At 48.3% G+C, this 57,671-nt stretch carries 47 protein-coding genes and 1 CRISPR repeat array (1 of these 48 running past the window's edge); of the genes, 9 read left to right on the forward strand and 38 right to left on the reverse strand.

Annotated features, from left to right (window positions below):
- Positions 1–201: 201 nt before the first annotated feature.
- From DXA87_RS09450 to murI, 3 genes are read right to left on the reverse strand one after another with little or no spacing between them, the layout of a single operon-like run.
- Positions 202–411, reverse strand: a complete 210-nt coding sequence (locus DXA87_RS09450) for a hypothetical protein (RefSeq protein WP_117504088.1) — start codon at positions 409–411, stop codon at positions 202–204.
- Positions 404–997, reverse strand: a complete 594-nt coding sequence (locus DXA87_RS09455) for an NAD(P)H-dependent oxidoreductase (protein ID WP_117504090.1) — start codon at positions 995–997, stop codon at positions 404–406. The genes DXA87_RS09450 and DXA87_RS09455 overlap by 8 nt, the downstream gene beginning before the upstream one ends.
- Positions 998–1,033: 36 nt before the next feature.
- On the reverse strand, positions 1,034–1,810 hold the full coding sequence (gene murI, locus DXA87_RS09460; protein WP_117484387.1) for a glutamate racemase: 777 nt from the start codon (positions 1,808–1,810) through the stop codon (positions 1,034–1,036).
- 564 nt (positions 1,811–2,374) lie between these two features.
- On the opposite strand from murI, the gene DXA87_RS09465 reads away from it, so the two are divergent.
- The 3 genes from DXA87_RS09465 to DXA87_RS09475 all read left to right on the forward strand — a co-directional run bounded on the left by DXA87_RS09465 (position 2,375) and on the right by DXA87_RS09475 (position 5,231).
- The gene (locus DXA87_RS09465; protein WP_117504092.1) at positions 2,375–2,986 is read left to right on the forward strand and encodes a 50S ribosomal protein L25; all 612 of its coding nucleotides are present in this window, start codon (positions 2,375–2,377) and stop codon (positions 2,984–2,986) included.
- A 168-nt stretch (positions 2,987–3,154) separates the two neighbouring features.
- Positions 3,155–4,747 carry an AAA family ATPase gene (locus DXA87_RS09470; RefSeq protein ID WP_117470750.1) on the forward strand — a complete coding sequence of 531 codons (1,593 nt, stop codon included), beginning with the start codon at positions 3,155–3,157 and terminating at the stop codon, positions 4,745–4,747.
- Between the two features lie 211 nt (positions 4,748–4,958).
- Positions 4,959–5,231, forward strand: a complete 273-nt coding sequence (locus DXA87_RS09475; protein ID WP_117566762.1) for a hypothetical protein — start codon at positions 4,959–4,961, stop codon at positions 5,229–5,231.
- Here DXA87_RS09475 and DXA87_RS09480 read toward each other — a convergent pair.
- Both DXA87_RS09480 and DXA87_RS09485 read right to left on the reverse strand, forming a co-directional pair.
- A complete protein-coding gene (locus DXA87_RS09480; RefSeq protein ID WP_117470748.1) occupies positions 5,186–5,548 on the reverse strand; it encodes a VOC family protein in 363 nt (120 codons plus the stop codon). The two genes, DXA87_RS09475 and DXA87_RS09480, sit on opposite strands and share 46 nt — an antisense overlap.
- Before the next feature lies 1 nt (position 5,549).
- A complete protein-coding gene (locus tag DXA87_RS09485; protein WP_117504094.1) occupies positions 5,550–6,029 on the reverse strand; it encodes a pyridoxamine 5'-phosphate oxidase family protein in 480 nt (159 codons plus the stop codon).
- A 281-nt stretch (positions 6,030–6,310) separates the two neighbouring features.
- On the opposite strand from DXA87_RS09485, the gene DXA87_RS09490 reads away from it, so the two are divergent.
- Positions 6,311–7,168, forward strand: coding sequence for a YitT family protein (locus DXA87_RS09490; protein ID WP_015553644.1), 858 nt, complete (start codon positions 6,311–6,313; stop codon positions 7,166–7,168).
- 128 nt (positions 7,169–7,296) lie between these two features.
- On the opposite strand, the gene DXA87_RS09495 is transcribed toward DXA87_RS09490, so the two are convergent.
- Together DXA87_RS09495 and DXA87_RS09500 are read right to left on the reverse strand one after the other, a co-directional pair.
- Positions 7,297–8,223: a SufD family Fe-S cluster assembly protein gene (locus DXA87_RS09495; RefSeq protein WP_117504096.1), complete on the reverse strand. Its 927-nt coding sequence runs from the start codon at positions 8,221–8,223 to the stop codon at positions 7,297–7,299.
- Positions 8,223–8,957 (reverse strand): ATP-binding cassette domain-containing protein, encoded by a 735-nt coding sequence (locus DXA87_RS09500; protein ID WP_117470745.1) that lies wholly within the window; start codon positions 8,955–8,957, stop codon positions 8,223–8,225. Before DXA87_RS09500 ends, DXA87_RS09495 begins: the two co-directional genes overlap by 1 nt.
- 341 nt (positions 8,958–9,298) lie before the next feature.
- Between DXA87_RS09500 and DXA87_RS09505 the strand changes: the two genes are divergently transcribed.
- Positions 9,299–10,663, forward strand: a complete 1,365-nt coding sequence (locus DXA87_RS09505) for a sodium-dependent transporter (RefSeq protein WP_021904654.1) — start codon at positions 9,299–9,301, stop codon at positions 10,661–10,663.
- Here the strand turns inward: DXA87_RS09505 and DXA87_RS09510 are convergent.
- The 4 genes from DXA87_RS09510 to ftsH all read right to left on the reverse strand — a co-directional run bounded on the left by DXA87_RS09510 (position 10,623) and on the right by ftsH (position 16,127).
- The gene (locus DXA87_RS09510) at positions 10,623–11,114 is read right to left on the reverse strand and encodes a YbaK/EbsC family protein (protein WP_117470743.1); all 492 of its coding nucleotides are present in this window, start codon (positions 11,112–11,114) and stop codon (positions 10,623–10,625) included. The two genes, DXA87_RS09505 and DXA87_RS09510, sit on opposite strands and share 41 nt — an antisense overlap.
- Before the next feature lie 56 nt (positions 11,115–11,170).
- Positions 11,171–12,316 (reverse strand): aldo/keto reductase, encoded by a 1,146-nt coding sequence (locus DXA87_RS09515; RefSeq protein WP_117504156.1) that lies wholly within the window; start codon positions 12,314–12,316, stop codon positions 11,171–11,173.
- A gap of 50 nt (positions 12,317–12,366) precedes the next feature.
- Positions 12,367–13,941: a S8 family peptidase gene (locus DXA87_RS09520; RefSeq protein WP_158553062.1), complete on the reverse strand. Its 1,575-nt coding sequence runs from the start codon at positions 13,939–13,941 to the stop codon at positions 12,367–12,369.
- Positions 13,942–14,144: 203 nt separating this feature from the next.
- Positions 14,145–16,127 carry an ATP-dependent zinc metalloprotease FtsH gene (ftsH, locus tag DXA87_RS09525; protein ID WP_117504100.1) on the reverse strand — a complete coding sequence of 661 codons (1,983 nt, stop codon included), beginning with the start codon at positions 16,125–16,127 and terminating at the stop codon, positions 14,145–14,147.
- A gap of 207 nt (positions 16,128–16,334) precedes the next feature.
- On the opposite strand from ftsH, the gene DXA87_RS09530 reads away from it, so the two are divergent.
- The 3 genes from DXA87_RS09530 (at position 16,335) to DXA87_RS09540 (ending at position 18,382) form a co-directional block, all read left to right on the forward strand.
- Entirely contained in the window at positions 16,335–16,826 is a 492-nt protein-coding gene (locus DXA87_RS09530; protein ID WP_015553650.1) for a DNA-deoxyinosine glycosylase, read from the forward strand.
- Positions 16,827–17,154: 328 nt separating this feature from the next.
- Positions 17,155–17,355: a hypothetical protein gene (locus DXA87_RS09535; RefSeq protein WP_015553651.1), complete on the forward strand. Its 201-nt coding sequence runs from the start codon at positions 17,155–17,157 to the stop codon at positions 17,353–17,355.
- Between the two features lie 118 nt (positions 17,356–17,473).
- The gene (locus DXA87_RS09540; RefSeq protein WP_117504102.1) at positions 17,474–18,382 is read left to right on the forward strand and encodes a radical SAM protein; all 909 of its coding nucleotides are present in this window, start codon (positions 17,474–17,476) and stop codon (positions 18,380–18,382) included.
- 685 nt (positions 18,383–19,067) lie between these two features.
- Here the strand turns inward: DXA87_RS09540 and DXA87_RS09545 are convergent.
- The 15 genes from DXA87_RS09545 to coaBC all read right to left on the reverse strand — a co-directional run bounded on the left by DXA87_RS09545 (position 19,068) and on the right by coaBC (position 37,444).
- Positions 19,068–19,682, reverse strand: a complete 615-nt coding sequence (locus tag DXA87_RS09545; protein WP_015553654.1) for a DedA family protein — start codon at positions 19,680–19,682, stop codon at positions 19,068–19,070.
- A 99-nt stretch (positions 19,683–19,781) separates the two neighbouring features.
- Positions 19,782–20,870, reverse strand: a complete 1,089-nt coding sequence (trpS, locus tag DXA87_RS09550; RefSeq protein WP_117470394.1) for a tryptophan--tRNA ligase — start codon at positions 20,868–20,870, stop codon at positions 19,782–19,784.
- Positions 20,871–20,982: 112 nt separating this feature from the next.
- Entirely contained in the window at positions 20,983–22,218 is a 1,236-nt protein-coding gene (locus DXA87_RS09555) for a DUF1015 family protein (protein ID WP_117504104.1), read from the reverse strand.
- A 165-nt stretch (positions 22,219–22,383) separates the two neighbouring features.
- On the reverse strand, positions 22,384–23,550 hold the full coding sequence (locus DXA87_RS09560; protein WP_117470392.1) for a phosphoglycerate dehydrogenase: 1,167 nt from the start codon (positions 23,548–23,550) through the stop codon (positions 22,384–22,386).
- A gap of 32 nt (positions 23,551–23,582) precedes the next feature.
- Positions 23,583–24,671: a 3-phosphoserine/phosphohydroxythreonine transaminase gene (serC, locus tag DXA87_RS09565; protein WP_117504106.1), complete on the reverse strand. Its 1,089-nt coding sequence runs from the start codon at positions 24,669–24,671 to the stop codon at positions 23,583–23,585.
- Between the two features lie 466 nt (positions 24,672–25,137).
- Positions 25,138–26,220, reverse strand: a complete 1,083-nt coding sequence (leuB, locus tag DXA87_RS09570; RefSeq protein ID WP_117470390.1) for a 3-isopropylmalate dehydrogenase — start codon at positions 26,218–26,220, stop codon at positions 25,138–25,140.
- A 460-nt stretch (positions 26,221–26,680) separates the two neighbouring features.
- Positions 26,681–27,547: an N-carbamoylputrescine amidase gene (gene aguB, locus DXA87_RS09575; RefSeq protein WP_117470389.1), complete on the reverse strand. Its 867-nt coding sequence runs from the start codon at positions 27,545–27,547 to the stop codon at positions 26,681–26,683.
- A 27-nt stretch (positions 27,548–27,574) separates the two neighbouring features.
- Positions 27,575–28,687 (reverse strand): agmatine deiminase, encoded by a 1,113-nt coding sequence (aguA, locus tag DXA87_RS09580; protein ID WP_117470388.1) that lies wholly within the window; start codon positions 28,685–28,687, stop codon positions 27,575–27,577.
- Positions 28,688–28,796: 109 nt separating this feature from the next.
- Positions 28,797–29,207 carry a YlmC/YmxH family sporulation protein gene (locus DXA87_RS18715; RefSeq protein ID WP_330579528.1) on the reverse strand — a complete coding sequence of 137 codons (411 nt, stop codon included), beginning with the start codon at positions 29,205–29,207 and terminating at the stop codon, positions 28,797–28,799.
- Between the two features lie 179 nt (positions 29,208–29,386).
- Positions 29,387–30,214: an amidohydrolase family protein gene (locus DXA87_RS09590; RefSeq protein ID WP_117504108.1), complete on the reverse strand. Its 828-nt coding sequence runs from the start codon at positions 30,212–30,214 to the stop codon at positions 29,387–29,389.
- Positions 30,215–30,302: 88 nt separating this feature from the next.
- Positions 30,303–31,973, reverse strand: coding sequence for an AAA family ATPase (locus tag DXA87_RS09595; protein WP_117504110.1), 1,671 nt, complete (start codon positions 31,971–31,973; stop codon positions 30,303–30,305).
- Between the two features lie 233 nt (positions 31,974–32,206).
- On the reverse strand, positions 32,207–33,610 hold the full coding sequence (gene pepV, locus DXA87_RS09600; protein ID WP_117504112.1) for a dipeptidase PepV: 1,404 nt from the start codon (positions 33,608–33,610) through the stop codon (positions 32,207–32,209).
- A gap of 202 nt (positions 33,611–33,812) precedes the next feature.
- A complete protein-coding gene (locus DXA87_RS09605; RefSeq protein ID WP_117470384.1) occupies positions 33,813–34,262 on the reverse strand; it encodes a GatB/YqeY domain-containing protein in 450 nt (149 codons plus the stop codon).
- An 85-nt stretch (positions 34,263–34,347) separates the two neighbouring features.
- Positions 34,348–35,940, reverse strand: coding sequence for a peptide chain release factor 3 (locus DXA87_RS09610; RefSeq protein ID WP_021904225.1), 1,593 nt, complete (start codon positions 35,938–35,940; stop codon positions 34,348–34,350).
- Between the two features lie 310 nt (positions 35,941–36,250).
- Positions 36,251–37,444, reverse strand: coding sequence for a bifunctional phosphopantothenoylcysteine decarboxylase/phosphopantothenate--cysteine ligase CoaBC (gene coaBC / locus DXA87_RS09615; RefSeq protein WP_117504114.1), 1,194 nt, complete (start codon positions 37,442–37,444; stop codon positions 36,251–36,253).
- Between the two features lie 195 nt (positions 37,445–37,639).
- Here coaBC and DXA87_RS09620 point away from each other — a divergent pair, with 195 nt between their 5' ends.
- Positions 37,640–38,419 carry a type III pantothenate kinase gene (locus DXA87_RS09620; RefSeq protein ID WP_015553673.1) on the forward strand — a complete coding sequence of 260 codons (780 nt, stop codon included), beginning with the start codon at positions 37,640–37,642 and terminating at the stop codon, positions 38,417–38,419.
- A gap of 189 nt (positions 38,420–38,608) precedes the next feature.
- On the opposite strand, the gene nspC is transcribed toward DXA87_RS09620, so the two are convergent.
- The 12 genes from nspC to DXA87_RS09680 all read right to left on the reverse strand — a co-directional run.
- The gene (gene nspC, locus DXA87_RS09625; protein ID WP_117504116.1) at positions 38,609–39,742 is read right to left on the reverse strand and encodes a carboxynorspermidine decarboxylase; all 1,134 of its coding nucleotides are present in this window, start codon (positions 39,740–39,742) and stop codon (positions 38,609–38,611) included.
- A 210-nt stretch (positions 39,743–39,952) separates the two neighbouring features.
- Positions 39,953–41,212 carry a saccharopine dehydrogenase family protein gene (locus tag DXA87_RS09630; protein WP_015553675.1) on the reverse strand — a complete coding sequence of 420 codons (1,260 nt, stop codon included), beginning with the start codon at positions 41,210–41,212 and terminating at the stop codon, positions 39,953–39,955.
- Positions 41,213–41,214: 2 nt separating this feature from the next.
- Positions 41,215–42,069, reverse strand: a complete 855-nt coding sequence (gene speE / locus DXA87_RS09635; RefSeq protein ID WP_015553676.1) for a polyamine aminopropyltransferase — start codon at positions 42,067–42,069, stop codon at positions 41,215–41,217.
- A 95-nt stretch (positions 42,070–42,164) separates the two neighbouring features.
- Entirely contained in the window at positions 42,165–43,619 is a 1,455-nt protein-coding gene (locus tag DXA87_RS09640) for an aminotransferase class V-fold PLP-dependent enzyme (RefSeq protein ID WP_021904230.1), read from the reverse strand.
- A 441-nt stretch (positions 43,620–44,060) separates the two neighbouring features.
- Positions 44,061–45,544: direct repeats of the CRISPR family, unit length 32 nt; unit sequence ATTTCAACTCACAGCCCCGCAAGGGGACTGAC.
- A gap of 171 nt (positions 45,545–45,715) precedes the next feature.
- The gene (cas2, locus tag DXA87_RS09645; RefSeq protein WP_117470376.1) at positions 45,716–46,006 is read right to left on the reverse strand and encodes a CRISPR-associated endonuclease Cas2; all 291 of its coding nucleotides are present in this window, start codon (positions 46,004–46,006) and stop codon (positions 45,716–45,718) included.
- Between the two features lie 8 nt (positions 46,007–46,014).
- Positions 46,015–47,046 carry a type I-C CRISPR-associated endonuclease Cas1c gene (cas1c, locus tag DXA87_RS09650; protein ID WP_117470375.1) on the reverse strand — a complete coding sequence of 344 codons (1,032 nt, stop codon included), beginning with the start codon at positions 47,044–47,046 and terminating at the stop codon, positions 46,015–46,017.
- Positions 47,043–47,708, reverse strand: coding sequence for a CRISPR-associated protein Cas4 (gene cas4 / locus DXA87_RS09655; RefSeq protein WP_117470374.1), 666 nt, complete (start codon positions 47,706–47,708; stop codon positions 47,043–47,045). Before cas4 ends, cas1c begins: the two co-directional genes overlap by 4 nt.
- A 2-nt stretch (positions 47,709–47,710) precedes the next feature.
- The gene (gene cas7c / locus DXA87_RS09660; protein WP_117470373.1) at positions 47,711–48,559 is read right to left on the reverse strand and encodes a type I-C CRISPR-associated protein Cas7/Csd2; all 849 of its coding nucleotides are present in this window, start codon (positions 48,557–48,559) and stop codon (positions 47,711–47,713) included.
- A 2-nt stretch (positions 48,560–48,561) separates the two neighbouring features.
- Positions 48,562–50,487 (reverse strand): type I-C CRISPR-associated protein Cas8c/Csd1, encoded by a 1,926-nt coding sequence (gene cas8c / locus DXA87_RS09665; RefSeq protein WP_117484356.1) that lies wholly within the window; start codon positions 50,485–50,487, stop codon positions 48,562–48,564.
- Positions 50,484–51,221 carry a type I-C CRISPR-associated protein Cas5c gene (gene cas5c, locus DXA87_RS09670; protein ID WP_117470371.1) on the reverse strand — a complete coding sequence of 246 codons (738 nt, stop codon included), beginning with the start codon at positions 51,219–51,221 and terminating at the stop codon, positions 50,484–50,486. Before cas5c ends, cas8c begins: the two co-directional genes overlap by 4 nt.
- Positions 51,222–51,235: 14 nt before the next feature.
- Positions 51,236–53,728 (reverse strand): CRISPR-associated helicase Cas3', encoded by a 2,493-nt coding sequence (gene cas3 / locus DXA87_RS09675; RefSeq protein ID WP_117470370.1) that lies wholly within the window; start codon positions 53,726–53,728, stop codon positions 51,236–51,238.
- Between the two features lie 531 nt (positions 53,729–54,259).
- On the reverse strand, positions 54,260–57,671 hold the final stretch of the coding sequence (locus tag DXA87_RS09680; RefSeq protein WP_117504118.1) for a YDG domain-containing protein. Its footprint extends 3,437 nt past the window's final position; only the last 3,412 of its 6,849 coding nucleotides appear in the window; its start codon lies off the right edge, out of view; the stop codon is at positions 54,260–54,262.

A 57,671-nucleotide genomic window follows, 5' to 3' on the forward strand; every position in this document is an offset into this window, starting at 1 on the left:
TTAAACGTTTTATTTGAAATAGCACAATAGGTTAACTTATTTTTCCACCAGACATATTTATTTTTGTTTTTCTATCTACACTGACTTCCATCGCGTCTACCGTCAACCATTTTCATAGAGCCGCAAAAAACAGGACAGCCCCCCGCATCCACGCAGATGATCTGTCCTGTTTCGATTGATGCCTTAATATGATTTTTCGTACTAATACCTTAACTTGATCCTAGAAAGCTCCACATCCACCTCATATCCATGGCTGTGAAGATACTCCTTCATGCCCTCCCGCGCGAAGTCGATATGATTCTTCGGGACAACGGTAATGCTGCGGATCGGAAGCTTTTTCTTCCCGCCGCTTAAGTCGATCGCGATATATCTTATTGTAAAAAAGGAGATGAACCTGAGGAAATCACGCAAAGTTCCGGTATGTCCGGACTGCCTCCTCCTCTGCCGCCTTCATGATCTCTTCCACGGAATTGCCCTCGATGTCAAGCCCCTCTGCGATATAGCACACAGTCTTATTGATTCCGTAATATACCTTGCAGAGTTTCTCGACATACTCATATCCGAGATTCAGAGCCCCGATGGATCCACCGCTGGTGGTCACATAATGGAGACTGTCGGCATGGCACAGCCCACCCGGGATTCCCTTGGAAGAAAAGGTAAAGGTCAGCCCTGTCACACAGATCTGCTCCAGATAACATTTCATTCTCGCCGGGAAAGTAAAATCCCAGTACGGGGCCGCCACAAGGATCCGGTCTGCGGACGCAAACTGCTTTGCATAGTCAAACAGCGGTCCCTCATAAATTCCGGCCCTCGTGAGCTGTTCCCGTCCTGCACTCTCTTTTCCGGTAAAAAGCTTCAGATCTTCATCCTCCAGGCACAGGGTCTCGACCTCATATTCCCCGTTCTTGTTCATTTCCTTTAATAAAGCCTGCGCAAGTCTCTCCGTTCTTGAAATATCGCGGTTCACGCAGGCGTCAATGTACAATAATTTTTTCATACCTTTCTCTCCAGATATTTTTGATATTACATGTATCTATAAATTCAACAGTCTTCTCGAAAGCTCCAGAACATCCTCCGTATTCTTGCTGTTAAAGATCTTCACCTCACCTCCGGACTCTTTCCCTGATAACAGTCCACACTCAGTCAGGCGCTTTCTCGTCTGCTTCGCGGTTCCGAATCCACCGTCATAGATTGCCACGCCGGGCAGATGTTTCTGGATCTCATCTTTTACTAACGGGTAATGTGTGCAACCGAGTACCACCGCGTCGATCTCTGATTTCTCGTAAGGCTCGAACTGTTTTTCCAGATACTCGTCCAGAACAGGTCCCTCTAACATTCCGCCCTCGATATACTCCACAAGTCCCGGGCACGGCATCTTGATGATATTCGCCTCATCCTCGTAGACATGCAGCATGGAATTAAATTTTGTCTGGGAGAGAGTCATCGGAGTCGCCATAACGACAACCTTTGAGTGCTCTTTCGCAAGCACCGCCGGCTTCAGCGCCGGTTCGATTCCAATCACCGGAATATCCTTCTTCTCATACTCCTCTCTCAATTCCCGGATCGCCACACTGGTTGCCGTGTTGCAGGCCACAACTATGGCTTTCGCCCCGCGTTCCAGTAAAAAATCCACATCCTTTTTTGTGAGGTCAATGACCTCCTCCGGGGTACGTGTGCCATAAGGGGCATTCGCGGAATCCCCGTAATATAAGAAAGCCTCCCCCGGCATCAGTTTCACTAATTCTCTCAAAACACTGATCCCGCCGAGTCCGGAATCCAAAACACCGATCGGTCGATTGTCTGTATTCATAATGTACACCTCATTGACTGCCGCAGAGATCCGCCGGATCTCATGCAGCATATTATATGAATCCTCGTGTTCTCAGGCTGTCATGTTTCATTTCCATGACCGCACATCTCTTTCCTGCACAACACCAGTTATTTCATCGAATTATTCTTTGTGATGATCTCTTATATCTTATCACACTTTCCCCGTTTTGAACATCCACAGACTTTCTCCGCTCTGTTTTTGTGCACTTTTTAAAATTTAGGCCTTGATTTTTTTCATTTTTGGTTAATCTGTTTTTCAAAACACTGCTATACTTACGCTGTAACAAGAAAGAAGCGGTAACTGTTCAGTACCTTCACAGTTACGCAAAAATCCATTCCGAATTGCCTGCGGCAATGGGATTTTTGCCTGCTGGCCAAAATTATGTTACGGTCAGCGCAGTAAATGCGCAGACCTATTGAACAGTTATTAGTCACAAACTTAACAAAACCCCTTTATACACTAAAGCTGAGGGCTGCTAAGCGAATCCGGCAGAACGAATACTGGTTCGTTTGCCGGGAATCAGATTTTTGGAGGAAAAGATAAATGACTACTTTAAAAGCTGAAAAAAGAAGCATGGATGTAAAGGCAAAGAGATTAAGACGTGAAGGATTTGTTACAGGTAATGTTTTCGGACATGCCATCGAAGGCTCCATTCCGGTAAAGATGAACTCTGTAGACGCAGAACGTCTTTTAAAGATCGAACATAAAGGCGGTCAGATCAACCTCGACATCGAGGGTCAGGTATATGATGTCCTGATCAAGGAAGTTGACTACAATGCAATGACACGAAAGATTGATGAGATTGATTTTCAGGCACTTGTAAGCACTGAGAAGGTTACTTCCACGGCCGAGATCGTTATCCTGAACCGTGAAGCTGTTATCGGCGGCGTTCTTCAGGAAGACTTAAGCGAAGTTGCTTACAGAGCATTCCCGTCCGCACTTGTCGAGAAGACAACACTGGATGCTGCAGGCCTCAAGGTTGGTGACATCGTACATGTCAAGGATCTTGACATCGCAAAGAACAAAGACATCGACTTAAAGACTGATCCGGAGGCTGTTGTGCTCTCCGTCATCCCGGTTCACAACGTTGTTCCGGAAACTGAAGTGACAACTGCACCTGTTGCAGCTGCTGCTGAGGAAAAAGAGACCAAATAATCTCCGCGTCCATATATAGAAATGGATATAAAAATGGCGGTATCGCTTCAATGGTGAGCGATGCCGCCATTTTTACATCCGTAGGAAATGAACACTCCTTGTACTTCCCGCTGAAATCAAGTATAATAAAAACAATCAAAGACGCTTTTTCTGATGGGAGGAATTTGCATGGGAAGTTATCTGAATCCGGGGAATCTTTCATTCCGCGGTAGTCTCCGCTCTAAAATTTATGTCGACAAAAGCGAACTGATCGCCAGAACCAATGAAGCGCTTTGTACCGAGCAGAAATATATCTGTGTAAGCCGTCCAAGAAGATTCGGAAAATCAATGGCCGCTAATATGCTCGCCGCATATTATGACCGGAGCGAGGATACAACGGAATTATTTCAAAATCTTGCTATCAGTAAAGACAGATCGTATAGGGAAAATCTGAACCAATATGATGTGATCAAAATCAATATGCAGGAATTTTTAAGTATGTCTGAAACAATGGAAGAAATGCTGGAGATGCTTAAAAATTATCTGATTTTGGATTTTAAGGAGACATTTCACGAAATACAGTTTCGTGATGAAAAGAATCTGATTCAGGTCATGAAAGACGTATTCCGTTATACCAAATGTCCTTTTGTGATCCTGATCGACGAGTGGGACTGCCTGTTCCGGGAGTACAAGCAGAATAAAGAGGCTCAGAAAAAATATTTAGATTTTTTGCGCGCATGGCTGAAGGATAAGGATTATGTGGCATTGGCCTACATGACCGGCATATTACCCATTAAAAAATATGGCTCCCATTCCGCATTAAATATGTTTACAGAATATTCCATGACCGATCCAGGCGATCTGGCCGGGTATTTCGGCTTCACTGAACAAGAAGTATCCAGACTCTGCGATACATACGATATGAATTTCGAGGAAGCGAAAACATGGTATGATGGATATCATCTGATCGCACATCGCCAGAATGGTGATGAACATTACTCTATTTACAGTCCTAAATCGGTTGTGGAAGCCATGCTGCGACACAAGTTGGGAACTTATTGGAATCAGACGGAAACATATGAAGCCTTAAAAATTTACATTCAGATGGATATGGACGGACTGCAGGACTCTGTGGTCAGAATGCTTGCAGGTGAAGCAGTACAAATCAATATAGGAACTTTCAGCAATGATATGACCACATTTGCCACTAAAGATGATGTCTTGACATTACTGATCCATCTCGGCTACCTGACATACAACAGCGTAGATGGTACCGTTGCCATTCCTAATAAAGAAGTCTCACAGGAATATGTGAATGCAATCAGCACCATGAACTGGCATGGCGTGATCGACTCCGTAGAATCATCCCGTAAACTTTTAGAATCATTGTGGGCCATGGACGCCGACGCAGTTGCGGCAGGAGTTGACAAGGCTCACGATGAAATTTCGATTCTTCAGTACAACGATGAAAATTCTCTGAGCTGTACCATAAATCTTGCATTTTACTTTGCACGTGAATATTATACGATAATCCGTGAACTGCCTACAGGTAAGGGTTTTGCTGATATATGTCTGATTCCGAGAAAACTGCATTTAGATAAGCCTGCGGTAGTGATCGAACTTAAATGGGATAAAAGCGCATCTGGAGCTTTAGACCAGATCAGAGAAAAACAGTATGGAAATGCATTGAAAGATTATCATGGTAGTATATTACTTGTTGGAATTAATTATAACAAAACAACGAAGAAACACGAATGCATGATCGAGACTATGCAGAAATAAATATAGTATCACGTGAACATCAGCAATATCTTTCAGCTTAAAAAATCAGAAAAGTCGCTGAGTTGACAATTCTGTATTTCCCTGCTATACTGTCTTACAGCTCATCGGAGGGCTTGTAAACGCATTTACAAAGCTGGATAAGATGCCGAAGGATCGTTCGGTATTTTATCCGGCTTTTTTATATAACTGGAAATTTCAGGTGGAAAATACTATGAAAAAGACAAATGATTTCACGGAAGGCAGCCAGATCATTCAGAGCGTCATGACGGTGATCACGAAAATCGCCATGGGCATCACGGTCCTTGTGGGGCAGAAAATCGGTGAAAAGCGTCCCCATGAGGCGGGCATCATTGGCAGCGGCATCGCAACCTCCGTGCTGGCGGGACTCTGCCTCAGCTATTTATTCTACACATACGTTCTGTACTTTGACGCACAAAATCACATCGGCGTCCCAACTTCGATCAAATTGCCATCCAAATCATAAAACCGGACCACCTTCTGTCCCCAACTATGTGTCATAAGGCGGTTCACATACTGGATATTGGGATATAACCGCTCCAATTTTTCAACAAATCTCTCTATGTTCTGTTCCTCAAAATAAAGCTCACACGAATTGCTTTCCGGAATAATAGTTTTCCCTAAAAAATCCTTCCATATCTTCTCCTCCTGCAGCACAAGCCCTTCCGTCAGGATTATATTTCCGTCATTATCAAGTACTATATCAAGTCCAAACAGATCATGATAAAACTTTTTCGATCTCTCAATATCCTTGACAACGATCAAAATATTCCTCAATCTCATTCTACTTCTCCTGCACCTCCTTGCCGCTCAAATGCTCGATCTCGATTTCAAACATCTGCACAGCCCTTCCCGCCTGCGCGATCTCCTCATCAGCCAGCTGTTCATTTGGATAATATTTCATCGCAAACCGTTTTAACATTTCCATTGCTTTCTCACTGCCATTTTCCATCAAATGACATCTCCCGAACACAACCGTACTCTGCATAAACGGTGCCCAGGCTTCCTCCCTGATCGTCTCATTTCCATAAACCGTAAAACATACCTTATCACATACCCGCAGAGCATCGACCTTATGCCCCGCGCGCGCGCCATGAAAATAGATTTTCCGTTTCTCCCTGTCATAAAAATAATTGAGCGGGATCGCATACGGATACCCATCATCCCCATTCACCGCAAGAACACCTCTCCTGCTATTTTGCAGAAGTTCCTCCGCCGCGCTATCCTCGATCTTATTTCTCTTTTTTCGAATCTCTCTAAACATAATTCTACACTCCTAATTCATAATATTACCAACCTCATCTTTTCCTGCTCCAAACACCGGCAAATTCTTCCAGATCCATTATATCTCACACGATTGGATTCGTCATCCTCTCCCTTCTCCAATGCGTTTTCCAGCCCCGGTTATACTCCATATTTTATCAAACTCTGTTTTTCACTTTGCCGCATACAAGCGCTCACACTGTAACGCGCACGTTTGACAACCACTCATTTTTCACATATGATTGACACGCAAATACTAATACGAAAAAAGGGAATCTCACCATGTTTGAAAAACTAAAATATTTCTCCACGATCTTCTTCGGCACCTTCATCATCGCCGTGGGAGTTTATTTCTTCATGAACCCGAACCACATCGTCAGCGGAAGTATCTCCGGGCTCGCCGTGGTTCTTGTAAACTTTGTCCCACTGTCCCTCTCCGTGATGACACTGTTCTTAAACATCATCTGCATCATTTTAGCGTTCCTCTTTGTGGATAAGGCCTTCGGGACAAAGATCATCTTTATCTCCATCCTGCTGCCGGCGCTTCTCTTCGTGTTCGAGCTTCTGTTCCCGGGTCCGGTATCCCCGACGGGAAATATCGCTCTGGACGTGGTCGCTATGATCATCGTGATCTGCTACGGACAGGCTGTCCTCTTTAACGCGAACGCTGCGTCCGGCGGTCTCGACATTATCGCGAAGATCATGAACAAATATCTCCATATGGACCTCGGAAAATCCATCATCATCGCTGGTCTTGTGACCGTCGCAAGCTCCTACTTTGCCTACGATCTCCAGACCGTGATTATCGGCGCCCTGTCCACTTACCTCAGCGGTCTCGTTCTGGACTACTTCATTGACGAGTTCACCGGAAAGATCCGCGTCTGCGTCATCTCCGAGCACAATGATGATTTTAAACGTTACGTCATCGAGACGCTCCAGCGAGGTATCACCGTCTACACCGCCACCGGCGGCTACAGTGATGCGCAGAAGGAGGAGATTCTGGCTATTCTCACCAAAAAGGAATATGGTCAGTTTATGGACTATGTCCAAACAAAAGATCCCAACGCTTTTGTCACGATCTCTAACGTGAAACGCGTGGTGGGAAGCTGGAATACGCCGAAGAGACGGACGTACTTCTAACACTTGAAAAAGCAGTCAGGCAGCGGCAGCTTTTTCAAGTGTATGACATCAAAAAAGCAGATCTGCAGCGGCAACATGTCATGTTACCTGCAGACCTGCTTTTCTTAATATTATACAAAATTCTGATTTTAATTAAGGAAATTCTCGATAATGACGTTCTCCGCCTCTTCCTCGGTAAGTCCCAGCGTCCGAAGCTTTAAGAGCTGCTCATCGTTGATCCTTCCGATCGCCGCCTCGTGGATGATCGCCGCATTTAAGTCGCGCGCACGGATCTCCGGAATGGAGCCGATCTCGGCGTGGTCCATGATGATGGAGTCACACTGGATATGGGCCTGGCATTTGTTGTTTCCGACCGCCTTCGGGTGGAAGGTCTGGACGGAATTGCCTTTTTCGACAGACCTTGAGATGATCTGGGCTGAGCTGTCCTCACCGTTTAAACGTACCTCGATGTTGGACTCCGCCGTCTGGTCTCCCTCGGTCATGAGGCGCTCCGTCACATACAATCTGGAGTTTTTATCCATCTCCACAAGTGTCTCGCGGACTGTGGAGTCAACGCCCTTGATCTGTGCCGTATCCAGCGTAAATACGGAATTTTCTCCGACATAGATATTCGTCACCGGATTCAGCACGCGGCCGCCGGTTCCATTTCCCTCTCCATAATGCTTTTCCTGATAACAGACGTTCGCATTCTTTCCAACATGAAAGGTATGGATCCCGTCATGTCTGCTCTCATTGCATCCGCTGTTGTGGATCCCGCAGCCCGCAACGATCGTAACGTCCGCGCCGTCTGCGATATAGAAATCATTGTATACAAGGTCTGTCATGCCGGAAACGCTGACGACCACCGGGATGTAAACTTTCTCGCCCTTTGTATCGCCATCAATATAGATATCGATGCCCGGCTTGTCCGTCTTCTTCTTGATCTTAATATGCTCACTGTCACCGTGGCAGATGGACGTTCCGTTCTGGCGCAGGTTGAAAGCGCCCTTCTGAGAAAATCCGTTGTCATTGATGACTTTCAGTACTTCTTCTACTACATGATCCAGCTCTACCATTACGCTCTCACCCCCGCATTTCCTGCACATGCATGACATTTATCAAGGCCTTCTAAACACGGCAGGACATCTTCCTTCCGTCCTTCCGCCTTGATCTTCCCGTCATCGATCACCATAATCCGGTCTGCCATGCTGATGATCTTCTCCTGATGGGAGATGACGATCAGACTCTGTTTTTTCTCTTTGTGGATCTCCTCGAATTTCCGGATCAGCATGGAAAAACTCCAGAGATCGATCCCGGCTTCCGGCTCATCAAAAATACATAAGGTATGTTCCTTCGCAAGAACCGTCGCGATCTCGATCCGCTTCATCTCGCCTCCGGAAAGCGTTCCGTCGATCTGACGGCCTAAATATTCCTCAGCGCAGAGTCCCACGTCAGACAAAAGCCTGCAGCACTCCTGATCTTCCAGCTCTCTTCCTGCTGCCAGCGCAAGAAGTCTCTGCACCGTCATTCCCTTAAATCTCGGTGGCTGCTGGAATGCATAGCCGATCCCGGCGTTAGCCCGGTGGTTGATATCGTAATCCGTGATATCTTCCCCGTTTAAAAAGATCTTTCCGCTCTCCGCCTTCTCGATTCCGATCAGGACCTTCGCCAGTGTGGACTTTCCACCGCCGTTTGGTCCCGTAATCACCAGCATCTCCCCATCGTCCACCTGGAAAGAAATATGATCCAGAAGACATTTTTTCGCCCCGTTATCCTCCACATGGAGAATCAAATTTTCCGCTTTTAACACAATTTCACCTCTCTGTATCTATCAATGGGCTCAGACCCTGTCGGATAAAAGCCCATGTACATCGACACCATTCCTGCGTCTGTATCCAAATATAAACTGTATTTATCTGGTAGGAATAAGTGTATTATAACGCAAAACCGATAATTTCGCCATCAAATTATAAGATTCTCCGGTTGTTCCTTTTTTTATACATTCTTCTGCGTTCTGATTATACCTTCCATCGGTTCTATTCCAATTTTAGTCTCCCCGACAGTTCAAATTGCCTTTTTTCATATTCTATGATAGACTATCCCTTACACGCACAAATGTATTTGTGATAAAAACATGAGGAGAAATTAATTATGAATCGTAAACGAAGTTCGTTCTCCGGAAAGCTCGGTTTCGTCCTGTCGGCGGCGGGCGCGTCCGTAGGACTTGGAAACATCTGGCGTTTCCCCTATCTCGCAGCAAAGTATGGCGGGGGAATCTTTCTACTCGTCTATATCATTCTGGCACTGACCTTTGGCTACACGATGATCGTGGCGGAAACTGCTCTCGGCCGCATGACAAAAAAGAGTCCGGTGGGTGCCTATGAATCCTTTGGAAAATCAAAATGGCTGTCCTTCGGCGGCTGGATCAATGCTGTGATCCCGATCCTGATCGTCCCGTACTATTCTGTGATCGGCGGCTGGGTCATCAAATATCTGGCGGAATACCTTCTTGGACATGGACAGGCCCTTGCCACGGACGAATATTTCTCCGCGTTTATTTCCAACGGTCGTTCCACGGAGATCTGCTTTATTCTCTTCACTCTGTTTACAGTTGTTATCATTTACGCAGGTGTACGCAACGGGATCGAGCGTGTATCGAAGTTTATGATGCCGATCCTCGTGGTCCTTTCCCTGCTCATCGCGGGCTATTCCGTATCGAGACCGGGGGCTATGAGTGGTGTGAAATATCTGCTGGTACCAAACCTTGAGAACTTCTCATGGATGACGGTGGTATCCGCTATGGGACAGATGTTCTACTCCCTGTCCATCGCCATGGGAATCCTTATCACCTTCGGTTCCTACATGAAAAAAGATACTTCGATCGAAGATTCCACCCAGAATGTTGAGATCTTCGATACCGCGATCGCGATCATGGCCGGTCTCATGATCATCCCGGCCGTCTTCGCCTTCTCCGGCGGTGACCCGGATACCCTGCAGGCCGGTCCTGCGCTGATGTTCATCACGATCCCGAAGGTGTTCGCAAGCATGGGACTCGGAGCCGCAGTCGGCATCCTGTTTTTTGTTCTGGTCCTGTTCGCGGCTGTCACAAGTTCCATCGCCCTGACCGAGAGTGCCGTCTCCACTTTTGAGGATGAGCTGCACTGGAGCCGGAAAAAGGCGACGGTATTTATGGCTGTCATTATGCTCCTGCTCGGAACGCTCTCCTGTCTTGGCTATGGTCCACTGGCCGGTGTGACCGTGATCGGAATGCAGTTCCTTGACTTCTTCGATTTCCTGACAAACTCTGTTATGATGCCGATCGCGGCGATCGCGACCTGCCTTCTCGTATCGAGAGTCATCGGAGTTGCAAAGATCGAACAGGAGGTCACAGACGGCGGTCATCCGTTCCGCAGAAAAGTGATCTTCCAGTTTATGATCCAGTATCTCTGCCCGATCTTTGCGGCTATCATACTGATCAGTTCTGTGGCGAACGCGTTTGGGTGGATCTCGATGTAACATCCACCCATCCTTTTGCTCCTGCAGCCCGCTCGAGCTCCGGGATCGTAAGTTTTACCGCACTGTGGTCATTTCCCGCAGCCGGGTACACCGTTGTGAACTGCTTCAGGCTGTCATCCAGATAGACCTCGATCCCCTCGTTGATCCCAAAGGGGCACACGCCACCCGGCGCATGGCCGATCCGCGCTTCTACCTGATCAAACGGGATCATCTTCGCCTTTACATGAAATGTATCTTTATATTTGTGGTTATCGACTTTTGCCGTCCCTTCCGTCAGGATCAGGACGGCTTTTTCACCCTGTAAAAAGGACATGGTCTTCGCAATCATTCCCGGCTTCACATCCAGTGCCTCCGCAGCCTCTGCCACTGTGGCCGTTGATTCTTTCAGCTCGATCACATGATCCAGAAATCCCTTCTGTTCCAGATCTGCTTTTGCTTTTTCAAGTGACATGATCCTATTTCTCCTTTGTTGATAATTCGCTGACTGGATTTTCGATCTCCGTAATATCAGCATCCAAATAACTTCGCAGTCTTCTCCATCCTCTCCGCGATCGGAACTCCAAATGGGCACCGTGCTTCGCACAAATGACATCCGATGCACTCCGATGCCTTATATTCCAGAAGCTCATAGTGGGATTGCACTGTCACCGGGATCTGCGGCTGCATGGTTGCCAGATCATAAAACTTGTTGATCATGGCAATATCCAGATTTGCGGCACACGGCTTGCAATGTCCGCAGTATGTACATTCGCCCCGGTAGGAATGGAACGGCGCATTCGCGATCACAGACGCATAGTCTTTCTCCGTCTCTGAGGCAGTCTCATATCCCACTGCCGCATCTACCTGCTCCTTTGTGTCATATCCACACATGATGGAGCAGACAGCCGGTCTCGTCAGCGCATAGTGAATACACTGGACCGGGGTAAGACAGACACCGAACGGAGATCTCTTCGCATCGAAAAGTCTTCCGCCCGCGAATCCCTTCATGACCGTGATCCCCACATCGTTCTCCTCACAGGCCTTATAGAGCATCGCCCGGTCCGGATCGATCCCCTTAAGTCCCGCGTCAAACTCCTCCGCAAACATCGTATCGATATCCTCACTCGCCGGCAGCATATCAAACGCCGGGTTGATACTGAAAAGGATCATCTCTATATATCCGGACTCAACCGCCTTCATAGCTACCTTCGGATTGTGGGAGCTCATGCCGATGTGCCGGATCACGCCTTTTTCTTTCAGCTCCATCACATAATCCAGATAATCAGAGTGCTGGATCTTCTCCCACTCTTCCTCAGAATCCACATAGTGGATCATTCCGAGATCGATATAGTCGGTCTGCAGTCTCTTTAAAAGGTCCTCAAAGGCCGGACGCACATATTTCATCTCCCGCGTGCGGAAATACTGTCCGTCCTTCCAGGTAGATCCGATGTGTCCCTGAATGAACCACTGATCCCGGTTCTCTTTCATTCCCTCGCCGATGATATTTCTCGATTTCGGATCCGCCATCCAGCAGTCCAGCATATTGATCCCTTTCTCTGACGCATACCGGATCAGCTCAATGCCCTCAGTTTCCGTATGCCGTTCCAGCCATTCCCCGCCAAATCCGATCTCACTCACCATGAGCCCTGTTTTTCCCAATCGTCTTGTCTTCATGTGTTCTCCTCCGATCATCTGTTGCCTCCGGCATTTCTCCCATCAGGATCCTACTGAAATGCCCCCGGTCCGTCGCTCTCCGACACGAATTTTGCGATCTTCACCGCTCCATTTCCATTCTTATCCACAGCATAGAACGTATACGTTCCTTTTTCCGTGATCTGGAACGCCGCCATATCCTTCTCATTCACCGTAAACGCCGTTCCTTCCACAGTCCCGTTCGCAAACTCCCCGGCTGTATGCTCGCCCTTTGCATAGAAGAGCTTATCAAGATCCCCGTCAATATCGAGGACGCGGACAGTCAGATACATTCCGCCATTCCGGTTCGAGGTCTGCATTTCCAGATATGGAGCCGTCCCGTTCTCCGGTCTCGTTCCACCGATCTGAAATCCCTTTCTCGATAGACTGCTGATATCATAGGAAAGGGCTGCGCCCACATTCAGCATACCGCCGGACACCGTCACGTCCTTGAGACTCTCCATCGGTGTCACCGTGGACATCAGGATCTCCTTCACATCCGCAACCCCGATCCCGTCAAAATACGAATAGATCATTGCCGCCGCCCCGGACACCATCGGTGCCGCCATGGACGTTCCGCTCATGTATCCATAGGTGTTTCCAGGGGTCGTACTTAAGATATAACTTCCCGGCGCCGCAAGATCCACAGTCGTTTTTCCATAGTTGGAGCTTGCGGACAGTGCCCCATCAAAGCTTAGATTCGCGACGGAAATAATATTGTCCAGGTCATACGCCGCCGGATAAAACGGGATCACGTCCGTATCAACGCCTTTTCCTGTCTTCGGATTTCCGTTTCCCGCCGCCACTACAAACAGCATACCGGAATTCTTCATCGCCTCATATAACGCCTTATCATCTGTCGTCGACGTCAGGCTCAGGTTGCAGATCACCGCACCGTTATCCTCCGCATATTTGATCGCTTTGATGACAGCCGCCGTACTTCCGCCGCCGTCATTTCCCCCAAGAGCCTTTAACGCCATCACCCGAACCCGGGTTCCCGGAACGATTCCCGAGATTCCGATCCCGTTTCCTGTCCCGGCACTGATCGTCCCGGCCCCGTGGGTTCCGTGGCTGTCCTCATTCCCGGTGAAGATCTGATTGTTATTATTGTAGAAATTCCACCCATAACAATCATCCACGTAGCCGTTTCCGTCATCGTCGATGCCGTTTCCCGGAATCTCATCGGTATTAACCCATAAAGTGTCCTTCAGATCTTCATGAGAAGCATCAATTCCCGTATCGATCATTGCGACGATGGTATCATGGCTTCCGTTCCCATATGTCTCCCATGCCTGTTTCAGGTTGATATCCACGCCGGAAACCGCCTGTCTCTTCTTTACCTCCACGAGAGTTCCAAGAAGCTCCGTGTTCTCCGACGGCTGCCCGAACGGATCCGAGTAGACCGGATACTTCGTAACCTCTTCCGATGTGAACGATCCATCGTTGAAAAACGCCCACTGCTCCGATGCGGACGGGTCATTCGTCTGAAGTTTTTCAGACGCATACGCCATAGACGGCTGTCCCGCTGCCGCGAGCATCACCGCCGCCATAAATCCCGCCGCATGTCTGCAGACCGCTTTTCTCTTTCCATAATCATTCTGATCCATAAAAATTCTCTTTTCTCTCCATTTCCAGCCCTGCAAAGCGGACATTCGCAATTCGTTTCTGCTGTCTTCTGAGCTGTGTTCAAATCTGTATTTTATTTTACCAGATATTCTTGTCTTTTTCATGAATTATTTCTTTTAATTTGCTGATATAGAAAAATGGGCAGGATGACACTTTTTGTCACCCTGCCCACATTTATCCATATTTAGTTCTGCTGCTCCGGATTCTGCTCCGTCGGGGCCTCCAAAGCCTCAGCAGCCTGTACCGGCTGGCTCGCCGCGTCCTCCGCGAACTCGCCTCCCATACGGCTCTTCTCTTCTTTCTTTCCTTCCTCCGGCTCCGGGATTCCCTTCACCTGGCGGAAGATCTTCATGAACTCCTTGCCTGTGATCGTCTCTTTCTCGATCAGGAACGCGGCGATCTGATCCATCGCATCACGGTTTTCGGAGAGAAGACGCTTTGCCTCAGCATAGGCGTTCTTTAACATCTTCATGACTTCCGTATCGATCTCAGCCGCCGTAGCGTCACCGCAGTTTAAGACGGTGCGTCCTGTCAGATACTGGTTCTCCTGGGTCGCAAGCCCCATAAGACCGAACTTCTCAGACATACCATACTGGGTGACCATCGCTCTCGCGATCCTTGTCGCCTGCTCGATATCGTTCGCAGCACCTGTCGTCACCGTGTCAAACACGAGTTCCTCAGCCGCACGTCCGGCAAGGGAAACCACAAGCATTGCCTCAAGTTCTTTTTTCGTATTTAAATATTTTTCCTCTTCCGGAACCTGCATGACATATCCCAACGCTCCCATGGTACGCGGAACGATCGTGATCTTCTGAACCGGTTCAGCATCCTTCTGAAGCGCGGTGACAAGCGCGTGTCCAACCTCATGGTAGGAGACGATCCGGCGCTCCTCTTTGCTTAAGATCCGGTCTTTCTTCTCTTTTCCGACGAGAACAAGCTCCACAGCCTCAAAGAGGTCTTTCTGGGAGACAGCCTGGCGTCCGTTCTTGACTGCGTTGATAGCCGCCTCGTTCATCATGTTCGCGAGATCTGCGCCCACAGCACCGGAAGTCGCAAGGGCGATCTCCTCGAAGTCGACAGTCTCATCCAGGCGCACATCCTTGGAATGTACCTTTAAGATATTGACACGGCCCTTCAGGTCCGGCTTGTCAACAATCACACGTCTGTCAAAACGTCCCGGTCTCAAAAGTGCCGGATCCAGGATCTCCGGACGGTTCGTCGCGCCCAGGACGAGAAGTCCCTTAGAGGAATCAAATCCATCCATCTCGGAAAGCAGCTGGTTTAAGGTCTGCTCTCTCTCATCGTTTCCGCCTAACCGGCTGTCACGGCTGCGTCCGATAGCATCGATCTCATCGATGAAGATGATACACGGTGCGGACTGCTGTGCCTGCTTGAAGAGGTCACGGACACGGGACGCGCCCACGCCGACGAACATCTCCACAAAGTCGGAACCGGAAAGCGAATAGAACGGAACATGGGCCTCACCGGCTACCGCCTTCGCAAGCAGAGTCTTACCTGTTCCTGGAGGTCCCACAAGGAGCGCTCCTTTCGGCAGTTTTGCACCGATCTTTGAATATTTCTGCGGGTTATGCAGGAAGTCAACGATCTCCACAAGGGATTCCTTCGCCTCGTCCTCGCCCGCTACGTCAGCAAACGTGACTCCTGTCTCCTTCTGGACGTAGACCTTGGCGTTGCTCTTTCCAACGCCCATCATTCCTCCGCCGCCCATCCGGCTGTACATCATATAGAGAAGTCCGATCATGAGCGCCGACGGGAGTACCCATCCCATCAGAAAGTTTAAAATACTCGCGCTCGTACTCGTATCTTCCGCCACCACATGGACCCCGTTGGCATCTAAAAGACGCTCTGCAAGATCAACATCCGGGATTCTTACCGTATAATACTGGATGAAGCGGGAAAGCTTCGTGGAAGAAGTCTTTGGCGTTAAGTAGATCCTGTTGCTGGAGATCTTCGCCGTATCGATCTCTCCCTCTTTTAAGTATTCCACAAATTCCTCATACCCGAGTTCCTGGGTCTGGTTTTTGCGGACCATGTTGTTCATAACGGTCACAGCGATCAGCGTGATCACTAGGATCAGGGCGAGCACCCCGATATTCTGTCCGCTTGGCCGCTTTCCGCCATTTCTGTTCTGATTGTTGTTGTCCATTGATTTTCTCCACTTCTTTTGCGCATATATCACATTTGGGTATATTGACCCATGATTTTGTGATACCTAATCATTATAAGTTGAGTTTCCCCATAAGGCAATAAAAAAAGTATGAAATTTCTATGTTTACAAAAAATATCAGAAACGCTACAATACAACATGGATAGCAATTTTATCATTTAAAATATATCTGAAAGGATATTTATCATGAATACCGTCACACACCCGATTCCGCCTGTTTTTGACAGCGCCTCCAGGATTCTGATCCTCGGTTCCTTCCCGTCCGTCAAATCCAGGGAAGGACATTTTTTCTATCACCACCCGCAGAACCGTTTCTGGAAGACCCTGGCCGGAATTCTCGCGGTTCCGGTTCCGGGCAGTATTGATGAGAAAAAGGAATTTCTCCTCTCCCATCATATTGCCCTCTGGGATGTGATCGCATCCTGCTCCATCGAGGGTTCCAGCGACAGCTCCATCCGCGATGTCGTGCCCAACGATCTCTCCCGGATCCTGTCCACAGCCGACATCCGGGCGATCTTCTGCAACGGAAAGACATCCTGGAATTACTACAGAAAATATCAGGAATCCGCAACCGGCATCCCGGCAGTCTCCCTGCCGTCCACAAGTCCGGCGAATGCGGCGTGGACGCTGGAGAAATTGGAGGGCGCCTGGGGTATTATTACTGATTATCTTAAATAGATAGATATTAATTGTAACTATTCAGTACCTTCATAGTTACACGCAAAAATCCATTCCAGATCAGCTTCGCTGATGGGATTTTTGCCCTCCAGCCTATGTTTTCTTACGGTCAGCGCAGCAAGTGCGCAGACCTACTGAACAGTTACTATTAATTTTAACTACCCCAAGCGCTTTGTCATTGTTATGTAAAACACAGGTAGATTACTAAATTCTCCTGTTTTGAGACATTTTTATAATTTAGAAATCCTGCACTATATAATTTTTTTTGAATTACTTTCCTGTTTTATTTTCTTTTTTCGATGAAAACTATAATTCAGGAGGTGATTCCATGAAAAACTCATCAAAGAAACTGCTTACCAGCGCCGACTGGGACATCGACATCCAGGCCTGCTCCGCCACCGACTGTACCGGCCTGATCCCCGCCCTTCCGGAGACCGATGCGGAATTCGAGCACTATCAGGACCTCTACCACTACCTGCCGGATACCCCGGATCGGGCTGAATACAATTCCGACAAAGCAAGATCCTGAACCAACGCTTTGATCCACACGATCCCTTGAAAGCATTTTGCCCGACCGCCAGTGCCTGAATACCGATCATCTGCAGGCATCTGGCTCATAAATCACCACGAAAGAAGTATGTAAAGTTATGTTAACCGAATCCATCTACCGATCATGCACCCTCTGTCCAAGGGAATGTCATGCCGACCGAACAACATCCACCGGCTTCTGCGGCGCCGGGCACGAGCTCCGCGCCGCCAGGGCCGCCCTGCATATGTGGGAAGAACCCTGCATCAGCGGCACCACCGGAAGCGGAACCGTCTTCTTCTCCGGCTGTACGTTACGCTGCGTCTTCTGCCAGAACTTCCAGCTGAGTCACGAAAACTACGGAAAAACCATCTCCGTCTCCCGTCTCGCCGATATCTTCCTGGAACTCCAGGAAAAAGGCGCCGCAAACATCAACCTCGTGACCGGGACCCAGTTCGCTCCATCTATCGTCCGCGCCCTGGATCTCGCGAAGCCGAAGCTTCAGATCCCTGTCGTCTTTAACTGCGGCGGCTACGAAAAGCTTGAAACGATCCGTGATCTCGCAGACTACGTCGATATCTGGCTTCCAGACCTCAAATACATGGACAGCGGTCTCGCCAAGAAATACTCCGCCGCCCCGGACTATTTCGAGAAAGCTTCCGCCGCCATAAAAGAAATGATCCGCCTCACCGGCGGACTTTCCTGGAATAAAAGGAATCCATCAATGCTGGACCGCGGCGTCATCATCCGCCACATGGTCCTTCCGGGCGCAAAAGAGGACTCGATCCGCCTCCTGCACTGGATCAGGGAAAATCTCCCGGATCACCAGTACCTTATCAGCATCATGAGCCAGTATACGCCGTTCTACAGGAGCACCGAATATCCGGAGATCAACCGGCGGATCACCTCCTTTGAGTACAACAAAGTCGTTGACACCGCGATTGACCTCGGTCTCACGGAAGGGTTTATGCAGGAAAGAAGCAGCGCGAAAGAAGAATATACGCCACCGTTTGACTGTGAAGGGCTTTAATACAGATTAATAAGCCTGCCCGGTTACAGACCTGCACCTGGTTCGTACAGACAGTTTGCTACTCTCCCCCAAAAGCAAGTGGCAGCAATTCTTTTCTGCGCATAAAAAGTGGGTACCGAATCAATTTTCTTGTTTCGATACCCACCTTAATGTTCTGCGTTATCCAATGGATCTTACCTCGTTTTCATTAGATTTTTTTCTATATGAAGTTTTCCTTTTTCACTCCGCCGGCTTTTTCCGAAATCTTATCTTTCTTTTCGTTCTCATATCGATTATTGTATTTCTCTTTTTGATACTTTCTCGTCATATCTTGAAGGATTTCAAATAATCTTTTTTTCGATTAATTACCCGGTTTTGTGTTTTTCCTTTGTTCCGGATTTTTCAAATTTGAAAAATGGAACGAGACTTATGTGTTCGGTGGACTGTACCTCCTTTACTTAGATTTTTTTAAGTACGAACCTTTTCGTCTTCTTTGCTTTGTTCTCTCTTTCTTTTTGTTGTCTTCATTATATTCGATATCTTCTCATTTGTCAATATGTTTTTAGAAAAAATATTTTTTATTTTATTTTTATTAGTTTATTGTTCTATTGTATATAATTATTCAAATAATTATATTATTTCGCAAAAGAAATTCACTCTCTTTTTCCATCCTTCTCCCATCCGCAATGACCTTTCTATATGGCTTCTACAGCTTTCTTCTTTCTCCGCACCCGCGAAACAGGACAGCAAAGGCGATGGAGATCCCAGCTATCATGAGAAACAGATCCGAATACACCCCAAAGGCCGCCGACACCTTCTCCCAGGAGTCCCCAGCAATCCTCCCGGCATAGACGAGGACCGTGTTCCACAGAAGACTTCCCGCCGCCGTAAAGACAAGAAACGGCACAAACTGCATCCTGGCAATCCCTGCAGGGATGGAGATCAGGCTGCGGACGATGGGGATCAGCCTGCACAGGAACACCGCCGATCTCCCGCGTTCCCTGAACCATCCTTTCGCGAGATCCACATCTTCCAGGCGGAAGTGAAGCAGATGTCCGATCTGTCCGCAGAGCAGTTTCCGGAACACCTCATCCGGCAGAAACCGTCCCACGCTGTATAGAATGACAGCCCCCGCCAGCGATCCGGCAGTGGAAAACAGGATCACACCGACGGGCGTCATGTCCGTGCAGACCGTCATGACGCCCCCAAAGGTCAGGATCACCTCCGACGGGATCGGAGGAAAGAGATTTTCAACTAAAATAAGGAGGAACACAGCAAGATTGCCGTATTCCCCCATCAATTCCAGTACCAGCTCCCGCATACAGACACCCCCGCTTTACCATGGGTATAATATATGCAGCATCCAGTCTGTTTTATTCACTTTTCCCGAATCCATTCATCTGCAGATTCAGCTTTTATATTAACCGTTATACTTCTTACTCTGCTCCGCAATCAGCGCCGCATCGTCAAAGTAGTTGATCTTCATAGCCGCACGCATCTCCTTTAATGTCTGTGCAGCCACGCGCTCTGCCTTCTCGCTTCCGCTCTTTAAGATCTCGTATACAGCCGGGATGTCCTGCTCCCATCTCTTTCTTCTCTCGCGGATCGGACGGAGCTCCTCCTCAAGCACACGGTTCAAGAACTTCTTGACCTTTACATCGCCAAGTCCACCGCGTTTGTAGTGCTCTTTCACCTCGTCGAGGTTCTTGTAATCCGGCCAGAACTCTGCGAAGTATTCGTCCTTGCAGAATGCGTCCAGATATGTGAAGACGGTATTTCCCTCAACCTGTCCCGGATCGCTTACCTTTAAGTGGTTCGGATCTGTGTACATGGACATGACTTTCTTCTTTACGTCCTCCTCTGTATCGGAAAGGTAGATGCAGTTTCCTAAGGATTTGCTCATCTTTGCCTTTCCGTCGGTGCCCGGAAGACGGCGGCATGCGTTATTGCTCGGAAGAAGAATATCCGGCATAACAAGAGTATCTGTATTGTATACCGTATTGAATTTGTGAACGATCTCTCTTGTCTGCTCAACCATCGGCATCTGGTCCTCACCAGCCGGAACCACGTTTGCCTTGAAGGCTGTGATATCTGCTGCCTGGCTGATCGGGTAGGTGAAGAAGCCTACCGGGATGCTGGCCTCAAAATTTCTCATCTGGATCTCGCTCTTTACGGTTGGGTTTCTCTGTAATCTGGAAACCGTAACGATGTCCATATAGTAAGCGGTCATCTCGTAGAGCTCCGGCACCATGGACTGGATAAAGATCGTGGATTTTTCCGGATCAAGACCTGCAGACAGGTAATCGAGCGCAACCTCCAGAATATTCTGGCGGACCTTCTCCGGGTTATCCGCATTGTCTGTGAGCGCCTGGGAGTCAGCAATCATGATATAGATATCGCTATACTCTCCGGAATTCTGAAGCTCTACTCTTCTTCTAAGAGATCCTACATAATGTCCTACATGAAGACGACCTGTCGGACGGTCTCCTGTTAAAATAATCTTTCCCACAACAATATTCCTTTCTCTCCTGTGATGTCAGGTTTCTGTGATACCGGCGGCTCCACGACTGCAGTCCCATTTCGATCTCCAGAAATCCTGTCGGCTGACCCCAAGTTTCAGGCTACAGCCGGTGGATGAAAATTCCGCTTCGCAGTTTCGGTTCAAACCAGGTCGATTTCGGCGGCATCAGAAGCCCCGCGTCCGCAACAGACAGCAGTTCTTCCATCGATGTCGGATACATGGAAAAGGCGATCTTCATGTCCGCCTCACAGCGGCGCTCCAGTTCTTTCACGCCGCGAATCCCGCCCACAAAGTCGATGCGCTTATCCGTTCTCGGGTCTCCGATTCCAAGCACCGGAGCCAGGAATTTCTCCTGGAGCACGGACACGTCAAGTCCCTTCACCGGATCATCCGGTCGGACTCCCGCCTTTAATTTCAGATCATACCATGTTCCTCCGAGGTACATGCCGACCTCACCGCGTTCCTTCGGCTCCACAGCTTCCTTTAAAGGTCCGGAGACCTCAAAAAGCTTCGAAGCTTCCTTTAAGAGCTCCTCCTCCGAGTGTCCGTTCAGATCCCACACTACACGGTTATACGGCAGGATCGTCAGTTCATCCTCTGAGAACAGTACGGAGAGGAAGTAGTTGAACGGGGCGTCCTTCGGCGCGTCCGGGTGTTCCGCCCTGCGCTTTAAGGCAACCTTCACGGCAGAAGCCGCGCGGTGATGACCGTCTGCGATATATGTCGCCGGGAGCTTTTCAAATTCCTCCCGGATCTCTTTTATCATATCACCGGATCCGCTTTTCCATACCCGGTGTCTGATTCCATCCTCTGAGATAAAATTATAAAGCGGATTCTCCTCTTTTGCAAGTGCAACCAGTTCTTTTAAGCGTTTTACCGGGCGATATGCGAGAAAAATCGGTCCGGACTGGGCGTCCATCACATCGATATGGCGGATCCGGTCCAGTTCCTTCTCCTCTCTCGTGTTCTCGTGCTTCTTGATCACGCCGTTTACATAGTCATCTACGCTTGAGCATGCCACGATTCCTGTCTGGGGATGATCGTTCATCGTGAGTTCATAGAGATAGTAGGTCTCATTCGGATCTTCCACATAGTTTCCGTCCTTCACCCATTGTTCGAAAAGATCCTTTGCGTGGGCATAGACCTCCGGCGCGTACATGTCCGCCGTGTCCGGGAATCCCGTCTCCGGGCGGTCGATGGCGAGGAAGGAATGCGGATGAGACTTCACCTCTCGCTTTGCCTCCTCCCTGTTGTATACATCATACGGAAGTGCCGCGATCTCTGCCGCATGTTCTGCTGCCGGGCGCACGCATGAAAACGGTCTCACTACTGCCATGCCTGTTACCTCCCCATATTATTTTATCCTGCCTCTATATTACACTCAATTCTCTATAAACGCAATTCATCCATGACGATTTTTCGTACATGGATGAATTACAATTACATTTCACAGCTGCCATCTTCTTATGCAGCCGTATTATTCTCTTTTCGACTATATTTTTTAGCCCTTGATCACACGGACCTTATACATTCCGCTGATCTTTTCAAGGTGGGCAACCGCCTCCTCTTTCACCGGATTCTCCAGATCAAGAAGCGTGTACGCATACTTGTCGCGGCTCTTGTTCGTCATATTGGCGATATTGATTCCCTCAGCAGCCAGGATCGACGTGATCTGTCCGATCATGTTCGGAATATTCGCGTGGAGCAGGCCGATTCTTCCTGCCACCTGACAGATTCCCATGTCGCACGCCGGATAGTTTACAGAGTTCTTGATATTACCATTTTCTAAGTAATCCTTTAACTCATCCGCAGCCATCACCGCGCAGTTGTCCTCGGATTCCTCCGTGGATGCGCCAAGATGCGGTGTAGCGATCACGCCTTCCATTGCAGAAGTCTTCGCGTTCGGGAAGTCGGTGATGTATTTCTTCACCTTTCCGCACTTTAACGCCTCTGCCATATCATCATCATTTACAAGCAGGTCTCTCGCGTAGTTTAAGATCACGACGCCGTCCTTCATCTGGTCAAAAGCATCCTTGTTGATCATTTCCTTCGTGGAATCAAGAAGCGGCACATGGACAGTGATGTAATCACAGTCTTTGTAGATCGTGTTCACGTCCATGATATGTTTTACGGAGCGAGACAGCATCCATGCGGCGTTGACGGAGATAAACGGGTCATACCCGTAAACTTCCATTCCGAGAGCCGCGGCAGCGTTTGCGACCTCACAGCCGATCGCACCGAGACCGATGACGCCGAGCTTCTTGCCCTTGATCTCGTTTCCTGCAAAGGCCTTTTTGCTCTTCTCCATCTTCTTCGCAATGTCCTCTTCCCCGGCATGTTCCCTGCACCACCCGATACCACCGACAACGTCTCTGGATGTCAGGAACAGGCCTGCGAGAACAAGCTCCTTTACACCGTTCTTATTTGCGCCCGGTGTATTGAATACGACGATGCCTTTCTTCGCACACTCGTCGAGCGGGATATTGTTGACTCCGGCTCCGGCTCTGGCGACGGCCTCGAGTCCAGCCGGGAATTCTGTCTCGTGGAGAGACGCGCTGCGGACCAGGATTCCTTCCGCATCCTTAATATCATCTACAAGTTTATAGTCTCCCGTGAGGCGGTCTGTGCCATAGTGGGAGATCTGATTTAAACAACAAATATTTCTCATGATTTTTCCTCTGATATTTTCATCCGGCAGTCTTACGCGTCCGCGTGTTCCGCCTCAAATTTCTTCATAAATTCTACAAGCTTCACAACACCCTCCTCCGGCATTGCGTTGTAGATGCTGGCTCTCATGCCGCCGACGGTACGGTGTCCTTTTAAGTTCACGAATCCGGCTGCCTCCGCCTCCTTTACGAACAGGGCATCCAGATCTTTATCACCTGTAACGAATGGCACATTCATGATGGAACGGTCCTCTTTGCGGACAGTTCCGTGGAAAAGCCTGCTCTGATCCAGATAATCGTAAAGGATCTTTGCCTTCCGCTCGTTTTTCTCCTTCATGGCTTCCAGTCCGCCCTGCTTCTTCAGCCATTTGAAGACCTTGCCACAGATATAGATTCCGTAACACGGCGGAGTGTTGTAGAGGGATCCGGCCTTCGCCTGGACATCGTAGCGCATGATCGTCGGTGTCTCCGGAAGAACATCCTCGCGGATCAGGTCCTCACGGATGATCACGATAACAACACCTGCCGGTCCGATGTTTTTCTGGACACCGCCATAGATCACACCGTATTTTGATACATCCATCGGTTCAGAGAGGAAACAGGAGGACACATCAGAGACGAGTGTTTTTCCCTTTGTATTCGGGAGTGTGTGGAATTTTGTTCCGTAGATCGTATTATTTTCGCAGATATAAACGTAATCGGCATTCTCATCGACCGGAAGATCGGAGCAATCCGGAATATAGCTGAATGTCTTATCCTCACTGGATGCAATGGCATTCGCTGTTCCGTAAAGCTCTGCTTCCTTCCATGCTTTCTTTGCCCACTGTCCGGTGATAATATAATCGCCGACACGGTTCTTGAACAGGTTCAACGGTACTGCAGCGAACTGCTGGTGAGCGCCGCCCTGTAAAAACAGGACTTTGTAGTTATCCGGAATCTTTAAGAGGTCTCGGATGTCCTGCTCTGCTGTCTGGATGATCTCCTCGAACGCTTTTGAGCGGTGGCTCATCTCCATAACGGACATTCCGGTACCGTTATAATCCAGCATCTCAGCTGCTGCCTCTTTCAATACTTCTTCCGGCAGCACAGCCGGTCCTGCGGAAAAGTTGTAAACTCTGCTCATAGTTTTATTCCCCTCTCTCTGATTGCTCTATGATCGGTCCTTTCAAGAATGACCACACATTCAGCCTTTGTCTCTCGATCCGGCGCCGCACTTTACTCTGTCTCTTCTCTACCAGTGTAACGCGACGCCTTAGGATGATTTGACATATATCCTAACACAAGTGCCCGGGCAAATCAATGATAAATTTTTGATTTGCCCCGAATTATGCAAACTTTTTTTCATTTTTGGTAATTTTTTTTAAAATATATGACTGCTGTAGGCAATTTCTTCCGGATTTCTATAAAAAGAATGTGCCTTGGCACATTCTCGCGCCTCGCACGGTCGCTTGCGACAATCTATATCTTCGCGCGAGTGTGCATCTTGGACACGTTAGTGCCTTTTTATGTAACAGGGAATTTCCTGTTACATAAAAAAGGCAGAACACATGAACTCATGTATTCTGCCAGTCTCGTTCTGCTTTATTTTATCAGATTCTATCACAGATCAGATTTCCCATCTCGGTGGTTCCGACCTGCTTTTTGCCCTCGTCCATGATATCGACGGTACGGTAGCCCTCTGCGAGGACCTTTCTGACCGCATCCTCGATAGCATCTGCTTCCTTGTCAAGGTCGAAGGAGAAGCGGAGCATCATAGCTGCGGAGAGGATCGTCGCGATCGGATTTGCGATGTCTTTTCCTGCGATATCCGGTGCGGAACCATGGCTCGGCTCGTAGAGACCAAATTTGCTCTCATTTAAGCTTGCGGAGGACAGCATACCGATGGAACCGGTGATCATGCTCGCCTCGTCGGATAAGATATCGCCAAACATGTTCTCTGTTAAGATCACATCGAACTGGCGCGGGTTCATAACGAGCTGCATTGCGCAGTTGTCGACCAGCATATTTTCAAGAGTGACTTCCGGGTAGTCCTTTGCGACTTCCGCAACAACTTTTCTCCAGAGTCTGGAGGAATCGAGAACGTTTGCCTTATCGACACTTGTTACTTTCTTCTTTCTCTTCATGGCGATCTCGAATGCCTTGATCGCTACGCGGCGGATCTCCTTCTCGCTGTAAACGAGAGTATCTGTCGCCTGCTCAACACCGTTTACGGTCTCTGTGTGGCGCTCACCGAAGTAAAGGCCTCCGGTCAGCTCGCGGACGATGACCATGTCGAAGCCGTCACCGATGATCTCCTGTTTTAACGGGCATGCGCCTGCAAGATCATTGTAGAGGTATGCCGGGCGGATATTTGCGAAGAGATTTAATCCTTTACGGATCGCAAGAAGTCCTGCCTCCGGTCTTAAGTTCGGGGCAACATCGTACCAGCGGGAGTTGCCGACATTTCCACCGACTGCACCGAGAAGAACAGCGTCACTCTTCTTTGCGGTCTCCAGCGCCTCGTCTGTCAGCGGCACACCGTAGGTGTCGATGGAGATTCCACCCATGAGGACCTCTTCATAGTTGAATTTATGACCGTATTTCTGACCTGTTTTATCTAAAACTTTCTTTGCTTCTCTCACGATTTCCGGACCGATCCCGTCACCGGAGATCGTTGCAATTCTATATTCCATGTCTTTTTCCTCCATATCCCGCCTGAAAATTCACGAAATGCTGCCGTCATTTCCATATTTTTCGGGTATTTTACTTTTCATATTTGTACCGGACTAATTCCTTTTCTGTCCGATTATCTCTTTGTAATCATACTCTAATTTTTCTTAATTTTCAACAAATTGGAGAAATTACTGGCATATATGTTTTCTATTATTTATATGAATCACAGTTATACTTTAGCAGGGTTCACTCTCACTGCTTCTCTTCATGATAAAAGGCACATCACCCGGAACCAATGTTTATTCCATGGCATGTGCCTTTTTCGTTACTGTTCACGCTTTGCGCAAACAGTAACTGATTTTGCCGATGCTTCGCATTCCGAATCGGCAAAATCCACTACCACCACTGTATTGTACGGAATTTTCAGTTCAGAAAATTCCTACCCTTGTACAGTAACCCTTTTTCTTCTCAGAATTTTTCTTACTCGTGGTACATCTCCGGTCTTCTATCGCGGAAGAGTCCCCATGAGAATCTCTCGCGCTCCAGCTCATCCAGATCGAACTCCGCTGTGATCACGCCCTCGCTGTCGCGGTCCATGGACCGGAGCACTTCGCCGGCACCGTCCGTGATGAAGGAAGAGCCATAGAATTTCAGGGCTGATTTCTGGTTTCCGTTTGCCTCACATGGCGTTACCTCTTCCAGTCCCACACGGTTTGCCGCGATCACCGGCATCAGGTTCGACGCAGAATGGCCCTGCATGCAGCGTCTCCAGTGGGGCATGCTGTCCACAGAGAGGATCGGCTCGCTGCCGATGGCTGTCGGGTAGAATAAGAGCTCTGCGCCCTTTACCGCCATAAATCTCGCGGTCTCCGGGAACCACTGGTCCCAGCAGATACCCACGCCGATGGTGCCATAGCGGGTCTTAAATGCCTTAAACCCCGTATCTCCCGGTGTGAAGTAGAATTTCTCCTGATAATAGTGGTCATCCGGGATATGGGTCTTCCGGTAGATTCCAAGATTTGTTCCATCTGCGTCAAGGATCGCAACAGTGTTGAACAGGCGCTTTCCGTCCTTCTCGTAGAAGCTGATTGGAAGAACGACTTTGAGCTCCTCCGCCACCTTCGCGAAGTGTTTTACCGCGTCGTTCTCCTCCACCGGCTTTGCAAACTCATAGTATTCGTACTGGCGCTCCTGGCAGAAATACTGGCGCTCAAAGAGCTCCGGGAGCAGGATGATCTGTGCGCCGTCCATCGCCGCTTCTCTCACGAGTTTCTCTGCGTTCGCGATATTTTCATTTACATTTTCTGTGCAGCGCATCTGTACCGCTGCAACTTTTACCTTTCGCATTTTGTATTTCCTCCTATCGTATCTTTCCTATCTTCCCTGCGGGATCTGCTGTGTGATACAGTGGATATTTCCGCCGCCGAGCAGAATATCCCGGGCCGGGATCGGGCAGATCTTTCTTTTCGGGAACACTTTTCCGAGGATCTCCACCGCCGTCTTATCATGCTCATCCCCAAACTGCGGCACGATCACTCCGCCGTTTGAGATATAGAAGTTTACATAACTTGCCGCCAGCCGTTCCCCGACTTCTCTCGTGTCCTCGCCGTCCTCAAACTCATAACCGCCGAGTTCTTCCTCCGTCACACAGATCGGTGTCTTTGGGATTGGAAGCTTGTGGACTTTGATTTTTCTTCCCATAGCATCCGTCTCATGTTCTAAAATATCCAGACAGCTCTTCGACATGGCATACTGGGGATCCTTCTCATCATCGGTCCAGCCTAAGACCACCTCGCCCGGGCGCACGAACGCGCAGATGTTGTCCACATGTTCATTCGTCTCGTCATTGTAGATTCCATGTTCCAGCCAGATCACCTTTTTAGCCCCGAGGTAAGCACAGAGCTTCTTTTCGATCTCGTCCTTTGTGAGCTTCGGATTTCTTCCTCCGCTCAGGAGGCACGCTGCCGTCACAAGAACCGTCCCCTCTCCGTCAGAATGGATCGAACCGCCTTCCAGAACGAAGGGGTGGGCCTCGTAGCAGTCATAGCCAAGCTCCCCACAGACTTTTTCCGCCACAAGATCGTCCTTCTCCCAGTGGGCGTAAAGTCCGTCCACGGTTCCACCCCAGGCGTTGAACTCCCAGTCAATGCCACGGACAGTGCCTTCCCCGTTCACCACAAAGGTCGGTGCCACATCCCGCGCCCAGGCATCGTCGGACTCCATCCGGATCACGTGGATCCCGTGTCCCGGATTCCCGGATAACATCTCGCGGGCATTCTCCTCCACATCCGGCTCCGCCAGCATAAAGACCTCCTCGCTCTCGGCGATGGCCCATGCCACGCGCTTAAATGCCTCTCTCGCTTTTTTCGCGCCGTAGTTCCAGCTTCCCGGACGCTTCGGCCAGATCATGATGCAGCCTCTGTGAGGTTCAAATTCGCCCGGCATGCGGAATCCATCCGCTGCCGGTATCGTGTGAAGTTTGTTCATTCTTCAGTTCCTTTCCTGACTTATCTTCATTAACTACTAATTATACTGATCTATCTCATGTCCATCTTCCTGCTATTCGCCCCGGAAGCCGCTCTCACTTCCAGGTTTCTTACCGCCACTTTTTTATATAACCGCCTTTTTCCTGGTCACAAGGCGGAGGGCAGCCACAATCCATATTACACGGCGGCGGACAGTCACATCTTCCTCCCGGCTCACATGGAGGCGGGCAGGGACAAAACGGCGGCTTTGGCGGCGGTGGACACGGCTTCGGGGGCTTTGGCGGCTTTTCCTTCTTCTCCTCAACCCGGACCAGAATAATATCGTCTCCGATCTGACAGATATCCCCAAAGGGGATCACAAATTCTTTTTCCCGTCCCAGGAAACCGCAGACACAGCCCGGTCCCGGCACGATGATCGCCAGAATCCTGCCTGTACACGGATCGACATCCAGATCACCCACAAAGCCTAAACGTTTGCAGTCGCAGACGTTGATCACTTCCCGCCTCTTCAATTCGCTCATCCGCATGGCATCATCTCCCGGATCGAAACATTTTTATGTATCCCATCAACCACAGACCTGTTATTCGCGCAGGCTGCCGTCAACCAGTCATACTCTCTATTTATAGTCTATGTTCCATTTCTTGTCCCTGAGATAAATATCCAGCATTATTTTCACTTAATTGTAATTTTTCTGAAGCTTTACAACTCAATATTCTCCGGCAGTTTTCCCACTGCCTTCAAAATCTTCGCCGCATTTCTCCACAACATGTCTTCCTTTTCGCTGTCCGAAAAGCTGCTGTCCTTGATCCTCGCGATTGCGGCTTTCTGGCTTCCATAAGGAAAATCACAGCCGTAAAGCACTCGCTTTGTGCCGAATTTCCGGACGATCTCCTCGAACTCCCCGGCTTCCTCCAGCTCCGCGCTCATGGCCGTATCGATAAATACATTTTCCGGCAGATTTTCAAGATTCTCATTGGGATTTTTCATCATGCAGAAGCTTCCCATATGGGCCATGATAATTGGGATATCCGGGGCAGATTTTAAGATTTTTCGGATTCCCGACGGGTAGAGATCATAGGGGCGCACGATCCTCGCCGTCCCCATATGGATCAGCACCGGGAATCCCAGCTCATTGATCTTTCTCCACATCTCCCCATACTTCGGATCTTCCAGATGGACCTTCTGAAACGGCGGATGGAACTTGATCCCGGCCATCTCCATATCCTTCAGCTTTTCCAGCTCCTCGATCACATTCTCACAGTCCGGGTGAAGGCCGCCGAATGAGATAATATTTTTTCTTGCCGATTCCTTCGCGAACCGGTTCACCTCCCCCTGATTCTGTGGTTTCGATACCACCGGCAGGTTCACGGAGAGATCCACTCCCGCCTCCCGCATCCGCGCCAACAGATTTTCCCGGATCGGAAGCTTCTTAAAATCATCATTTTCATGCCCGGTGACCTCCATGGCCCGTCTCGCCAGGGCGACCGGATAGATATGCGTATGAATGTCAATGATCCTGCAATTCATCTATTCTTCTCCAGTTCTTCCTCCATGCACCGCTTTCGGCAGCATGTTCCTGAATTTTTCTGCGGCTTTGGTTTTTATTTGCAATGAGTCACTTTTTCTTTACCATGCAGCGCTTTTTAAAAAACGAAATACCGTAGCAAAGAATCTGGTCATAGTCTTCCTCATACTCCTTTGCGTACATTCGATCATCAATTTGCCGCAAAGCTGTATCGCACGCACTCCCCAGATTTTCCAGAACCTTCGTATACTTTGCCTCAAAAATTGCAACACGGGCATTCATAGAATCGTAAATAACCACATCGCTCCGGCCTTCTCCGTGTTCCTTGTTGGAATCCACCATATATCCGGCGCCGGTGAAGATACCTGCAAGAAAAGCGTGGTAGAAGTCTTCCCGATAGTCATGGTAGCTGATCGTCCGCCGGAGCAGGGCATTCATTTCTTTGGTAATCCTCTCACTGTCACCGTTCCATACAGCGTCAAACAAAGCATTTCGATTCCACTTCTTCGTGCTGTCATCGAACCATTTAATAACTGTCGTTTCAAAAATCTCTTTGATTTCTGCATTCGGAATCATAAGAGCAGCCATGCCATCCGGCAGTTCGTCCTTGTAATCTCCCTTGCGCGCTTTGGTTAAGTAGCCCGTCAGATATAGTGTACTCCAAAGATTCTCTTCCGAAGAATGCAGATAATCATAGGTCAGGTTTTCATCTACACGCTGAACAATACAGCCGCCCGCCATCAAAGTTTCAAGCTTATTTGTAATCGTACCGCCTGCATACTCAATAAAGGAACGTATGATGGCATTGTCGCTGGTGTTTTTCCAATAGCTGACCGGTCTGGCTTTCGGATTTCGCTGCAGTTCCAACATATAATTCATAACATCCCACGGGCAGTAAACATCAAAATCACCGAAATGGTAGCCATCATACCATTTCCTGATATTGTCAGCCTGTTCCGTCAGACCGGCGTCATTCAGCAGCTGGTCAACCTCGCTCTGTACAAAACCAAAATACTCGTTCAAACGGGAATTTGTGATCGTATCCGACACAAAATTATTTGTTCCAGTAAAGATGCTCTCTTTTGCAATCTTCAGACACCCCGTAACAACCGCGAACCGAAGTGCCTGATTGTCCTTCAGTGCCTGCATCAAGCCTTTCATAACATCGAGCATTTCATCATAGTAACCGTTGTTGTTCGCTTTTGCTACGGGAACATCATACTCATCTATAAGAAGAATTACAGGCTTTGCATAATAGCTTTGCATCATCGTTGTCAAAAGCATAAGGCTGCTCTTAACTTCTTTTATCGAACCGCTGCCATGTGCGAGATGTGCAAACGCCGCTTTTTGGAAGTCCGTGGCATTTTTACCATCAAGCAAATAGAGATGTCTGTTGTACAAATCTGCAATCACCATTGTGAGCATATCGTATGCCCCAGTGAAATCCAGTCCATCTACCTGTCGAAACGAAACAAAAATTGTCGGATACTGGTTCATCCACGCATCGCACAATGCCTGGTTTTCTGTAATTTTCAGTCCCTCAAACAGTTTTCTGCTCTCCTTGCGGATGTCGAAGAAGCTTTCCAGCATGCTCATGCCCAATGTCTTGCCGAAGCGCCGGGGACGGGTAATAAGCGTTACTTTTATCCCCGTTCTGCTGAGCAGCTCTCCTATTAATTCCGATTTATCAATATAGTAATACTCATTTTTACGAATTTCTTCAAAATCCGAAACTCCAACAGGAATGTTCATTTCTTTCATCTCTGCTGCTCCTTTCGTGCAGCCATGCACAGATTTTTCATTGCTTCTATGCTACCATGAATCTCGTGTTTTTACAAGAAAAAGCTCTGCTTACTGCGGCTATTCCGGCTTCCGCTCATTCTGCGTAATTTGCTATAAGCCATAACAAAAAATGGTCCGGCTCCATTTCTGAAGCCGGACCGTGTGCGCTCTGCTGCGCTTATCTATTCATTTTCTCCCAATCATGACCTCTTTTAACAGCAAAGATCCACAATCACCTGTGCAAAGATCTTTGCACTCATTGTGAGCTCGTCAACCACCGCGAACTCGTCCGGGCCGTGCATGTGGTTCTCAGTCTCCGGAAGGGCAGCGCCGAAAGCAACACCGTTCTTTAAATTGTGGACATAGGTTCCGCCGCCGATGGCGATACACTCACCCTTTCTTCCGGAATATTTCTCATATGCGGAGAGCAGTGTCTTCACAAAATCAGAATCTGCCGGTACATGGTGCGGCGGCTTCATCTCTTCCGTATTAAAGGAGATTTCATCTGCTTCCATTTTTTCACGGATCACATCAATGGTGTTTTCCTTTGTGGCACAGATCGGACAACGGCTGTCAAATTCGCCCTCTAAGCTTTTCTCGGAAATATCCAGCATGCTGAATGCCAATGTCAATTCGCCGGACTCCTCATCGCTCATCTTGATTCCAAGCGCTTCGCCGTACCAGTCACCGTGCGGCATCAGGCGGTTTAACGCGCGGACTGCCTTTACCTGTCCGCATTCCGCCAACGGAAGACGCTCGATCAGGGATAAGAGTCCTGTCAGGGCATTCTTTCCTTTCCACGGTGCCATTGCATGGCCGTTTTCGCCAGCTGCAGCGATCTTCAGGCAGCCATCCTCAGAGGATACCGTGAACCGGATTCCAAGCTCCTCTTCCATGCTCTTTGCGAGAGTTTCTGTCTCATCTCCGTCAAGACCCTCAAATAATGCCTCTGCCGCGCCCGGAACCACATTCGTCTTCGTTCCGCTGTGGAAGGATACCATCTTCGGAAGGCGGTCAGACGGCTCGAACTCTGCCGTAAAATTACCTCCGATCCGGCCTTTCTCGATATTGATCACCGGGAAGGACGCATCTGGGGAGAAGGTCATCGGAGCTTCCTTTTCCACGCTGTAGTAGTGGGTGATATCGGAGCTTCCGCACTCCTCATCAGTGCCAAGGATCAGGCGGACGTTCTTTTTCATCGGGATTCCAAGTTCATTTACGGCACGCATCGCGTAGAGGGCAGCAATTGCCGGTCCCTTATCATCCGCAGTTCCGCGGCCATAGATCTTTCCGTCTTTTACTACCGTCTCAAAAGGCTCTGTAACGGTCCATCCGTCTCCGGCCGGAACAACATCCAGATGTGCCAGAATATCGAGCTGTGCCTCCTTGTCATTCATGTCAACGGTTCCAACATAGTTGTCATAGTTGTTGATGGCAAAACCGTAACATTCCGCAATATGCAGAGCTGTACGCAGCGCCTCGGAACACCCTTCCCCATAAGGTTTTCCGATACGGTAAGACCCCTTCACACTGTTGATCCGGCAAAGAGCTCCGATGTCCTCCAGCATTTCTTTCCTGTGCGCGTCAATATACCGGCTGATCTTCTCTTTATACATAATTTCCGCCTCCATATTTCTTTTGTTATAACCCATTTTACAGACAGGCGGGACCGTCTCATCCCGGGCGTTTCCGAGATCGTAAAGCCAGCCCCGCTTATACCATACTTATTCTGTGCGCCAGTTATTGGCTGCATGCCTGATCACAAACCCGCGCTTACGCGCTTTATTGTCTGCTTCGCAGGCGTTTCGTTCATTTACCTTATTTCATGAATCCAGCTAAGATCTCATTTACGATCTTGCCGTCTGCCTTTCCCTTTACAAGCGGCATTAAGGACTTCATGATCTTTCCTTTGTCCTTTGCTGTCGGGGCTTCGATTCCAAGCTCTGCGAGAACCTTTGCGATCGTCTCCCTGATCTGGTCCTCGGTCATATCTGCCGGAGCGAACTCCTGATATACGGCCAGTCTCTTCTTTGCCTCTTCGATGATATCAGCGCGGTCTGCCGGAGCGGTATCGATCGTCTCCTTGACCTGCTTGATCTCTTTCTTTACGATCGCATTCTCCTCATCCTCTGTGAGCGGAGCTTCACGCTTGTCGATCTGCGCGTTCTTTAACGCAGAGAGAAGCATGGAAAGGGAATCCTTTCTCTCTTTATCTTTTGCTTTCATCGCCTCGACCATAGCTGCTCTTACAACATCGATCTTACTCATCTTATATTCCTCCTGTCTATGCGGTATTCCCAGTCGAAACAACTGGTTCCGCATGTTCCTGTGATGATATATTTTGTAAACTTGATTAGTTCTTTCCGAACTCACTGAGTTTTAAGTTCGGATTTCTCTCCTCGACCATGCCGACACTCCAGCTGTTGATGAATAACAATAACGGATTGCCCTTGAGGTCACAGATGCGTTTCATATCGGATGTGCCCTGGATCTTCGCCACATCCACTTCCTCCGGATTCTCAACCCAGCGGATGTACTCAAACGGAAGCTGTTCCAGTCTTACGTCTACATTATACTCATTCTTTAAGCGGTAGGTCAGGACCTCAAACTGCAGGACACCGACAACGCCGACGATGATCTCCTCCATACCGGTGTTGAACTCCTGGAAGATCTGGATCGCGCCTTCCTGAGCGATCTGGTTGACACCCTTTAAGAACTGTTTTCTCTTCATGGTATCGATCTGGCGGACTCTCGCGAAATGCTCCGGAGCGAAGGTCGGGATACCCTCAAACTGGAACTTCTCGTTGGACGTACAGAGCGTGTCACCGATGGAGAAAATACCCGGATCGAAAACGCCGATGATATCTCCGGCATAAGCCTCGTCAATGATCTTACGGCTCTCAGCCATCAGCTGCTGCGGCTGGGTCAGACGGATCTTCTTGCCGCCCTGGACATGGTTTACTTCCATTCCGGCCTCAAATTTACCGGAACAGATGCGCATGAAAGCGATACGGTCACGGTGCGCCTTATTCATATTCGCCTGGATCTTAAATACGAAGGCGGAGAAATCAGGTCTGAACGGATCGATCACGCCGTCTGTCGTTCTTCGCGGAAGCGGAGAAGTCGTCATATTTAAGAAATGCTCCAGAAATGTCTCAACACCGAAGTTTGTGAGAGCAGATCCGAAGAACACCGGTGAAAGCTTTCCGGCACTTACAAGCTCCTGATCAAACTCATCGCTTGCCCCGTCGAGAAGCTCGATATCGTCCCTCAACTGAGCGTGGAAATCGGAACCGATAACGGAATCCACGTCTGTTCCCTCCACGTCGAAGGTCTCTGTGGCAACCTCCTTCTGTCCGCCCATGGCAGCCGTGAAGGTCGTGATCTTCTTTGTCTGGCGGTCATAAACGCCCTTGAAGCTCTTTCCGCATCCGATCGGCCAGTTGATCGGACAGGTATGGATTCCGAGAACCTCCTCGATCTCGCTCATGAGCTCGAACGGGTCTCTCGCCTCACGGTCCATCTTGTTTACAAAGGTAAAAATCGGGATATGGCGCATCACACAGACTTTGAACAGTTTGATGGTCTGCGCCTCGACACCCTTTGATCCGTCGATGACCATGACCGCGGAGTCCGCTGCCATCAGGGTACGGTAGGTATCCTCGGAGAAGTCCTGATGTCCTGGGGTATCAAGAATATTGATGCAGTATCCCTCGTAATTGAACTGGAGTACGGAAGATGTTACGGAGATACCTCTCTCCTTCTCGATCTCCATCCAGTCGGAGACTGCGTGCTTTGTCGCTTTGCGTCCCTTTACGGTTCCGGCAAGGTTGATCGCGCCTCCGTATAACAGGAATTTCTCGGTCAGTGTCGTTTTACCGGCATCCGGGTGGGAAATGATCGCGAATGTCCGTCGTCTTTTTATTTCATCATTTAATGAAGCCAAAAAATTTTCCTCCAAATCTATCTTGTGTTTCGTCTAACGTAACTGCCCTGTGTTGAGGCAGCTACTGTTTATCAATATTTTCCTGCTGACAGCACAAAAGAACCGCGGTCCTTCATTGACTGCCGTTTTTTTTCTGCTACTCTTATTCCAATTAATTTTTACCAGTATTTAAGAGTTTCGTCAAGAAGAAAGCCCTAAAATTCGCTATATTTATAGCAATCTTCACCACTCTGTGCCTGCTTTGCGTCTTTCACCTGTAAAGGCACCTGAGTAGTCGAATCTTCTATTTTCTGGTAAAGATCGGAATTTTCTATCTTTTAATTTCAAAGATCTCGTCTAAGATCGCCCCTGCAACCTCTTCCTTCGACATGATCGGAAGTTCGATCTCCCTGTTCTCGCGGATCATCGTCACCACGTTCGTGTCCGTTCCGAAACCGGCACCGGCAACCTTTAAGTTATTTGCCACTATCATATCCAGATTCTTCTTCTTTAATTTTGCCCTGGAATTCTCCAGCATATGTTCCGTTTCCATGGAAAATCCGCAAAGAAACTGGCTGTCCTTTTTGTGCTCACCAAGCCACTTTAAGATATCATCGGTGCGCTCCAGTTCGATCGCCATATCCCCGTCTTTCTTCTTTGTCTTCTCGGTATTCACGAACTTCGGGCGGTAGTCAGCGACAGCCGCGGCCTTGATCACCGCGTCCATCTCATCACTGCGGCTTGTCACGGCCTCAAACATATCTTTGGCAGTGACCACCGGAACAAAGTTTACGAACATCGGCGGCTCCACCTCTGCCGGTCCGGAAACAAGAGTCACGTCAGCGCCGCGGAGAGCAGCCGTCTTCGCGATGGCATATCCCATCTTTCCGGTACTGTGGTTTGTAATATAGCGGACCGGATCGATGGCCTCCCTCGTCGGGCCTGCGGTCACGAGGATCTTCTTTCCTTTTAAGTCTTTCTCGTACTGGACTTCCTTTAAGATATACTGGAGCAGCACCTCCGGCTCCGGCATCTTTCCCGCTCCGGTATCGCCGCAGGCGAGGTATCCGCTTGCCGGACTGATCACTTCCATTCCGTAGTGTTCGCAAATCTTTAAGTTATCCTGTGTGATCGGATTCTCGAACATTCTCGTATTCATCGCCGGGCTGATGATCTTCCTGCAGGTACAGGCGAGAACTGTGGTCGTCAGCATATCGTCCGCAAGGCCATGGGCCAGCTTCGCGATCACATTCGCGGAAGCCGGGGCAACGAGGACAACATCCGCTGCCTTCGCAAGGGAAACATGTTCAACGGAAAATTCAAAGTTCCGGTCAAATGTATCCACCAGGCATTTATTTCCGGTCAGTGTCTCGAATGTAATCGGGTTGATGAAATTTGTCGCATTCCGGGTCATAAGCACATGGACATCTGCCTTCAGTTTTTTCAGTGCGCTGGCGAGATATGCGATTTTATATGCAGCGATACTGCCGCTCACGCATAAAAGTACGGTTTTTCCTGCTAACATTTGGAATCCTCCGTTGTAATTTTAGTCAATTTATGGTAAGATAATTCGAACTTTAAAATTATGAGGAACCTGTCTCACACGTTTCTCATATTCACAGTGACGGCTGGCAAGTCCCGCAAATACGGAACCTTTGATCAACTGCACACGTAAAAACAGTATAACACGTTACTTAGATTTGTGGAAGGAGTTTTCTCAATGATTTTAGCGATCGACATGGGAAACAGTAATATCGTTGTCGGAGGTCTTGACGACAATAAAACATATTTTGAGGAGCGCATCACCACCGATGACCGGAAAACGAGTCTCGAATACGCGATCCTTTTAAAGAATATTCTGGAGATCCATAAAGTAAAGAAAAATGATATCGAAGGTTCCATTATGGCATCCGTTGTCCCGCCACTGAACGCGCCGATCTCTTCCGCCGTAAAGAAGATCACTGGAAAGAAACCGCTTCTTGTCGGTTCCGGAATGAAGACAGGCTTAAACATCAAGATGGATAACCCTAAGACCGTCGGCGGTGACCGGATCGTGGCCGCTGTCGCTGCAAATGCCAAATACAAAGGACCGATCATCATCGCGGACATGGGAACCGCGACAACGCTCGATGTTGTAGACCACGATGGAAATTACATCGGCGGTGTGATTCTCCCCGGTGTAAAGGTTGCCTTAAACTCCCTCGTTTCCAATACAGCCCAGCTTCCGAGGATCAGCTTCGATGTTCCGAAACGCGCAATCGGAAAGAACACCATCGAATGTATGAGAAACGGTATCATGCTCGGCAATGCCGCAATGCTTGACGGTCTGATCGACCGCATGACCGCAGAGCTCGGCGAACCGGCAACTCTCATCGCTACCGGTGGTATGGCAAGATTCATCACACCGCTCTGCACGCATAAGATTACATATGATCCGGATCTTCTGCTCCGCGGACTGATGATCCTTTACCGACAGAATACGGAAACAAAAGACGCGTAAAGCTTCACTGCCGAATGAAATTAATGTTCATTCGGCTTTTTCATTCAGAATCGTCCTCCCCGGCCGATCATAAAAATCGGGATTGCTTTTCGTGGAAAAACAGCCGTTGTGAAACGAAAATAATGAGAAGGGGCTGCCGCACCAATTTTGGCAAGCGGCAGCCCCGTTTTCTATAATCATGTTTCTATTTTATCCCAGTCTTCTCACAAATTCCTCATACCCAAAGGTTTTCACCACACTGCACTCCCCGTTCTCATCCATTCGCGCGATGTACGGCAGGCACATGCCGTTGAAGGTGTTGTTTTTTACCATGGAGTAGATCGCCATGTCCTCGAAATAAAGTCTGTCACCGATCCGGATCTCATGGTCGAAGGAATAATCGCCAATCACATCACCCGCAAGGCAGGTCATGGAGGAGAGGCGATAGGTGTACTGCTTTTCGTCCGCTTCGCCGGAGTCTTTTAACGGCGGGCGGTAGGGCATCTCCAGCACGTCCGGCATGTGGCAGGCAGCGGAAGCGTCCAGGATCAGTGTCCTGATCCCGTTATCCACAATGTCCATGACTTCCGTCACAAGATATCCCGCATTTAACGCCACGGCTTCCCCAGGTTCCACATAGACAGTGACGTCATATGTCTCCTGCATATGGCGAATGCAGCGTTCTAAACGGTCGATGTCGTAATCGTTTCTCGTGATATGGTGTCCGCCGCCCATGTTGAGCCATTTGATATTCGGAAGCTTCAGGTACTTTCCGAATTTTTCCTCCACCGCCTTCAGAGTCGTCTCCAGATCATCCGAGTTCTGCTCGCAGAGGGTATGGAAGTGGATCCCGTCAAGCTTTTCCACGAGATCTTCCCGGAAATTTGCCAGGGTCACGCCGAGTCTGGATCCCGGCGCACATGGATCATAGATCGCGTGGTCACCCTGAGTAGAACACCCCGGGTTTACGCGGATACCGATGCTGACTCCCTTTTCCTTACAGAAGTCCGCGTATTTTTCAAGCTGGGAAAAGGAATTGAATACCAGATGTTCGCAGATATCGGTGATCTCGCCGATCTCTGATTCCTTGAAGGCCGGAGCGAATACGTGATTTTCTTTTCCCATTTTTTCATATCCAAGCTTTGCCTCGAAAAGACCGCTGGCTGTGGTTCCGTCCAGATACTGCCCGATCAGGGGGTACTCGAAGAAGTTCGAGAATGCCTTCTGGGCAAGAAGGATCTTACAGCCGGTGTCGTCCTTGACCTTCTTTAAAATTTCCAGATTCTTCCGAAGCTTTTTTTCATCAATTACATAACATGGAGTTGGTAATTCATTAATCTTCATCTTGTTCTCCAATTACTGACTCGTTTCTGATACACATTTCAGCCCTACCAGAAAACGAAGTTCATTTTTCTACTGCCGTATCACAATACAGCAACACCCCTGACAACTCGTTCCTGCCAGAGGTGTTTTCTGTACTTGAACCTGTTCCACATTCCGCGCTTTTCCTGCATTCATCGCGAATATGCCAAACAGTCATTCATTTTCAAATTTTTATTTCACAATCTCCGGATTCTCATCCACAACCCACGGAAGTCCCCACTTGTTCAGTGCTTCCATATATGGATCCGGATCGAACTCTTCGACGTTGAATACGCCTGCGCCCTTCCAGGTTCCGTCAACGACCATCATGGAACCGATCATAGCCGGTACGCCTGTCGTGTAGGAGATGGCCTGGGAGCCAACCTCTTTGTAACACTCCTGATGGTCACATACGTTATAAATATAGATCGTCTTCTCTTTTCCGTCCTTCACACCGGTAAAGATACAGCCGATATTTGTCTTTCCGACGGTTCTCGGACCTAAGGATGCCGGATCCGGAAGAAGAGCCTTTAAGAACTGGATCGGAACGATCTCCTGTCCGTTAAAGTTTACCGGGGAGGTGGAAAGCATTCCAACGTTCTCTAAGCATTTCATGTGGGTCAGGTAGCTCTGTCCGAAGGTCATGAAGAAGCGGATGCGCTTTACGCCCGGAATATTCTTTGCAAGGGATTCGATCTCCTCATGATGTAAAAGGTACATGTCCTTCTCGCCGACCTGCGGGAAGTTATACTCACGCTTGATCTCCATCGGCTTTGTCTCTACCCAGTGACCGTTCTCCCAGTAGGAGCCGTTTGCGGATACCTCACGGAGGTTGATCTCCGGGTTGAAGTTTGTTGCGAACGGGTATCCGTGATCGCCGCCGTTGCAGTCTAAGATGTCGATGGTGTGGATCTCATCGAAATAGTGCTTTAACGCATACGCGGAGAAGACGCTTGTGACGCCCGGGTCAAAACCTGTTCCTAAGAGTGCCATAAGTCCAGCCTCTTTGAATTTCTCCTGATATGCCCACTGCCAGGAATAATCGAAGTATGCGGTGAAGCCCTCTTCCTTGCAGCGTTTCTCATAGATCGCGCGCCATGTCGGATCGTCGGTGTCCTCCGGCTCGTAGTTTGCGGTATCTATATAGTTCACGCCAGCCTTTAAGCATGCATCCATGATCGTCAGGTCCTGATACGGGAGTGCAACGTTTAACACTGCATCCGGCTTGTAGCTTTCCATTAAAGCCACCAGCTCGTCCACGTTGTCAGCATCCACTTTCGCGGTCGTGATCTTCGTCTTTGTCGTTCCCTGAAGTTTCTCCTTTAAAGCATCGCACTTGGATACGGTCCGGCTTGCGATCATAATTTCTGTGAATACATCACTGTTCTGACAACACTTGTGGATCGCTACGGACGCAACACCTCCGCAGCCGATGATCATTAATCTGCTCATATTTATTTTTCCTCCTCTTTTAAAAGATCCTCAACATACTTCGGCAGCATGAATGCTCCCATGTGAAGATGTGTCGTGTAATACCAGGTTTCGATATTTAATGCATCCCATTCCCGGGGCTTGAAATCCTTGATGGGATGATATTTCTTTGAAGCGAAGCCGAAGAGCCAGTATCCGGACGGACAGGTTGGAATATGTGCCTGATACACACGGCTGATCGGGAAGGAGCGGAATGCCTTTCGGTGCATGCTGCGGCAGGCCAGCTCGTCCTCATCGTAGAATGGGCTTCCGTGCTGGTAGACCATGATCCCATCTTCCTTTAAGGCGCTGTAACAGCTACCGTAGAATTCCTTCGTGAACAATCCCTCTGTATGACCGAAGGGGTCTGTGGAATCGTTGATGATAAGGTCATACTTTGCCTTCTTGTTTCTTAAAAATCTCAGACCGTCATCATAGTGGACTTCGACACGCGGATCATCCAAGGCGCAGGCTACCTCCGGGAAAAACTTTCTTGAAACCTCCACAAACATCTCATCCGTCTCCACGACATCGATATGTTCCACGCAGTCATACTGCAAAAGCTCTTTCGCGACACCGCCGTCGCCGCCGCCGATGATCAGTACGTCCTTCACACACGGATGGACCGCCATCGGCACATGGGTCACCATCTCGTCATAAATAAACTCGTCCTTCTCGGAGAATACGATCTCCCCGTCCAGAGAGATAAATTTTCCAAATTCCTCGGAATCGAACACATCGATCCGCTGATATTCACTCTCCCCAGAAAACAGCTGCTTTTCGATCTTGATGGACAGCTTTACGTTTCCGGTGTGCAGTTCTGAAAACCAGAATTCCATATCTCGTGACTCCTTGTATCGTATTGGCCAAAGCCTGTTTGCAGGCAGACAGCCTGTTTGCCTGCAGCCAGGTCCGGCACCTTAAAAAATTCATGCTATATGTTTGCCAGCACCATCAGATGATCCACCGCCGGATCCTCTGTTCCCTGCATGGAGCATCCCTTTTTCTTCGCATACAGGATATACTGGACCACGTCGTCCGTGATCATCTCACCCGGCGCCAGAATCGGGATTCCCGGCGGATAACACATCACGAACTCCGCACAGACTCTTCCGGAAGATGCTTCCACCGGAACAGAGACCTTCTCGGAGTAGAACGCTTTCTGCGGGGACATCACGACCTTCGGAGAGATATACTCACCGGAGAGAAGTCCCGCGCTGTCCTTTTTGTAGAGACGTTCCACATCATCAAGAGCCCCAACAAGGCGCTCGATATCCTGAATCCGGTCTCCGATGGAGATGTAAGCAAGAATGTTGCTGATGTCACCGAATTCGATCTGGATGTCATACTCGTCGCGCAGGAGGTCATAGACCTCGATTCCCGCAAGTCCGATGTCTCTTGTATACACGGAAAGCTTCGTCACATCGTAATCGAAGATGCTGTCCCCGTTTACAAGTTCTTTTCCGTAAGCATAGTAGCCGCCGATGGAGTTGATCTCCCGCCTTGCGTACTCTGCCATCTCAACGACCTTCGCGAAGGATTCCTCACCGCGGAGAGCCAGATTTCGTCTTGAGATATCAAGGCTGGAGAGAAGCAGGTAGGAGGCGCTTGTGGTCTGGGTCAGGTTGATGATCTGGCGCACATAGTCGGTGTTCACTCCCTTATTTAAAAGAAGAAGCGAGCTCTGTGTCAGGCTTCCGCCGGACTTGTGCATGGATACTGCCGCCATATCAGCTCCCGCTGCCATTGCGGAGATCGGAAGATTCTTTCCGAAATACAGATGGGTTCCATGGGCCTCGTCCGCGAGGACCTTCATGCCCCTCGCATGGGCAAGCTGTACGATTGTTTTTATATCAGAGCAGATGCCGTAATAGGTCGGGTTATTGACGAACACCGCAACTGCATCCGGATTGTCCTCGATGGCCTGTTTTACTTTTTCGACCTGCATTCCCAGCGAAATACCGAGTCTCTGGTTCATCTCCGGATTTACGTAGATCGGGATTCCGCCGCAGAGCACCAGAGCGTTGATGACGCTCTTATGTACGTTTCGCGGCAGGATGATCTTATCTCCGGCTTTTACCACCGAGAGGATCATGCTCTGGACCGCAGATGTCGTTCCACCCACCATCAGATAGGCGCTGGCCGCTCCGAATGCCTCCGCCGCAAGCTCTTCTGCCTCACGGATCACGGAGACCGGATGACAGAGGTTGTCAAGCGGCTTCATCGAGTTTACGTCCAAAGATACGCATTTTTCGCCTAAAAGCTGTACCAGTTCCGGATTTCCGCGTCCTCTCTTATGTCCCGGTACGTCAAACGGGACAACTCTCTTCTTTTTAAATGCCTCGAGCGCTTCATAGATCGGGGCTTTCTTTTGTCTCTCTCTGTCCATGGTTTTGTTCCTCACGCATTTTATTGATTGCGCATCATCTGAATAATAAAAAAACAGATGACGCCAAAACCATCATCTGCTCAAAACGATTCTATTCCATTGGGATCTGGGGCGCGTCACTCCGCTCCCGTCTGCCTCTGACCTTTATCGTTTTTTCCTCCAAGTCTGCAATCGCAAATATATTGTCCCTGCACTTATTGACCGATTCACAAGATGATGTGTTTTTCAAACACTGATTATAAAGTAATCAACTTATAAATTTGAGCTTTTAACTCAATCAATAATGTGGGCTTAACCCCACGCGGCGCTTGACCCGCCTGTCCGATGGGCTTAACTTCCGTAGTCTGTTCTGCGGGAGTGGTCATTACATACATTTGCATGAAAACGATAAATGTCTCTTCACACTATTTTTATCATACATGAAAAACACGGGAACTGTCAAGTAAAAAATATTTTACCGCAAGGGGGCTGACCAGAGTCAGCCATTTTCCCATCTGGTTCTTTCCATTTCAACTCACAGCCCCGCAAGGGGGCTGACACCCGCTCACTTACAACGGCACCGAGCAGCAGCCATTTCAACTCACAGCCCCGCAAGGGGGCTGACTGGCAGCCCGAGCTTAAAGGCAACGTACCGAGCATTTCAACTCACAGCCCCGCAAGGGGGCTGACATCACCTCACTTTAGACAGAGTGGAAAACGCGGATATTTCAACTCACAGCCCCGCAAGGGGACTGACACAGATCCGTGCGCTGAATGTGGACGGAAATATATTTCAACTCACAGCCCCGCAAGGGGACTGACTACCGGAAGGCGATTTACAGCGCACAGGTATACGCATTTCAACTCACAGCCCCGCAAGGGGACTGACGCATTTTACACCGATTGTAAGATGCTTCGTTCTATTTCAACTCACAGCCCCGCAAGGGGACTGACCAACGTCTCCAAAAGCTACCAGAGCCTTGATTCTGAATTTCAACTCACAGCCCCGCAAGGGGACTGACGAATAAAAAATTTATATTCGCACATACTACAAATATTTCAACTCACAGCCCCGCAAGGGGACTGACTTCTTCGCCGCCTGTATCAGCGTATGTATTTGCTCATTTCAACTCACAGCCCCGCAAGGGGACTGACTCCATTCATCCGTTATTCCCTCCTTACCCAATATCATTTCAACTCACAGCCCCGCAAGGGGACTGACTGGCAGCATCACCAACAACAACGCTTATGATTTATTTCAACTCACAGCCCCGCAAGGGGACTGACTAGCGCGGCTTGCGTCTGCTACATGTTCGATCTTTATTTCAACTCACAGCCCCGCAAGGGGACTGACGAAACCCTAAGTGGTATGTTAATCTCTGGAGGTATTTCAACTCACAGCCCCGCAAGGGGACTGACCATAGCCGCCCACAAACACACATATAACAGCTATATTTCAACTCACAGCCCCGCAAGGGGACTGACGGCAAGTACAGAAGCCCAAAAAAGAGCAACTATATTTCAACTCACAGCCCCGCAAGGGGACTGACCTGGTTTTTTAACCATTTCCTTTTCTTCCATAGTATTTCAACTCACAGCCCCGCAAGGGGACTGACTTGGCGGTGAAGATGATTCCCTTTTCTCCGTTATTTCAACTCACAGCCCCGCAAGGGGACTGACTATTCCGGCCGATACCCGTGGGACTCTTTATAGGATTTCAACTCACAGCCCCGCAAGGGGACTGACTTGCCATGATCGCGTCACACTTCCAGTTGTTGGAATTTCAACTCACAGCCCCGCAAGGGGACTGACGACCCCGGCAGCAGGCAAGCGGAAAATTCCAATGACATTTCAACTCACAGCCCCGCAAGGGGACTGACGGACGTAGAAAAACGGCGTTGACTGGGAGCCGATATTTCAACTCACAGCCCCGCAAGGGGACTGACAGCAATTTTAGCCAAAAATATTGCCTGACCAAAATTGTTTTTTGTATTTATTTCACATATTTCTACTAATTTCCCCTCGCACTTTCAGGATTTCCATGGCCTTTAGGCTAAGATTTGCCTGTTTTTTCGGTGCGAATGTCCCGAGGTTTTTCTGTATACATGCTTCTCGCACTATAATAGCAGCGTTTCCGTAACATCAAATCCCGGCTTAGCGCCAATATGTTCTACCTTATTTTTGTATTTCTCACCCAGATAATAGAATCTCAGACTATCTACGTCTTTGTCGATGAGATTTTCAAGTATGTTTTTCACCTGTCTGCATTTTGCTGCATCCATCTGACATTCAAATACAGAGTTCTGCACTCTCTGCCCATAGTTGGTGCATTCCTTCGCCACCTGACGCAAACGTTTTCTTCCTGCTGCCGTCTGTGTATTCACATCATAAGTAATCAAGACCAGCATTTATTCACCTACTTCCAGAAAAACGGCGGATATTCATCCAGATCGCCTCTTAAATATCTCGCCAGCAACATGCTCTGAACATAGGGAGCCATTCCCCATTCGATTTTTTCGTCCAGAAACGGATGTTTTATAGTTTCCTGTTTTTTAGCCTGCCAGGCAGATAAAAATACTTTTCTTCCTTCCTCTGTCATAATGACTGCTTCGTTTTCTTTTTTGATAAAATATTTTTCCTTCATGATCTTTTTGTTGATCAATGTTAAAACAAATCGGTCAACCATGACACTGCGAAATTCTTCCATAAGATCCAGTGCCAGAGACATACGGCCGGGTCTGTCTGTATGAAAAAATCCCACATACGGATCCAGACCAACCGCTTCCAGTGCTGCTCCGCACATGCCGGCAAGCAGCGAATATCCAAAAGACAGCATTGCATTAACATAATCCAAAGGAGGTCTCTTATTTCTTCCGTGGAAATAAAACACATCCTTTTGCTGCAGGATCAGATCATCGAAGACAGAAAAATATACAGAAGCCGCTTCTCCCTCCAGACCTAATAGCTCATCCGCATGTTCACAAACTCTTATTCTTCCCATACTCTGTGCCAGAAACATTGACTTATTTTTTATGTTTTCCGTATCCAGACGTATGGAGTGATCCCGCACAGCCCGTTCCAGGATCCATCTTGAATTATGTACTTTTCCGAGGATAAAATTTCTTGCAATATGTACGCTCTCATCTTTATTATCACTGATTCGGTATTGCTGCTTTCTCAGTGTTACATTTCCCTTGACTTCACCTGTAACTCTGGCAAGAAATCTTCCGTTCCCGGACATAAAAGAAAGGCTTATATTTCTCTGTGCACATGCTCCCATAAGTGCCGGACTGGCTCCGGTATATCCAAATGTAACGATTGCCTGCAGATTATGCAAAGGAATTCTTCCGATTTCCTTTTGGTCTTCCAGAACGACCACATTTTCACCATCCAGTGACAGATATCTGTTGCCGGTGGTTACATACAATGTATTTAACAATCTTTTCATTCTTGTTCCTCATCTGCAATGATCCTATCAATATATCCGGAAACAGATTTCTTCTTGTTCAGAATCGGAAGGCATATATCCTTCAGAGAACAGGCGTTACATCGGGTGCCTGTTTTTACCTTTGGCGTGTACCGCTGCTCATAGTATTTATGCATCTCCTCAAATACCCTCCGAACCTTATCTCTGATTTCATCTGTAAATTCCACCTTCATGCGATGCCTTATCTCACCGTAAAAAATATATCCATAGGATATCGTGCAACATAGCATTTCCTCCAGACACATCGCCTGCGCCGCCAGCTGAAGAATATCAGAATCATCTGTTTTGGGCTTTCCTCTTTTGTATTCTACCGGAATCGCCTGATAAGATCCCTCCTTGCCTGCCAGACGGATCCCATCATTGACCTTATGAAATTCCACCACATCACACTCGCCGCTCACTCCCATTTCCCGGGAGTGAATCGGCAATGCGCGCACGACCAAAAGATCACCTCGTTTTTCTTTCATCTCTGCATCGTGTGCTTTTTCGTGAAGGATTTTCCCTTCTACTGTTCTGACATTTTCCTGCCACTGCATCTCTATATATGCCAGTGCCCACTGTCTTCTGCAGAACTCAAAGTGCTGGATTCCGGATAGCTGGAGGAAATCCTCCTCCTGAAACAACGCTAAAACACCTCCGGTTCTTTACATCCGTCTACATGCCATGTGATCTCATAATCTGAAAACTCTTTCGGACGTTCCTTTTTGGCCTTAATGTCAAAGCCTCTCTGGATCCTGCCACTGGAGATCTCCGGTGTCTTAGCATCATGCTGCCACCAGTACATCCTGCAGACATCCACACTTCCTTCCGGTCTGGCAGAAGAAGCATCGTTTTCAAACAAGGTTTTTAATGCCTCCTTCAGAACTTCTGCGTCCTCCTGACTGAATCCCGTCTTTTCCGCAAGCTGAACATTGACGCTTCCCATCACTTTATATACTGCAAAACCCACTCTGTGTTTTGTACCCATAGTATCGGAAGCCTTACTCTCTTTTCCGGATTCACTGTTCACGCTCTTTGTGATCTGCATGCTGATAATGTCGATGGGGGAAAGGCTGATTGCCTGATGGATGGAAACAGGGCCCCTTACTCCAAAGGACACAGGAATCCCTTTAAATGCAAACACCTGTCCAAAAGTTCTTACATCCAGCCATTCCTTGCAGGCGATTGCTGCACAGACATCACGATTGGCTTTCTTTGGGTCAGCGATCTGGGCCTTCAGCTCCGCACATCCATCGGCACGGTCCTTCAAGCTGCTGTAGGAATCGTCCGCCCGGTCATCGGACTGCACAAATATTTTCTGCCCGAGATCCTGGAATCGATTTCTTATTTTCCTTTTGATGCAGACATCTGATATTTCACCATAGCCATCCATGCTGATCCTCGGACGGTTTCCGTTTAACGGATCACCATTGGGATTGGCATTGTCAACACTCACAAATAACGTAAAATCGATTTTCCCCTTTAACTCGCTCATCATTATTCCTCCTCTTTTTCATTAAACTTTGTCTTTTTTGATGTCAGCTCATAGGCCTGATGATGAAAGCCTAACAAATATAATCCATCCAGCTTGCTGTTATCACCAAAGCTGTCCACATCGAATAAGCCATTGATCTCATGCAGCAGGTTTTCATAAAAACGTCGCTCCGGAAATTCCAGTTTATACATATAGGGCTGGATATTTTCCTCGATCATTTTCCATGTTTCAAAGGGTCTCTGCGAAAAAGTGCTCATATATCTCTTTGCATTCGTCACTCTCGCCTTATCCTTCTCATCATACGTGCGGTATTCGATCCTGTCCGCAACTGCCAGCAAGCGTCCGTATAAATAACTTCTGTTCGTTTCTTCCTTATCTAATGCCACAGTCCATTCCTCCTGTTCATTTTCTTTTTTCCATTTTTTTACCAGCGAACAGGCCAAAGTCAAAACCCGTTCCCAGTTATTTCGATCCTTATAGGCCAACGGCGTTGAGGCCTTCTGCACCGCGCGGTTCACATAATCGTAAGGGATCCTGTGTCCACTCCAGATACAGGGAAGCAGTCTTTTCGCAACCTCTGCATACATTCTTTTTCCGTTTGCGTCCACGATCGTAAGTGTTCCTTTACTTTCGATACCAAATAAAATATCTGCGATATCCTTAACTCCGACCATACCGTAAAACTGTACTCTTTTTTTGTCTTTCCATTTCGTGTGGATCCAGCCACAGCTTTCATGCCACTTTTTAATATTTTCCAGATATTTTGCAGAATCCAGAGTTGCCTCCTCCACCATCGACAATCTTCCCGGGGTCGCTGCATCAAAGCTGAGCAGGATCATTGATGACGTATTCTCGATCTTCTGCCCATATCCCCTGATCGCCTTATAAAAGTTTTCGGCAGTAATCGCATTCCCATCGGATACTGCACTCTCATCATTTTCCTCGTCATCCCAGTCATCCTGTTCTTCGTCATACTCAGATGCGATATCCTCCGTATCCGCATTCCATCTCGGCATGCTTGATCGATTGGATTCCCATGTTACGATGACCAGCGTATCGAAAAAGGTTCCCTGCTTACGGATGATCCACTTCAGGGCATTATGTATCTTCTGGGATGTTTCATTTCCTACTGCAAAGGCTTCCTCTTTACTGACAAAGCGTCCCCGATAAGTAAAATTCTGGCTGTCATTTGCAGAGATCAGCTTTGCGCCATCTCCTTCATTGCGGATCTTTCTGGAATGGAGATATGAAATAGCCTCTGTATTTCCGGTAAGATAACAAAGTCCCTGTTCTTTTTCCCTTGAACGAACATAGCTTATATAACGCTCCTGCAGGCTTCTGTCTTTCCAGCACTCATCCGGGCACGTTTCAAACACGCCTGAGCTTTCCGGCCGGATAATAAAACGTACAAATGCCTTTGCCTGCTCGATCCCCTGAAGCTTTTCCTTATCATCGATCTTTCCCTGTTCATTCAGCTTGATGATCTTCTGATCCGAAAGATCCCGGATCAGGCTGTTCTTTTTCAGGTACTGATAAACGGCCAAAACCTTCTCATGGCTGAATTCTGATTCCGCCCATTCCTTCAGCTGGGAAATATATAATTGGTAACAGACCCCGTCATCCTTATAATACTTCGTGTAATCTCCCGCAAGATACCTCAGATTATCGCACAAAGGATGGGGCTCCTTTCCCGCTGTACGGCTTCCGGATTTTTCTGTGACCGGTATCACAGTCAGCTTGTCCTCCGGACTTACAAGCTTTGCCTCCATAAAGTTTCCATTCCTGTCGATGGTTACCTCGATCTGTGCGGTTACTGTCGTATGGAACGGTGGCAGAAGAACATAAGGCATATCTCCCCGATATTCAATGATCCCTACTTTATCACTGTTTATTTCATACAGATCGATCAGTTCATTTACCCAGCTCACTCCTCCACCTCCTCACCGGCAAATTCTTCTAGTCCGGTAAAATTGCCTTTTCCGAAGACCTTGCGCTGCATTTCCCTGATGTGTCTTTTCTGGGTACACTCCTCGGGTCTTAAAAATTCAATGATCCCGCCTTTCTTCATTACCGGTTTCCAGAAGCGTACCGTCATCTTTCCTTTATCTTCGTCTAAGACCGCTTCCTCTGCGTAGGTGATCCCATGATACATGAAACCATAATCCACTTCTCCGGTCATGGTATCATAATAGCTCTCTCCCTCGCCGAATACGCACGGCTCCTCGAAAGCCTGACACTCTCTTGTTCCAAGGAAAATATCCCTGCGCCCGCCTCGATTTACCATTCGCTTCGCCATATTGTGGTACTTGTTCTCATTTCTGTCCTCCGCCAGCTCCGGATGATTATAATTCATCTCGAAATGTGCCCGCACCTGATATCGTACATCTTTTAAGTAGGTATAATATGCAAGCTCATTGCCGCCATTATATGCGATCGGGCGGATCCCTTTTGTTTCTGTCTGGATCGGATTCATCACTCTGACAGCATCGATGATCCATAAGATGGTTGGCTTCCAGAAAATGCTTTCCACGATTCCCCGCAGCGCCTCATACGTTGGGATATGATAACTGGTTTTCTCGCCGCCGACACGAAGTACAGGATCTGAAAAAAGCGCATACGGACCATATACTTCAAATTCGATCGTATTTCTGTATTTTTTCACCGCTCTCACCTCCTTTAAATTTCACAAAATCCCATTTCAGGCTCATCCACAACACCCGCTTTCTTATCATAATATCCATCACATAATACCAGAATCCCTTCCTCCTTTTCGTATATGGCATTCCCCAGTTTATTTTTCCTGTTTTCTGAGATGCCAACGGTATATCTCTGTAATTTTCTCAATATCTTTTTCTTTTCTGCTTCCGTCTGTGTTTGAGACAGCTCCTCAAGCAGCCGCTTCGGTTCATTTCCATAGGGAACTACGACACTGATTTTGTGGGTATCAGTGATGACCTCAAACTCACGTCCGGCCGTTAAAAATGCCTGTGGAAGCTTTGTATGGATCTTTCTTTCATATTTTCGATAATATTGGTTTTGTCCTGTCTGATTTTTCCCAAGAAGATCGGTCAAGGTCATTGTCACTCCGCTCACCTCGACCGGATATTTCGTTTCCAGCTCTCGTAATTGTGAGTAATAAGCAGAATAATAGAATTTTATGGCCGCCTCCGAATCGAGGGCGCCCTCATCAAGATCAAAACTATGTAAGACCTTCTGCAAAGCTGCCTGTGCATCTCTGATTTCCCGCAAGTGCTCCAGATGCTCCGCATCATCAGACATCTGAACAATATAGACCGCTCCCATTTTTCCAAGCTCCTTATGACGATTGCATCTTCCGGCAGCCTGAATTACGTTATCTAATCCCGCCTTTGACCGGATCACACAGCCAAAGGAAAAATTAACGCCCGCTTCCACCACCTGTGTACTGACACAAATGATCTTTTTTTCTCTTTTTTTCAATGCACGCTTTATTTCCTTCAGCGTATCCAGCTTGTGCTGCGGACACATATTATTGCTGAGATGAAAGATCTCATATTCATCCGAACAGCTCTCCTCCAGCCTTCGGAATACCTGAAATGCACATGCGGTAGTATTTACGATCGCTAAAGTACTCCGGTATTCTTCGGTTTTCTCAAGTATAAACTCCTTCAGATCTTCGGTTTTCATCCCGCCCGGATAACGTTCTGTTTCATCGATGATCTCTGCCCGTTTAAAAACCTCTGCATATTTTTCAGTTTCCCTTGACATTTCCCTGCATTCACATATATTATTTTCCTTAAGAGGAGCCAGCGTCGGCTGTGTCGCAGAACATAATACAACCGTTGAACCGCCAAACTGCGTAAGGAAATTTACCGCCAGATTAAAAAGCTCCGTACATTTTACCGGAAATGCCTGCACCTCATCAAATATGATAATACTATTGCATAAATTATGCATTCTGCGAATGCAGGACTTGCGATCGGAAAACAATGTATTCAGGATCTGTACTGCTGTTGTTACGATGATCGGTGTGTCCCAGGTTTCCGTGAGATCGCGATATCGTTCTTCCTCACCATCCTCGCAGATCACGTTGCAATGATGCTCCAAAACAACCGAGGGCATTCCTACCGCACTTCTTATTTCTTCCGCATTCTGTTCCAGTATGGAATTATAGGGTGCTATATAAATAATCCTCTGCTTCTTCTGTTTTTCGGCATGATATAGAGCAAAACGAAGACTGCTCAAGGTTTTTCCGGCAGCAGTCGGTACGGTCAAACGATATCGTTTTTCCTCTGATTCTGCAGCCGCTCTGCAGGAATCCGATATCTCCTGCCGAACATCATTGAGCTGATTTCCCTGATCCGGATTTTTCCGAACTTCATTTTCCATATACTGTTCAAAATTGCAGATACATTCCTTCCATATTCTCTGCGTTTCTTCCTGCGAAAATCTTTTCTCAATAGGGATATCCTGAAAAAAACAGCCCGTATCTGTCCAATCCCCATCGATCAGCAGCGATAATGCGACCCTCAGATACATTCCCAGATAAAAATATCTGCTCCCGTATTTTTTTCCTGTGGAATCACAATTCTTAACAAAATCCCCTATCTTTTGAAGCATGATCCGGTATGACTGATCTGCCTGCTCTCCAATCTTCTCTAACAGTTCTCTATCATAAAGCTTAAAAAAACTTTCTTTGATACGGGAATACTCAATCTCTTTTTTCAAGCGCCGTTCCTGCAGCATCTGGCCATTTTCTAAATTAATACAATCCTCCAGCCCATGATGAAAGTAGATCAACGTGCTGATAAATTCCGAAGCCGGGTTTCCCCTTAATAGCTCTAACGCAATCCTTCCTCCGGCGGTGGAATGATCCAATCCATACTGATGAGCCTCGTCCCCTCGCGCAAGGATATTTCTAAAATCCGCCTGATTTTCCGTACCGAGCTTTCCCGCATCGTGAAGGAATCCTGCCAGCTCTACAATACTTTTCAGTTCCGGAAGCTCACATATCCGGGAGGAAAAGCAAGCCACATTCCCCGAATGCTCCTGCATGAATTGGCATCTTTGGGATTTATGATCCACATGTGCCAGCTTTTGATAAGCCGGATTTTGATCCTGCAACTGCTCCCGCAACTGATTCTGCTGCTGATTCTGCTGTTCAGAAAGCTTGATCTTCGCACTTTTCATTTTGCCTCTCTCCGTTTATCTGCCTCTTATTTACTGTAATTTCATCATAGTCCCTTTGTCTTAAAAAGTCAATGTATTATATAAATTTATAATAATATAAATTTGTTATTGAATGGGGATGACAAATTTAAAAAAGCAATCGAATCATTTCAATTCAATTGCCTTTTTATAAATATATAACAATATTTTTCAACTCACAGGCTTTCGCCTGACTCGCAGCAATGACAGCGAGAACGGTGTTGTCCTGTTTCCGATGCCGATTAATGCTTTTTTATTATAGCGTTCACCGAAACGCTTGACAAGCTTAATTTTAGCGGATTTCTTCCTGCGAAAAATAAGTAAATAGAAATAAGTAAGTAAAATAGAAATCCGGAAGGATTCCCAAAGCCTGCGGATCCATTCCGGATTATTCTATACTTAGTGCAAGAGCATCTCTCCGCGAAGATGCGCAGTGATTCTGATAGAAGCATGTCAGCTTCGCTGACCAGAATCACGCGCCAAGTCCCACGGAGGTTCGGCTTGAAGCTCGCTTTACTGCTTGCTTCTTCCGTCCCAGACACCGTTTTTATCTACATAGTATCCGTCCGGTGTCCTTTGTCCGGCGTACATGATCCCTCTCTTTCCATCGGAAATCGGGTTAAAATAGTACCATGCTCCATCGAGAAGCACCCAGCCGGTCTGCATGCCGCGTTCCAGGTCCATATAGAACCACCCGCTGTAATCTTCATCTCTTAACCAGCCTGTCTTGGCATAGCCAGCTTCATCAAAGGCCCACCAATTTCCGTTGATCTGCTCCCAGCTATGCGAAATATCACCGGAATCACGTACGATACCCTTCGGATAGGTATTATCTGCAAAGCGTAACCACCAGCCATGCTCATCCATCATCCAATGGCTCTTTCCGTCATTGACAAAGCTGTTTGTTTCTCCTGTGATAATTCCTGCCATACTGTCGATCGTTCCTTTGACTGAATCGTGGCTGACTGCACCGCTGCCGGAGGTTTTATCCTTACCGGAGGACGGGTTGTTGCGACTTGGTATTTCCGGCTCATCCGAAGCATCTGAATCATCCGTTCTGTTCGATTCGTTCGGCTTGCCTGCTTCGCCTGGTTTTCCCGTTTCACCCGGTTTGCCTGTTTCGCCCGGTTTTTCCGTTTCACCCGGCTTTTCCGTTTCGCCCGGTTTTTCCGTTTCGTCCGGCTTATCTTCCGTTGCTGTCACTTCTGCCATACCGGTCATTGCTGCGATCTCATAACGAGCGGAGGCCCATTCATTCGGTGTAAATACCACCTCGTAGCTATGGGTGCCCGCCTGTGCCGTTAAGGCCGGATCCTTCCAGGAAAAGCTTCCGTATTCAGTGCTTCCTCCTGATAAGGCAGAATCACTCAGAGGACTTCCCGCCTTCACCGATGCTGCCGTCGGCCAGGTGATCTGCGGTGCAGCCACCTTTCCGATTGCGAAGGTATGCGCAGCCGGAGCAGGCGTGTTGTATTTGGCCGCCCACTCATCATAAGTGTCAAAATCAAACTCGGCTGTCATCCGGTGCGTTCCTACGGATGCGACTCCCGGCTTTGTCAGGTTGAGAACCGCAGTTCCAGTTTCCCCTACAGGGATCGTATCCGGAACCTGATTTCCATTATCATAGAAGCGGATCTTACCCTGCAGCTTGTCACCATACGCTCCCTGAATACTTGCAATGATATCAAAATCATCCTCGTAGGTTCCGAGAATCCCTTCCGGCTGCTGCGCTCCGGTACTCCGGTTCACAGCCGTTAAGGCAAGGGTGAGTGTTCCTTTTTCAATGGTGATCGTTCTCTTTGCCGGTGTGCTTGTGCCAAGGTAATTTGTTCCCTCTGCCATGGTGATGCTTACCTCTGCGGAACCAGTGCCTTTGATGGTCACCTGACCCTGTTCGTCCACGGTGAGAACATTTGCATCGGAGCTTGTATAGGTCAGAGCTCCATCTCCCACTACCTTCACACCTGTCAAGGAAAAGCTGTCATCTCCATAGGTTTTTTCTCCAGTCCATGCTTGCGGATCGATTGAAATCGAACCCTGTATCCGATGGATGGTTCCGGTCTGAGCTGGATATGTGATAAGGTAATTCTGCAGATTCACTGTGCTCTCACCCGTCTCAACCCTTGCCTTTGAGGAATCAATGGTTACCGCCTTACCGGTTCCGGCATTGGCATCTTCAAAGCTTCCTTTCAGGCCACTGATAGTATAGCTCTGACCCGAAGCTCCTATTTTTACCGTCGCCTCTAATGCGATATCGGTACTTCCGTCATAGGACTTTTCAATGGGTGTCTTAACAACTGCCTGCAACTCTATCGGAGATATCTCCGGAATCACACTTTGGGTCAAAGTTTCTCCATACTGCCCTTCCGATGCTCCCTCCGGGCTAAATTCTACCTGATATGCAGTGGTTCCCGTTACCTCCGGATAAATTGAGGAAGCGGATGTTCCGCTCTGATCCGTACTGAACTTCCATGTTCCTGAAACCGGTGATCCACTATAATTAACGACCCGAAATCCCTCTGCCAGCTGTACCGGAATCTGATCAAGTGTCTGTCCATAGGTTCCCTTCGCTTCAAAGGATACAGTGCCGGAGCCGCCGATCTGTAAGATATCCGGCGTTGTCACCGATAAGCGATCAGCCGGCTTCGATGCAAAGTCGCTGTCTGTTGCTTTCACACGAAGGGTTACATAATAGGTTTGAGCCGGAGTCAGACCATTAAACCGATTACTAAACTGATTCCCTGACTGCCACTGAAGCTCACTATCCGCAGATTTTGAAATTCCGTACTCACAACCGGAAACGGGCTGTCCCTTTACCCTGATAGAGTAGCTGTCTTTCGTTACATCTGTTCCCTGTATCTGGGCCGGTTTTGCCGGTCTTACCGGAATCTTTATCTCGACTGCTTCACCTTCTGTGGTGGAACCTGCGGCTGCCTTGCGCACATACAGAGTAATCTCTGTCGCACTCTCCGGCTGTTTATCCAGAATTTCTGTCAGAGGAGCCTCGCCGCCTGCCCGGATTCTTGTCCAGGTTGTGGCATCCTGAGATTCCGCATATTCCAGCTCATACAGAGCCGTATTTTTCAGGACTTCCCTTTGATAATCAATAGAGGTCTGTTCACGCTCTAATACATTCTCATCCTTGCCTGCCTCAACCTTTCCGGTAAATTCCACACCGCCAAAGGAGGCTTTCACTGCCTCCGAAGCCGGAAGGTACATATAGAGCTTTCCGCTGGAATCTGTCCGGACATCCTTAAAGCCGTAGGTGCTTCCTTCACCTTCAATACCTGCTTTTTCAACCAGTGTATTATTCTCATAGATACCGGTCAGATCCGCTGTGGTGTAATAAACCGGGTCATCCTTCCCGTCTTTTGGTGTATTCTTCTGCCACGTTTCGCCTACCTTTTCCCAGCCATAAATGATCGGTCGCTTTATATATCCATTCGCCCCTATCAAACAGATCGTTCCACCCTTAATCTTCACATCAGTTGGTGCCTGTGTATTATCATTTTTTCCCATCCCAATATGGGCGATTGATCTCTCCCATGACTCCTTAATATCCAAGCAGATTGTGCCGCCGTCAATCAGCACCTTCGATGAACTGGCATTACCACTTCCGATGCAGGCTCCCTGTTTAGAATAGGCTGTAATCATTCCGCCATGAATCTCAATCTCGGCAGTTATCGCCGGTTTACTACGGGCATATCCAATACCACTTCCAATTCCGGCACCGTTCTCCGAGCTTGCATTCACCGTTCCGCCTTCTATCACGATTTTACCGGTTCTTTCCTGGCTATCAGCACTTCCTGTTCCGATTCCGGCACCCCAACTACCTTTTGCAGTTACAACTCCTCCGCTAATCCGTATTTCTTCTACACTTTTTCCTGCCGAAGCACCGATGGCAGCTCCCCTAGGATTGTAATCC

Source organism: Desulfotomaculum sp. OF05-3 (genome assembly GCF_003435535.1).
GTDB classification, from domain to species: Bacteria; Bacillota; Clostridia; order Lachnospirales; family Lachnospiraceae; genus Pilosibacter; species Pilosibacter fragilis.

Bases quoted from the DNA above. Each gene is read 5' to 3' on its own strand.
- aguA (WP_117470388.1), bottom strand. From the start codon at position 28,687: ATGAACAAACTTCACACGATACCGGCAGCGGATGGATTCCGCATGCCG.
- ftsH (WP_117504100.1), bottom strand. From the start codon at position 16,127: ATGGACAACAACAATCAGAACAGAAATGGCGGAAAGCGGCCAAGCGGA.
- cas2 (WP_117470376.1), bottom strand. From the start codon at position 46,006: ATGCTGGTCTTGATTACTTATGATGTGAATACACAGACGGCAGCAGGA.
- DXA87_RS09640 (WP_021904230.1), bottom strand. From the start codon at position 43,619: ATGGACAGAGAGAGACAAAAGAAAGCCCCGATCTATGAAGCGCTCGAG.
- DXA87_RS18715 (WP_330579528.1), bottom strand. From the start codon at position 29,207: ATGAGCGAATTGAAGAGGCGGGAAGTGATCAACGTCTGCGACTGCAAA.
- cas1c (WP_117470375.1), bottom strand. From the start codon at position 47,046: ATGAAAAGATTGTTAAATACATTGTATGTAACCACCGGCAACAGATAT.
- pepV (WP_117504112.1), bottom strand. From the start codon at position 33,610: ATGTATAAAGAGAAGATCAGCCGGTATATTGACGCGCACAGGAAAGAA.
- DXA87_RS09630 (WP_015553675.1), bottom strand. From the start codon at position 41,212: ATGAGCAGATTAATGATCATCGGCTGCGGAGGTGTTGCGTCCGTAGCG.
- DXA87_RS09515 (WP_117504156.1), bottom strand. From the start codon at position 12,316: ATGAAGACAAGACGATTGGGAAAAACAGGGCTCATGGTGAGTGAGATC.
- DXA87_RS09605 (WP_117470384.1), bottom strand. From the start codon at position 34,262: ATGAGTAAGATCGATGTTGTAAGAGCAGCTATGGTCGAGGCGATGAAA.
- DXA87_RS09535 (WP_015553651.1), top strand. From the start codon at position 17,155: ATGAAAAACTCATCAAAGAAACTGCTTACCAGCGCCGACTGGGACATC.
- DXA87_RS09465 (WP_117504092.1), top strand. From the start codon at position 2,375: ATGACTACTTTAAAAGCTGAAAAAAGAAGCATGGATGTAAAGGCAAAG.
- serC (WP_117504106.1), bottom strand. From the start codon at position 24,671: ATGAGCAGAGTTTACAACTTTTCCGCAGGACCGGCTGTGCTGCCGGAA.
- DXA87_RS09485 (WP_117504094.1), bottom strand. From the start codon at position 6,029: ATGTTTAGAGAGATTCGAAAAAAGAGAAATAAGATCGAGGATAGCGCG.
- speE (WP_015553676.1), bottom strand. From the start codon at position 42,069: ATGGAATTCTGGTTTTCAGAACTGCACACCGGAAACGTAAAGCTGTCC.
- DXA87_RS09595 (WP_117504110.1), bottom strand. From the start codon at position 31,973: ATGAAAGAAATGAACATTCCTGTTGGAGTTTCGGATTTTGAAGAAATT.
- DXA87_RS09530 (WP_015553650.1), top strand. From the start codon at position 16,335: ATGAATACCGTCACACACCCGATTCCGCCTGTTTTTGACAGCGCCTCC.
- DXA87_RS09470 (WP_117470750.1), top strand. From the start codon at position 3,155: ATGGGAAGTTATCTGAATCCGGGGAATCTTTCATTCCGCGGTAGTCTC.
- murI (WP_117484387.1), bottom strand. From the start codon at position 1,810: ATGAATACAGACAATCGACCGATCGGTGTTTTGGATTCCGGACTCGGC.
- cas3 (WP_117470370.1), bottom strand. From the start codon at position 53,728: ATGAAAAGTGCGAAGATCAAGCTTTCTGAACAGCAGAATCAGCAGCAG.
- DXA87_RS09545 (WP_015553654.1), bottom strand. From the start codon at position 19,682: ATGCGGGAGCTGGTACTGGAATTGATGGGGGAATACGGCAATCTTGCT.
- DXA87_RS09620 (WP_015553673.1), top strand. From the start codon at position 37,640: ATGATTTTAGCGATCGACATGGGAAACAGTAATATCGTTGTCGGAGGT.
- DXA87_RS09505 (WP_021904654.1), top strand. From the start codon at position 9,299: ATGAATCGTAAACGAAGTTCGTTCTCCGGAAAGCTCGGTTTCGTCCTG.
- coaBC (WP_117504114.1), bottom strand. From the start codon at position 37,444: ATGTTAGCAGGAAAAACCGTACTTTTATGCGTGAGCGGCAGTATCGCT.
- aguB (WP_117470389.1), bottom strand. From the start codon at position 27,547: ATGCGAAAGGTAAAAGTTGCAGCGGTACAGATGCGCTGCACAGAAAAT.
- DXA87_RS09520 (WP_158553062.1), bottom strand. From the start codon at position 13,941: ATGGATCAGAATGATTATGGAAAGAGAAAAGCGGTCTGCAGACATGCG.
- nspC (WP_117504116.1), bottom strand. From the start codon at position 39,742: ATGAAGATTAATGAATTACCAACTCCATGTTATGTAATTGATGAAAAA.
- DXA87_RS09540 (WP_117504102.1), top strand. From the start codon at position 17,474: ATGTTAACCGAATCCATCTACCGATCATGCACCCTCTGTCCAAGGGAA.
- leuB (WP_117470390.1), bottom strand. From the start codon at position 26,220: ATGGAATATAGAATTGCAACGATCTCCGGTGACGGGATCGGTCCGGAA.
- cas7c (WP_117470373.1), bottom strand. From the start codon at position 48,559: ATGAGCGAGTTAAAGGGGAAAATCGATTTTACGTTATTTGTGAGTGTT.
- DXA87_RS09590 (WP_117504108.1), bottom strand. From the start codon at position 30,214: ATGAATTGCAGGATCATTGACATTCATACGCATATCTATCCGGTCGCC.
- DXA87_RS09555 (WP_117504104.1), bottom strand. From the start codon at position 22,218: ATGGCAGTAGTGAGACCGTTTTCATGCGTGCGCCCGGCAGCAGAACAT.
- DXA87_RS09495 (WP_117504096.1), bottom strand. From the start codon at position 8,223: ATGGTAGAGCTGGATCATGTAGTAGAAGAAGTACTGAAAGTCATCAAT.
- DXA87_RS09560 (WP_117470392.1), bottom strand. From the start codon at position 23,550: ATGAGAAATATTTGTTGTTTAAATCAGATCTCCCACTATGGCACAGAC.
- DXA87_RS09510 (WP_117470743.1), bottom strand. From the start codon at position 11,114: ATGTCACTTGAAAAAGCAAAAGCAGATCTGGAACAGAAGGGATTTCTG.
- DXA87_RS09480 (WP_117470748.1), bottom strand. From the start codon at position 5,548: ATGAGATTGAGGAATATTTTGATCGTTGTCAAGGATATTGAGAGATCG.
- DXA87_RS09455 (WP_117504090.1), bottom strand. From the start codon at position 997: ATGAAAAAATTATTGTACATTGACGCCTGCGTGAACCGCGATATTTCA.
- DXA87_RS09490 (WP_015553644.1), top strand. From the start codon at position 6,311: ATGTTTGAAAAACTAAAATATTTCTCCACGATCTTCTTCGGCACCTTC.
- DXA87_RS09475 (WP_117566762.1), top strand. From the start codon at position 4,959: ATGAAAAAGACAAATGATTTCACGGAAGGCAGCCAGATCATTCAGAGC.